This is a genomic window from Acinetobacter sp. TTH0-4, from assembly GCF_015602665.1.
GTDB lineage: Bacteria > Pseudomonadota > Gammaproteobacteria > Pseudomonadales > Moraxellaceae > Acinetobacter > Acinetobacter albensis.
The window spans coordinates 1-57,671 of the sequence record NZ_CP059079.1; the positions used below are offsets into that span (position 1 = coordinate 1).

50 protein-coding genes, 2 tRNA genes and 3 rRNA genes (1 of these 55 running past the window's edge) are annotated in these 57,671 nt (G+C 39.8%); 28 read left to right on the plus strand and 27 right to left on the minus strand.

What is annotated here, in order from left to right; translation table 11 throughout:
• The 5 genes from dnaA to H0S58_RS00025 all read left to right on the plus strand — a co-directional run bounded on the left by dnaA (position 1) and on the right by H0S58_RS00025 (position 6,780).
• Positions 1-1,380 carry a chromosomal replication initiator protein DnaA gene (gene dnaA / locus H0S58_RS00005; RefSeq protein WP_195726803.1) on the plus strand — a complete coding sequence of 460 codons (1,380 nt, stop codon included), beginning with the start codon at positions 1-3 and terminating at the stop codon, positions 1,378-1,380.
• A gap of 100 nt (positions 1,381-1,480) precedes the next feature.
• Positions 1,481-2,626: a DNA polymerase III subunit beta gene (gene dnaN / locus H0S58_RS00010; RefSeq protein ID WP_053579163.1), complete on the plus strand. Its 1,146-nt coding sequence runs from the start codon at positions 1,481-1,483 to the stop codon at positions 2,624-2,626.
• A 27-nt stretch (positions 2,627-2,653) separates the two neighbouring features.
• The gene (gene recF, locus H0S58_RS00015; RefSeq protein ID WP_195726804.1) at positions 2,654-3,736 is read left to right on the plus strand and encodes a DNA replication/repair protein RecF; all 1,083 of its coding nucleotides are present in this window, start codon (positions 2,654-2,656) and stop codon (positions 3,734-3,736) included.
• 55 nt (positions 3,737-3,791) lie between these two features.
• Entirely contained in the window at positions 3,792-6,263 is a 2,472-nt protein-coding gene (gene gyrB, locus H0S58_RS00020; protein WP_092721135.1) for a DNA topoisomerase (ATP-hydrolyzing) subunit B, read from the plus strand.
• A gap of 172 nt (positions 6,264-6,435) precedes the next feature.
• Positions 6,436-6,780 (plus strand): hypothetical protein, encoded by a 345-nt coding sequence (locus H0S58_RS00025; protein WP_092721149.1) that lies wholly within the window; start codon positions 6,436-6,438, stop codon positions 6,778-6,780.
• A gap of 349 nt (positions 6,781-7,129) precedes the next feature.
• On the opposite strand, the gene H0S58_RS00030 is transcribed toward H0S58_RS00025, so the two are convergent.
• Positions 7,130-9,064, minus strand: coding sequence for an ATP-binding cassette domain-containing protein (locus H0S58_RS00030; protein WP_195726805.1), 1,935 nt, complete (start codon positions 9,062-9,064; stop codon positions 7,130-7,132).
• 236 nt (positions 9,065-9,300) lie between these two features.
• Between H0S58_RS00030 and H0S58_RS00035 the strand changes: the two genes are divergently transcribed.
• The 4 genes from H0S58_RS00035 to erpA all read left to right on the plus strand — a co-directional run bounded on the left by H0S58_RS00035 (position 9,301) and on the right by erpA (position 13,244).
• Positions 9,301-10,314: a putative solute-binding protein gene (locus H0S58_RS00035; RefSeq protein ID WP_053579158.1), complete on the plus strand. Its 1,014-nt coding sequence runs from the start codon at positions 9,301-9,303 to the stop codon at positions 10,312-10,314.
• 233 nt (positions 10,315-10,547) lie between these two features.
• Positions 10,548-11,558 carry a putative solute-binding protein gene (locus H0S58_RS00040; protein WP_053579157.1) on the plus strand — a complete coding sequence of 337 codons (1,011 nt, stop codon included), beginning with the start codon at positions 10,548-10,550 and terminating at the stop codon, positions 11,556-11,558.
• 225 nt (positions 11,559-11,783) lie between these two features.
• Positions 11,784-12,788, plus strand: a complete 1,005-nt coding sequence (locus H0S58_RS00045; protein ID WP_171250365.1) for a putative solute-binding protein — start codon at positions 11,784-11,786, stop codon at positions 12,786-12,788.
• Positions 12,789-12,908: 120 nt separating this feature from the next.
• Positions 12,909-13,244: an iron-sulfur cluster insertion protein ErpA gene (gene erpA / locus H0S58_RS00050; RefSeq protein WP_195726806.1), complete on the plus strand. Its 336-nt coding sequence runs from the start codon at positions 12,909-12,911 to the stop codon at positions 13,242-13,244.
• 57 nt (positions 13,245-13,301) lie between these two features.
• Here the strand turns inward: erpA and H0S58_RS00055 are convergent, their stop codons facing one another.
• Together H0S58_RS00055 and H0S58_RS00060 are read right to left on the minus strand one after the other, a co-directional pair.
• The gene (locus H0S58_RS00055) at positions 13,302-13,679 is read right to left on the minus strand and encodes a hypothetical protein (RefSeq protein ID WP_092721133.1); all 378 of its coding nucleotides are present in this window, start codon (positions 13,677-13,679) and stop codon (positions 13,302-13,304) included.
• A 118-nt stretch (positions 13,680-13,797) separates the two neighbouring features.
• Positions 13,798-14,712 carry a matrixin family metalloprotease gene (locus H0S58_RS00060; protein WP_195726807.1) on the minus strand — a complete coding sequence of 305 codons (915 nt, stop codon included), beginning with the start codon at positions 14,710-14,712 and terminating at the stop codon, positions 13,798-13,800.
• A 174-nt stretch (positions 14,713-14,886) separates the two neighbouring features.
• Between H0S58_RS00060 and H0S58_RS00065 the strand changes: the two genes are divergently transcribed.
• Positions 14,887-15,771 carry an MBL fold metallo-hydrolase gene (locus H0S58_RS00065; RefSeq protein WP_195726808.1) on the plus strand — a complete coding sequence of 295 codons (885 nt, stop codon included), beginning with the start codon at positions 14,887-14,889 and terminating at the stop codon, positions 15,769-15,771.
• A 103-nt stretch (positions 15,772-15,874) separates the two neighbouring features.
• Here H0S58_RS00065 and dnaK read toward each other — a convergent pair whose 3' ends face one another.
• On the minus strand, positions 15,875-17,815 hold the full coding sequence (gene dnaK, locus H0S58_RS00070; protein ID WP_195726809.1) for a molecular chaperone DnaK: 1,941 nt from the start codon (positions 17,813-17,815) through the stop codon (positions 15,875-15,877).
• Positions 17,816-17,937: 122 nt separating this feature from the next.
• Complete coding sequence (gene grpE / locus H0S58_RS00075) at positions 17,938-18,486, minus strand: nucleotide exchange factor GrpE (RefSeq protein ID WP_195727528.1); 549 nt, start codon at positions 18,484-18,486, stop codon at positions 17,938-17,940.
• A gap of 890 nt (positions 18,487-19,376) precedes the next feature.
• Between grpE and H0S58_RS00080 the strand changes: the two genes are divergently transcribed.
• Positions 19,377-19,613 carry a hypothetical protein gene (locus H0S58_RS00080; RefSeq protein ID WP_193892124.1) on the plus strand — a complete coding sequence of 79 codons (237 nt, stop codon included), beginning with the start codon at positions 19,377-19,379 and terminating at the stop codon, positions 19,611-19,613.
• Positions 19,614-19,807: 194 nt separating this feature from the next.
• Here the strand turns inward: H0S58_RS00080 and H0S58_RS00085 are convergent, their stop codons facing one another.
• The gene (locus tag H0S58_RS00085) at positions 19,808-20,269 is read right to left on the minus strand and encodes a hypothetical protein (protein WP_195726810.1); all 462 of its coding nucleotides are present in this window, start codon (positions 20,267-20,269) and stop codon (positions 19,808-19,810) included.
• A gap of 199 nt (positions 20,270-20,468) precedes the next feature.
• Between H0S58_RS00085 and H0S58_RS00090 the strand changes: the two genes are divergently transcribed.
• Positions 20,469-21,539, plus strand: a complete 1,071-nt coding sequence (locus tag H0S58_RS00090) for an alpha/beta hydrolase (RefSeq protein WP_195727529.1) — start codon at positions 20,469-20,471, stop codon at positions 21,537-21,539.
• Positions 21,540-21,585: 46 nt separating this feature from the next.
• Here the strand turns inward: H0S58_RS00090 and H0S58_RS00095 are convergent, their stop codons facing one another.
• Entirely contained in the window at positions 21,586-22,254 is a 669-nt protein-coding gene (locus H0S58_RS00095) for an acetoacetate decarboxylase family protein (RefSeq protein ID WP_195726811.1), read from the minus strand.
• Positions 22,255-22,359: 105 nt separating this feature from the next.
• Here H0S58_RS00095 and H0S58_RS00100 point away from each other — a divergent pair, with 105 nt between their 5' ends.
• The 7 genes from H0S58_RS00100 to H0S58_RS00130 all read left to right on the plus strand — a co-directional run bounded on the left by H0S58_RS00100 (position 22,360) and on the right by H0S58_RS00130 (position 30,180).
• A complete protein-coding gene (locus H0S58_RS00100; RefSeq protein ID WP_195726812.1) occupies positions 22,360-22,929 on the plus strand; it encodes a peptidylprolyl isomerase in 570 nt (189 codons plus the stop codon).
• Between the two features lie 428 nt (positions 22,930-23,357).
• Positions 23,358-24,897: ribosomal RNA gene (locus H0S58_RS00105) — 16S ribosomal RNA — on the plus strand.
• 58 nt (positions 24,898-24,955) lie between these two features.
• A tRNA-Ile gene (locus H0S58_RS00110) sits at positions 24,956-25,032 on the plus strand.
• An 86-nt stretch (positions 25,033-25,118) separates the two neighbouring features.
• Positions 25,119-25,194: transfer RNA gene (locus H0S58_RS00115), tRNA-Ala, on the plus strand.
• A gap of 405 nt (positions 25,195-25,599) precedes the next feature.
• Positions 25,600-28,493: ribosomal RNA gene (locus H0S58_RS00120) — 23S ribosomal RNA — on the plus strand.
• Positions 28,494-28,683: 190 nt separating this feature from the next.
• Positions 28,684-28,798, plus strand: a 5S ribosomal RNA gene (gene rrf / locus H0S58_RS00125).
• Together the 16S, 23S and 5S rRNA genes with 2 tRNA genes alongside form the textbook arrangement of a ribosomal RNA operon.
• 191 nt (positions 28,799-28,989) lie before the next feature.
• Positions 28,990-30,180: a PQQ-dependent sugar dehydrogenase gene (locus tag H0S58_RS00130; RefSeq protein WP_193891803.1), complete on the plus strand. Its 1,191-nt coding sequence runs from the start codon at positions 28,990-28,992 to the stop codon at positions 30,178-30,180.
• A 293-nt stretch (positions 30,181-30,473) separates the two neighbouring features.
• Here H0S58_RS00130 and H0S58_RS00135 read toward each other — a convergent pair whose 3' ends face one another.
• The 5 genes from H0S58_RS00135 to ribF form a co-directional block, all read right to left on the minus strand.
• Positions 30,474-31,016: an NADPH-dependent FMN reductase gene (locus H0S58_RS00135; RefSeq protein WP_195726813.1), complete on the minus strand. Its 543-nt coding sequence runs from the start codon at positions 31,014-31,016 to the stop codon at positions 30,474-30,476.
• Positions 31,017-31,158: 142 nt separating this feature from the next.
• Entirely contained in the window at positions 31,159-31,641 is a 483-nt protein-coding gene (locus H0S58_RS00140) for an FKBP-type peptidyl-prolyl cis-trans isomerase (protein ID WP_193891809.1), read from the minus strand.
• Positions 31,634-32,176 carry a signal peptidase II gene (gene lspA, locus H0S58_RS00145; protein ID WP_053579187.1) on the minus strand — a complete coding sequence of 181 codons (543 nt, stop codon included), beginning with the start codon at positions 32,174-32,176 and terminating at the stop codon, positions 31,634-31,636. The genes H0S58_RS00140 and lspA overlap by 8 nt, the downstream gene beginning before the upstream one ends.
• A complete protein-coding gene (gene ileS, locus H0S58_RS00150) occupies positions 32,169-35,015 on the minus strand; it encodes an isoleucine--tRNA ligase (protein ID WP_195726814.1) in 2,847 nt (948 codons plus the stop codon). The genes lspA and ileS overlap by 8 nt, the downstream gene beginning before the upstream one ends.
• A gap of 63 nt (positions 35,016-35,078) precedes the next feature.
• The gene (ribF, locus tag H0S58_RS00155) at positions 35,079-36,080 is read right to left on the minus strand and encodes a riboflavin biosynthesis protein RibF (RefSeq protein WP_195726815.1); all 1,002 of its coding nucleotides are present in this window, start codon (positions 36,078-36,080) and stop codon (positions 35,079-35,081) included.
• 208 nt (positions 36,081-36,288) lie between these two features.
• Here ribF and H0S58_RS00160 point away from each other — a divergent pair, with 208 nt between their 5' ends.
• Together H0S58_RS00160 and H0S58_RS00165 are read left to right on the plus strand one after the other, a co-directional pair.
• Positions 36,289-37,419 (plus strand): TDT family transporter, encoded by a 1,131-nt coding sequence (locus H0S58_RS00160; RefSeq protein WP_195726816.1) that lies wholly within the window; start codon positions 36,289-36,291, stop codon positions 37,417-37,419.
• Positions 37,420-37,562: 143 nt separating this feature from the next.
• The gene (locus H0S58_RS00165; RefSeq protein ID WP_092719977.1) at positions 37,563-38,129 is read left to right on the plus strand and encodes a 5'-nucleosidase; all 567 of its coding nucleotides are present in this window, start codon (positions 37,563-37,565) and stop codon (positions 38,127-38,129) included.
• Positions 38,130-38,250: 121 nt separating this feature from the next.
• On the opposite strand, the gene H0S58_RS00170 is transcribed toward H0S58_RS00165, so the two are convergent.
• From H0S58_RS00170 to ubiG, 13 genes are all read right to left on the minus strand, one after another.
• Positions 38,251-38,865 (minus strand): TetR/AcrR family transcriptional regulator, encoded by a 615-nt coding sequence (locus tag H0S58_RS00170; RefSeq protein WP_053579192.1) that lies wholly within the window; start codon positions 38,863-38,865, stop codon positions 38,251-38,253.
• A gap of 354 nt (positions 38,866-39,219) precedes the next feature.
• Positions 39,220-40,029, minus strand: a complete 810-nt coding sequence (locus H0S58_RS00175; protein ID WP_195726817.1) for an ABC transporter ATP-binding protein — start codon at positions 40,027-40,029, stop codon at positions 39,220-39,222.
• 10 nt (positions 40,030-40,039) lie between these two features.
• Positions 40,040-40,855, minus strand: a complete 816-nt coding sequence (gene ssuC / locus H0S58_RS00180) for an aliphatic sulfonate ABC transporter permease SsuC (protein WP_092719980.1) — start codon at positions 40,853-40,855, stop codon at positions 40,040-40,042.
• Positions 40,855-42,030 (minus strand): FMNH2-dependent alkanesulfonate monooxygenase, encoded by a 1,176-nt coding sequence (gene ssuD, locus H0S58_RS00185; RefSeq protein WP_195726818.1) that lies wholly within the window; start codon positions 42,028-42,030, stop codon positions 40,855-40,857. Before ssuD ends, ssuC begins: the two co-directional genes overlap by 1 nt.
• 39 nt (positions 42,031-42,069) lie before the next feature.
• Entirely contained in the window at positions 42,070-43,002 is a 933-nt protein-coding gene (locus tag H0S58_RS00190) for a sulfonate ABC transporter substrate-binding protein (protein WP_195727530.1), read from the minus strand.
• A 144-nt stretch (positions 43,003-43,146) separates the two neighbouring features.
• A complete protein-coding gene (locus H0S58_RS00195; protein ID WP_195726819.1) occupies positions 43,147-44,109 on the minus strand; it encodes a sulfonate ABC transporter substrate-binding protein in 963 nt (320 codons plus the stop codon).
• 324 nt (positions 44,110-44,433) lie between these two features.
• Complete coding sequence (gene argA / locus H0S58_RS00200; protein ID WP_193891836.1) at positions 44,434-45,786, minus strand: amino-acid N-acetyltransferase; 1,353 nt, start codon at positions 45,784-45,786, stop codon at positions 44,434-44,436.
• Between the two features lie 149 nt (positions 45,787-45,935).
• A complete protein-coding gene (locus tag H0S58_RS00205) occupies positions 45,936-46,307 on the minus strand; it encodes an RcnB family protein (RefSeq protein WP_195726820.1) in 372 nt (123 codons plus the stop codon).
• Positions 46,308-46,540: 233 nt separating this feature from the next.
• Positions 46,541-46,945, minus strand: coding sequence for an RcnB family protein (locus tag H0S58_RS00210; RefSeq protein WP_053579200.1), 405 nt, complete (start codon positions 46,943-46,945; stop codon positions 46,541-46,543).
• 318 nt (positions 46,946-47,263) lie between these two features.
• Positions 47,264-47,419, minus strand: coding sequence for a hypothetical protein (locus H0S58_RS00215; protein WP_171250317.1), 156 nt, complete (start codon positions 47,417-47,419; stop codon positions 47,264-47,266).
• Positions 47,420-47,593: 174 nt separating this feature from the next.
• Entirely contained in the window at positions 47,594-48,340 is a 747-nt protein-coding gene (locus H0S58_RS00220) for a YciK family oxidoreductase (protein WP_195726821.1), read from the minus strand.
• A gap of 34 nt (positions 48,341-48,374) precedes the next feature.
• Positions 48,375-49,073 (minus strand): HAD family hydrolase, encoded by a 699-nt coding sequence (locus H0S58_RS00225; protein WP_195726822.1) that lies wholly within the window; start codon positions 49,071-49,073, stop codon positions 48,375-48,377.
• Entirely contained in the window at positions 49,070-49,786 is a 717-nt protein-coding gene (gene ubiG, locus H0S58_RS00230) for a bifunctional 2-polyprenyl-6-hydroxyphenol methylase/3-demethylubiquinol 3-O-methyltransferase UbiG (protein ID WP_193891845.1), read from the minus strand. Before ubiG ends, H0S58_RS00225 begins: the two co-directional genes overlap by 4 nt.
• A gap of 181 nt (positions 49,787-49,967) precedes the next feature.
• On the opposite strand from ubiG, the gene H0S58_RS00235 reads away from it, so the two are divergent.
• Positions 49,968-50,585 carry a thiol:disulfide interchange protein DsbA/DsbL gene (locus H0S58_RS00235; protein ID WP_053579204.1) on the plus strand — a complete coding sequence of 206 codons (618 nt, stop codon included), beginning with the start codon at positions 49,968-49,970 and terminating at the stop codon, positions 50,583-50,585.
• Positions 50,586-50,672: 87 nt separating this feature from the next.
• Here H0S58_RS00235 and H0S58_RS00240 read toward each other — a convergent pair whose 3' ends face one another.
• Positions 50,673-51,332: a TetR family transcriptional regulator gene (locus H0S58_RS00240; RefSeq protein WP_053579205.1), complete on the minus strand. Its 660-nt coding sequence runs from the start codon at positions 51,330-51,332 to the stop codon at positions 50,673-50,675.
• A gap of 173 nt (positions 51,333-51,505) precedes the next feature.
• On the opposite strand from H0S58_RS00240, the gene H0S58_RS00245 reads away from it, so the two are divergent.
• The 4 genes from H0S58_RS00245 (at position 51,506) to H0S58_RS00260 (ending at position 54,952) form a co-directional block, all read left to right on the plus strand.
• Positions 51,506-52,528, plus strand: coding sequence for a ferredoxin reductase (locus tag H0S58_RS00245; RefSeq protein ID WP_195726823.1), 1,023 nt, complete (start codon positions 51,506-51,508; stop codon positions 52,526-52,528).
• Between the two features lie 34 nt (positions 52,529-52,562).
• Positions 52,563-53,708 carry a fatty acid desaturase family protein gene (locus tag H0S58_RS00250; RefSeq protein ID WP_411164933.1) on the plus strand — a complete coding sequence of 382 codons (1,146 nt, stop codon included), beginning with the start codon at positions 52,563-52,565 and terminating at the stop codon, positions 53,706-53,708.
• Positions 53,709-53,883: 175 nt separating this feature from the next.
• Complete coding sequence (gene rph, locus H0S58_RS00255) at positions 53,884-54,600, plus strand: ribonuclease PH (RefSeq protein ID WP_195726824.1); 717 nt, start codon at positions 53,884-53,886, stop codon at positions 54,598-54,600.
• A gap of 181 nt (positions 54,601-54,781) precedes the next feature.
• The gene (locus tag H0S58_RS00260) at positions 54,782-54,952 is read left to right on the plus strand and encodes a hypothetical protein (RefSeq protein ID WP_195727630.1); all 171 of its coding nucleotides are present in this window, start codon (positions 54,782-54,784) and stop codon (positions 54,950-54,952) included.
• Here H0S58_RS00260 and nadC read toward each other — a convergent pair.
• Positions 54,949-55,794: a carboxylating nicotinate-nucleotide diphosphorylase gene (nadC, locus tag H0S58_RS00265; protein ID WP_053579209.1), complete on the minus strand. Its 846-nt coding sequence runs from the start codon at positions 55,792-55,794 to the stop codon at positions 54,949-54,951. The genes H0S58_RS00260 and nadC overlap by 4 nt on opposite strands.
• Before the next feature lie 174 nt (positions 55,795-55,968).
• On the opposite strand from nadC, the gene ampD reads away from it, so the two are divergent.
• Positions 55,969-56,544 (plus strand): 1,6-anhydro-N-acetylmuramyl-L-alanine amidase AmpD, encoded by a 576-nt coding sequence (ampD, locus tag H0S58_RS00270; protein ID WP_195726825.1) that lies wholly within the window; start codon positions 55,969-55,971, stop codon positions 56,542-56,544.
• A gap of 74 nt (positions 56,545-56,618) precedes the next feature.
• Positions 56,619-57,671: the 5' portion of a murein biosynthesis integral membrane protein MurJ gene (gene murJ, locus H0S58_RS00275; RefSeq protein ID WP_171256888.1), read on the plus strand. The gene runs 498 nt beyond the window's last position; the window shows 1,053 of its 1,551 coding nt (coding positions 1-1,053); the start codon lies at positions 56,619-56,621; its stop codon lies off the right edge, out of view.

Genomic DNA, 57,671 nt, shown 5'->3' on the forward strand with positions numbered 1-57,671 from the left:
ATGCTTTGGACAGACTGTTTAACTCGTTTGCGACAAGAGCTTTCGGGGAATGTCTTTACCATGTGGATTCGTCCGTTGGTGGCTGAAGAATTAAATGACACCTTACGCTTGTATGCTCCAAATCCGTATTGGACACGCTATATTCAAGAGCATCATCTGGAATTAATTACTATTTTAGCTGAACAAATGTCTGAAGGGCGGGTACGTAAAGTTGAAATTTTGGTGGATTCTCGACCAGGTGCAATTTTATCTGCCCATGAACAACCTGCAACGACCACTGCTGCGTTGCAATCTAATCCTGCCCCAGTCATCAAACCAAAAAAAGAAAAAGATGAAACTTCATCGAAAAATACACGCAAGCGTTTATTAAACCCATTATTTACTTTTTCATTGTTTGTTGAAGGTCGCTCTAATCAAATGGCGGCTGAAACTTGTCGTAAAGTTTTAACCCAGTTGGGTGCATCTCAACACAACCCATTGTTTTTATATGGGCCAACTGGTCTAGGTAAAACCCATTTAATGCAGGCAGTGGGGAATGCATTATTACAAGCGAAACCAAATGCACGCGTGATGTACATGACCGCTGAAAGTTTTGTACAAGATTTTGTCAGCTCATTGCAACAAGGCAAAGTGGAAGAATTTAAGAAAAACTGTCGTTCACTTGATCTATTATTGGTCGATGATATTCATTTATTGGCGGGAAAAGAAGCCAGTTTGGTGGAGTTTTTCTATACATTTAATGCATTATTAGATGAATCAAAACAAATTATTTTGACTTCGGATCGTTATCCGAAGGAATTGACAGAATTAGATGCACGTTTGGTTTCACGTTTTTCTTGGGGCTTATCGGTGGGCGTTGAGCCACCTGATATCGAGACACGTATTGAAATTTTATTAAAAAAAGCTGAGAACAGTGGTGTTGATTTACCGCGTAATTGTGCTTTATTTGTGGCGCAACAGGTGGTCGCAAATGTGCGTGAACTAGAAGGAGCACTGAATAAAGTCGTTGCGATTTCTCGTTTTAAAGGCACTCCGATCGATCTGGACGTGGTTCGTGAATCATTGAAAGATGTTTTGGCCATTCGTGCCCGAACCATCAGTACTGAAAATATCCAACGCGTAGTCAGTGAATATTTCCGTATTCCACTCAAAGAAATTGTAGGGCCGAAGCGTACTCGTATTTATGCACGACCACGTCAACTTGCTATGGGGCTTGCGCGTGAACTGACAGGCGATAGTTTTCCCGAAATTGGGATGGCATTTGGTGGTCGTGACCACAGTACCGTCATGCATGCCTGTGAGAAAGTTTTAAGCCTGCGTGAGCAAGATCCAATCTTCAACGAAGATTATAAAAACTTGCAACGTTTGCTGCAAAGTTGATCAAATTCTCGTCTTGCAATGCGGCATATTCTGCCGCATAGTACACTGCTAAAAAACATATTTATTGATTATTTATCTTCAGTTGTTAGAGGAATGTACCGTGCGTTTAAAGATCGCGAAAGAAAACTTACTGAATGTTCTATCACATGTTGTAGGAGCGGTTGAACGTCGCCATACTTTAAACATTTTGTCCAATGTCAAAGTTCAAGTCAGCAATGAGTTATTAACCATCACAGGTTCTGATTTGGAAGTAGAATTGGTGGCCAGTACTACGCTTGCTGAAGGTGCATGTATACAAGTGGGTGAAAGTACGGTTCCTGCACGTAAGCTGATGGATATTTGTAAGTCTTTGCCTACCGCTGCTTTGATTGACTTACAAATTACTGAAGATCGTTGTATTTTAAAATCAGGCAATAGCCGCTTTGTGTTGGGTACGCTCCCAGCAGAAGATTACCCATTATTAAACACGGAAAATACTCAAGGTACACAAGTTACTGTGACCCAACGCGAATTAAAACGTTTGTTTGAGAAAACAGCTTTCGCGATGGCTGTGCAAGATGTCCGTTTTTATTTGACAGGTACATTATTAGAAATTGACCAAAATCAGCTTCGTGCAGTGACTACAGATGGTCATCGTTTAGCACTTTGTGAAACCACTGCAACTTCAACTGCAACAAGTCCAATTCAGGCCATTATTCCACGTAAAGCCGTAGCAGAATTACAGCGTTTGTTGAGTATTGAAGATGAACAATTATCTTTATTAATTGGTCGTGAATTATTAAATGTGACGATTAGTGCTCCAAGTCGTGATAAGGAACAAGCCAATATTACTGTACGTTTTACCACCAAACTGATTGATGGTAAATTCCCTGATTATCGCCGTGTTATTCCGCGCGGTGGCAATAAAAATGTATTGATTGCCCATGATGTATTCAAACAGTCGCTTCAGCGTGTCGCTATTTTAAGTAATGAAAAATTACGCGGTGTATTTTTAAATTTCGGTGCAGATTGTCTACAACTACGTGCCAATAATCCAGAACAAGATGAAGCGATTGAAGATTTAGTGATTCAATACGCAGATGAAGCAATGGAAATGTCATTTAATGCCCAGTATTTGTTAGATGTATTGGGTGCACTGGATGGTGATGATGTGACCATGACCATGACGGAAGCCAATCAATCTGTGCTGGTTCATGATCCATCACAGCAAGATCAAACTTATGTTGTCATGCCGATGCGTGTTTAATTTTTCTATTTTATACAACATTTCATTATGCATATTACGCGTCTACATATAGAGCGTGTTCGAAATTTAAAAGCGGTTGCACTCCAAGAGTTGCAGCCGTTTAATGTTTTTTATGGACACAATGGCTCTGGAAAAACCTCTATTTTGGAGGCGATTCATTTGTTGGCAACGGGACGTTCTTTTCGGACTCATTTGCCGAAAAATTATATTCAAAATGAAATGGGAGATGCGATTGTATTTGCGCAATCTGCTACTGAAAAAATTGGTATGCAGAAAATGCTTTCGGGCGAGCAGCTGATTAAAGTCAATGGTGATTTAATTGCCACTCAAGGTCAGTTGGCTAAAATTCTTCCTTTACAACATATCGATCCACAAAGTACCGACATTATTGATCATGGCGCCAAACCAAGACGTCAGCTGATTGACTGGTTAATGTTCCACGTGGAACCTGATTTTTATCATGCTTGGCAATATTATTCCCGTGCATTAAAACAAAGAAATAGCCTGCTCAAATCTAGACGAAATATTGCGCTCAATGAATTAGAGCCGTGGAATAAAATGCTATCTGAATACGGTGAAATCCTTCATTCCCAACGCAGTGGTATTGTTGAACAATGGAAGGTTTATTTTGAGCAAGATTTGCACTATTTATTGCCAGATTTAGAGATTAAATTGGAATATAGTCCAGGTTTTCACACAGAGCTTGGTTTATTGAATGACTTAACTGTCCACCATCAAAAAGACGTAGATAGGCGTTATACCGAATATGGTCCACATCGTGCAGATTTACGTTTAAAAACAAAGCTAGGTGAGGCAGATGCCGTGTTGTCACGGGGGCAAAAAAAGCTACTGCTGATGGCTTTGAAGCTCTCACAGATTGCAATGCTGCATGCCTGTAATAGGGAAACTGTGGTATTATTAGATGATCTAACGGCAGAATTAGATTTTATAGCCCAACGCCGTTTAATTGAGCGATTGAGCCAATTGGGCAGCCAAGTTTTTATGACTACTTTAGAGTATGAATTGGTAAAAAAACATTTACATGATTTGTCTATTTGTTATCAATTATTCAATGTTGAAGATGGTCAAGTTCGCGTTGTTGTGCAATAGTTTTTTAGATTTTACCCATCTTCGGATAGACCTATATTTTCACTAGGGAGACACCATGAGTTCAGAAGATCAAGCTGCTTCTCAAACAGAACAAACCCAAGAAAAAGCTTATGATTCCTCTAGTATCAAGGTATTACGTGGTTTAGACGCTGTACGTAAGCGTCCTGGTATGTATATTGGTGATACGGACGATGGTTCGGGCTTACATCACATGGTGTTTGAAGTCGTTGATAATGCGATTGATGAAGCCTTGGCCGGTCACTGTGATGAGATTTTGGTGGTCATTCATGAAGATGAGTCCGTCAGTGTTTCAGATAATGGCCGTGGGATTCCAACGGATATTCACCCAGAAGAAGGTGTGTCTGCAGCCGAAGTGATTTTAACCATTCTGCATGCAGGTGGTAAGTTTGATGACAATAGTTATAAAGTTTCAGGTGGTTTACATGGCGTGGGCGTTTCAGTTGTAAATGCTTTATCAAGTAAATTATTACTGAATATTCACCGTGCTGGGAAAGTTTTCGAGCAGGAATATCATCACGGCGATCCTGTTTATAAATTGCGTGAAATTGGTGAGACGGAAAAATCAGGAACTACTGTTCGTTTCTATCCAAGTGAGCTTACGTTCACTCAAACCATTTTCAATGTTGATATTTTAGCGCGTCGTTTGCGTGAATTATCATTCTTGAATGCTGGCGTGCGCATTGTATTGCGTGATGATCGGATCGCTGCAGAGTATATTTTTGATTATGAAGGTGGCTTGTCTGAGTTTGTGAAATATATCAATCAAGGTAAAACACACCTGAATGAAATTTTTCACTTCACGACTGAGTCAGCTGAAACAGGTATTACTGTTGAAGTGGCTTTGCAGTGGAATGACACTTACCAAGAAAATGTACGTTGTTTTACCAATAATATTCCACAGAAAGATGGTGGTTCGCATTTAGCCGGTTTCCGCGCAGCTTTAACCCGTGGTTTAAATCAGTATTTAGACAGTGAAAACATTCTGAAAAAAGAAAAAGTAGCTGTTACAGGTGATGATGCACGTGAAGGTTTGACTGCAATTGTTTCAGTCAAAGTGCCAGATCCAAAATTTTCTTCACAAACCAAAGAAAAACTGGTATCCAGTGAAGTTAAACCTGCTGTAGAGCAGGCGATGAATAAATCATTCTCTGAATATTTATTGGAAAATCCAGGTGCTGCCAAAGCGATTGCAGGCAAAATTATTGATGCAGCACGAGCGCGTGATGCAGCACGTAAGGCACGTGAAATGACGCGTCGTAAAAGTGCTTTGGATATTGCAGGCTTACCAGGTAAATTAGCAGATTGCCAAGAAAAAGATCCAGCATTATCTGAATTATACTTGGTCGAGGGTGACTCTGCGGGCGGTTCTGCAAAACAGGGTCGTAACCGTAAGATGCAAGCAATTTTACCGTTGAAGGGTAAAATTCTGAACGTGGAACGTGCACGTTTTGATAAAATGATTTCTTCGCAAGAAGTTGGTACCTTAATTACTGCGCTTGGTTGTGGAATTGGGCGTGAAGAATATAATCCAGATAAATTGCGTTATCACAAAATAATCATCATGACCGATGCCGACGTCGATGGTTCGCACATTCGTACACTACTATTGACTTTCTTCTTCCGTCAAATGCCTGAACTGGTAGAGCGTGGTTATATTTATATTGCTCAACCACCGCTGTATAAGTTGAAAAAAGGCAAGCAAGAACAGTATTTGAAAGATAATGATGCTTTAGAAAGTTATTTAATTTCAAATGCAATTGATGAGCTTTCACTGCATATTAGTGCTGATTCACCTGCAATTCGTGGTGAATCATTAGCCAGTGTCATTGGTGATTATCAAGTTTCACAAAAAAGTTTAAATCGTTTGACTGTACGTTATCCTGCAAGTTTGTTAGATGGTCTATTGGGTTTAGATGCTTTTAAACTTGATCAGAATTACGATGAAAATTATGTGGCGCAATGGGCAGAGCAACTGCGTCTAGCAATTGTGAAATATCAACCAAGTTTACGTCCAGAAATTACTTTGGAAGGTTTTGATAAAGAACATGCCGACGGTACCACTGTGAAGCATTTCTGGCCACGTGTAACGGTGTATGTGCATAATTTGCCACATCACTATTTACTGGATCAAGGTTTATTGGCGTCGGGTGAGTATAAGCGTCTATTGCAAAACTCCAAGAGCTGGTTCACTTTGCTTGAAGAAGGCGCTTATTTGCAGAAAGGCGATAAACGCATTAATGTTGCGACGTTCCATGATGCTTGGCAACATATTTTGTCTGACTCACGCCGTGGGATGATGATTCAGCGCTATAAAGGTTTGGGTGAGATGAATGCGGATCAACTTTGGGACACGACTATGGATCCTGAAAACCGCAATATGTTACAAGTCACTATTGATGATGCGATCGAAGCAGACCGAATGTTCTCTTGTTTAATGGGAGATGATGTTGAGCCGCGTCGTGCCTTTATTGAAGCGAATGCTTTAAATGCAGATATTGATGCTTAGCCTATAAAGTATATTCAATCATCAGAAAGCATCCTTCGGGATGCTTTTTTTGTGCTATTTTTATATATATTTGATTTAATGTTGATCTATTTTTTTATTAAATTGACTTATTTCTCGGTCATGATGATATCTATAACGGGAGATCATGATGCAATATTACGAGATCAACACCATGGATAATCAATTAGAGCAAGCGCGAGATATTTGGGTTAATGCATTTTTTACAGGGCAATATGAGGTACTGGCACAGTATGAGCATGAACAATTTAAAGTCATGGATGAACGACAGAATCGAGTGGAAAGCAACCATACTCGGTATGAACGTATTGCGCATGCAGTAAAAAATGGCGTATGGAAACCACAAAAACCTGAAGTTGAATTTGAAGAATTCGAGTTTGATTATGATCAGACTCGTTGTCAAATCACGATTGGTTTGGAAAAAAATCAGCAACAGATTCAAGAGTTATGGGTTTATCAGAATGGCTGGAAAATTGTAGAATTACGATTTTTAAAGTAAAGAAATAGCGTTAAAACTCAGATTTTTACCATTGGTAAAATGGTAATTGTGGATAAGTTTTATTGATTATTTGATAAAATGAAAAAATAAATTTATCCACAGATCGTTCTGTATTTTTTTTAAATTTAAATCTTTTTGATTTAATCTTTTGAATTTAAAGTGGTGATTTGAATTTAAAAAATATAATTTCTTATCTTTGAATTTAAAGCATGAAAATAGCTTAAGGCTTAAAAACGATTGTGTAGAAAAAATAAAAAATCGCAGTGCAATTTTAGGATCACACTGCGATTAAAAAATCACCGATGGTTTAGCTAAGCTTTATAATGTTAAAGAAAGCTTCTGAAAGCTATTATTCGAAGGAACTTTCTAACTCCTCCAACTCCATCATCAGCTCTAACATTTTTTCTTCAGCATCAGCCAAATGAGTTTTAAGTTCTGTTTGTTCATTCATTAATTTGATTAAGTCATCTTTACGATTTGCATCATACAAAGCAGTGTCTGCTAGTAATGCTTCGATTTGAATCAAACGTGGCTGTACTTTCGCAATCTGTAATTCATTTTTTTCGATATTTTTACGAATTGGTCGTCCCAATTCACGGCGGCGTGCTGCTTCTTTACGTTGGCCTTCTTTATCTAGTTTTGAAATACTGGATTTAACTTCTACTTGGGATTGCACAGGTGCTGAAGGCTTTTGACCATTTTTGATCATTTCGATACGCGCTTGACGTAACCAATCTGCATATGCAGTCAAATCACCGTCAAACTCACGACTTTGCCCACCATGAACCAAAATAAGCTCGTCACAAACACTGGCCACCAATTGGCGTTCATGTGAAACCAGAACGACTGCACCTTCAAAATCAGTCAATGCCATCGTTAGGGCATGACGCATATCGAGATCTAAATGGTTGGTCGGTTCATCTAAAATCAGGACATTTGGACGTTGCCAAACAATCAATGCAAGCGCTAAACGGGCACGTTCTCCACCAGAAAAACTTTCACTTGGCGTATCCATGCGCTCGCCACTAAAACCAAAACTACCTAAGAAAGAACGAAGGCTTGCTTCACTGATTTTTTTATCGGCTATACGTGCTAATTGTAACATTGGGCTGGCATTACCATCCAAAGCATCCATTTGATGCTGAGCAAAATAGCCAATATTTAATAATTCAGAATCTTTACGAAATCCCTGCATCAATTGTAAATCACCGACCAATGATTTAATGAGGGTCGATTTACCTGCACCATTCATTCCAAGTAAACCAATACGACTGGTCGGGGTAATTTGTAAATTGACATTGGTGACAATCAATTTATCACCATAACCAATATCTGCTTGTTCAAGTTCAAGCAGAGGGGAACTCATTTTGCTCGGTTCACGGAATGAAAAGGTAAAAGGTGTATCGACATGCGCGGCTGACAATTCTTGCATGCGCTCTAATTGTTTAATACGACTCTGTGCTTGTTTGGCTTTGGTGGCTTGTGCTTTAAAACGATCAATATATTTTTGCAAATGGGCACGTGTTTCTAATTGCTTTTCATAAGCCTGTTGTTGTTGGGCCAATCGTTCACTTCGAGTACGTTCAAAAGTCGAGTAATTCCCTGTGTAAAGAATCAGTTCTTGATTTTCAATATGTAAAATATGATCGGTAATGGCATCTAAGAAATCACGGTCATGTGAAATGAGAACCAAAGTGCCTTCATAGGCTTTTAACCAATCTTCTAACCAAAGAATTGCATCTAAGTCCAAATGGTTAGTCGGTTCATCAAGTAGCAGTAAATCTGAACGACTCATTAGGGTACGTGCCAGATTTAAACGCATACGCCAGCCGCCTGAAAAACTGGAGACGTCAAGTTGTGACTGATGTTCAAAAAAGCCTAACCCTGCCATCAGTTGTGAAGCTTTAGACGGTGCAGAATAGCCATTGATCTCATCAAAACGACCATATAAATGGGCTAATTCTTCATCATTTAGCAGATCAGGTTGGTCAAGTTTGTTTTGGATTTCCCAATACTCTTCATCACCTGAAAGCACAAAATCAATGGCTTTCATGTCTAAAGCTTTAATTTCCTGTGCCATGTGTGCAACCGTCCACACCGCAGGACGAGTTAATGAACCACCATCAGACTCCATACCCCCTAAAAGGGCTGAAAATAAAGTTGATTTACCTGCTCCATTGACACCGGTTAGGCCAATTTTCCATCCTGGATGTAACTGCATAGACGCTTTTTGAAATAAAACACGTCCACCGCGACGTATAGAAAGTTGATCTAACTGAATCATTGAAATATCTAAATCTGAAGAAGAATAGCGCCTATTCTAAAGGAAGCGACTCAGAAAAGAAAAAATACCGTAACGATTATTCAAATAAAGCAGGATTTAATCCAAATAAAAATTTTAAAAGCTTGAACAAAAAATAGCCTTTCGTCAGAAATAGAATAAATACTCTATTTTTAATCAAGGAACAACATTATATTTATTTAAGAACAACATAAGTGCAAAAAGAATCAGGGGACAATATGCAAAAAGGGATATTAAGTTTATCTGTAGGGATACTTTTAAGTTTTTCGAGTATGGTTCAAGCGCAAGACAAACAAAAAATATGTGTATTTGATTTATTGGGAAAAGCAGGTGAATCTTATAAATTTATGGAAGAGTGGGCATTAAGTAGCAAAACATGGGGGGCAAATGTCAGCTTACTTTCTTATCAAGATGAAGCAAAAGTAGAAAAAGATTTTAATGCAGGCGTATGTGACGCTTTTTATATGACCTCCATGCGTGCACGATCATATAATAAATTCGCAGGTTCTATTGATGCATTGGGTGGAGTGACCAGTAATGATATTGCACGTAAAGCGATTGCTTACGTTTTAGATAAACGTAATAACCGACGTTTAATCACAACAATGAATAATGAAAAATATGAAGTTGCTGGAATTGGTCAAATTGGTTTGGCCTATATTTTTGTCCGTGATAAGTCTATAAATTCAATAGAAAAAGCCAAAGGTAAAAAAATTGCAGTTTTAGAATATGATGATGCGCAAAAAATTATGGCTCAGCGCATAGGTGCAATTCCAGTCATGTCGGATATTTCTAACTTTGTGAAAAAATTTAACAGTGGTGAAGTCGATGTGGTCGCGGCGCCTGCTTATGCGTTTAAACCTTTAGAAATTTATAAAGGATTGGGTTCAAAAGGCGGAATGATTAATTTTCCTATCGTAAATGTAACTGCAGATTTAATTATTCGATCCGATGAATTTCCGCAAGGTTTTGCCGTACAATCTCGTCGTTGGTTTGTAGAAAAAATCCCAAAAAGTTTTAATATGGTACAGCGTTTAGAAGCCGATATTCCCAATAAATATAAAATCAATTTGAGTAAAAAAGACGAAGAACAATATCAAAAATTACTACGAGATGGACGCATAGATTTAACGAAGCAAGGAATTTATGATTCATCGATGATGACGGTACTCAAAAAAGCACGTTGTACAATGCAGCGGACCAATTTTGAGTGTTCTTTAGGTGGCGAATAGAGTATATTTTATGTATAAATATGTAAAAGTACTAAAATTCTATCAAAATATGAAAAAATACACAAAATCTAAATATATGATTTTATTAATAACTTATTAATTTTATAAAAAAGTGACAAATTGATCATAAAAAATGGAGCAAATGCTCTATTTTTTTATATTGAACTTGCTTAATATCCATTACGTAAAATGGACTCTCGTTAAACAAAAAGATTCTGAAAAGGACTGCAACAATGAAAAAAATGATTTTCGCATTAACCGCACTCTCTGTTATGGGTTTGGCAACGACTACACAAGCGGCCAAAGTAGATGTCTGTGTATTCGATTTACTGGGTAAATCGGGTGAATCTTATCAAATGGCACAAGAATGGGCGCTTGCTGCAAAAGGTTGGGGAGCAGACATTAATCTTGTTCCTCGCCAAGATGAGGCGGTTGCCGATAATGATTTTAAAGCAGGCAAGTGTGATGCTGTTTTTATGACGGCAATGCGTGCACGTCAGTACAATAAATTTGTTGGTTCTATTGATGCACTTGGTGGTGCACCAAGCAACGCTATTGCGCAACGTGCCATTACCTTTGCTTTAGATAAACGTAATGCACCAAAAATGATGAGTAATTTAAGTGGTAAAAAATATGAAGTCGCAGGGATTGCACCTTTAGGCTCAGCTTTCATTTTTGTACGTGATAAAAAAATTGATTCGATTGAAAAAGCAGCAGGTAAAAAGTTTGCGGTATTGGGTTATGACGACGCGCAAAAAATTATGGTGCAACGTGTAGGTGCACAAGCTGTTATTTCTGATATTTCTAACTTTGTCGCAAAATTTAACAACGGGCAAGTAGATATGGTAGGTGCACCAGCATATGCCTACAAACCTTTAGAGATTTATAAGGGTATTAGCCCAAATGGCGGTATGTTTAATTTTCCTGTCCTACAAGTCACAGCCGATTTTATTATTCGTCCTGATCAATTCCCTGCTGGATTCGGTCAAAAATCGCGTGATTGGTTTGTGAAAAACTTACCAAAAAGTTTCAACATGATTAACCGTCTAGAATCGAGCATTCCAGCAAAATTTAAAATGAATTTAACTGCAGAAGATAAAACCAAGTATCAAAAAATGTTACGTGAAGGTCGTATGGATATGACCAAGCGTGGAATTTATGATCCAGCGATGATGAGTGTATTGAAAAAAGCACGTTGTTCTGTCGATAAAGCGAATTTTGAGTGTTCACTTGGTGGTGAATAGTTTTGATTTTTAAAGAAAAAACCTAGATTAAATCTGGGTTTTTTTTTGAGTTGAATTCGTCATTTCTGCCATTGTAGGTGACTTAAAAAAACGTAATCATTGAAAAATAACAGCAGGCTTTATCATGTCGATAAAATAAAGATTTAATACTGTCATTGATGATAAATAGAAACTCATTTTAAAAATGAGAAAAAACGAAGCGAAGTAACAAGGAAGAAAAATATGATGCAATGGTCTAAAGCACTTTTACTGGGTGTGAGTTTGTCTGCAATCACTGGATTAGCTCAAGCCAAACAAGTGATCTGTGTATTTGATTTGGTCGGTAAAAACGGTGATGTTTTTGCACTCATGAAAGATTATCAGCTTGCTGCCAAAAATTGGGGCGCAGATATTGAACTTCGCGTTGGTCAAAATGAAGCTGTTATTGCTGAAGATTTTAAAGCAGGTAAATGTGATGGGATTAGTGTCACAGGAATGCGTGGTCGTCAGTTTAATAGCTTTACCGGTTCTTTAGATGCAATTGGCGCAATTCCAGATATAAAACTTGCAGTTAAAGTTATGCAAGGCTTAGCGAGTCCTACTTTTGCCAAACATATGGTACGTGGTAAATATGAAGTGGTTGGTGTTATTCCTGTAGGTGATGCCTTTTTAATGGTCAATGACCGAAGTATCAATACAGTTGCGAAAGCTGCGGGCAAAAAAATTGCGGTGTTAGATTATGATGAAGCTCAAAAAATCATGGTTCAACAAATAGGGGCACAAGCCGTCACAGCGGATGTAACTAATTTTGGTGCTAAATTTAACAATGGTCAGGTCGATATTATTGGTGCACCTGCTGCTGTATTTAAACCCTTAGAATTGCACAAAGGTTTAGGCAGTAAAGGCGCTATTGTGAATTATCCTATCTTGCAAGTGACAGGTAACCTGATTATACATCCTGATAAATTCCCTGCGGGTTATGGACAAAAATCACGTGAATGGGTAAAAAGCCAATTACCACGTGCATTTGGTATATTAGGCAAGATCAAAACAGATATTCCAGCCAAATACTGGATGCAAGTGCCTGCTGCAGATAAACCAGGTTATCAAAAATTAATGCGTGAGGCTCGTGTTGATTTAACGAAACGTGGTGTTTATGACAAACGCATGATGAAACTTTTATGGCAATTCCGCTGTAAAGAAGATCCAAAGAATTTTGAATGCAGCCTGCAAGATGAGAACTACAAATAATATAGAGTTGAATACTTCTATTTGACTTTAAATTTTCAAATACTGACCATATATTGGGTATGCTATACTTGAAATATGGTCTTTATTTTTAAAGCTATCTGAATTGAAGAGGAATCTAACATGAATGCTCAGGCTCTGCTACTGACTGACAGTGCTGCGAATAAAGTACGTCAATTGCGTGATAGCGAAGGCAATCAAGAATTAATGTTGCGCGTTTATGTTACTGGTGGTGGTTGTTCAGGTTTTTCTTATGGCTTTAATTTTGCTGAAAACATGAATGAAGATGATGCTGAATTTATTAATGGTGATGTGAAAATGTTGGTAGATTCTCTAAGCTATCAATATCTTATTGGTTCAGCCGTTGATTATATAGAAGGTTTAGAAGGTTCACGTTTTATTGTACAAAACCCGAACGCGACAACCACTTGCGGTTGTGGTTCATCTTTTTCTATTTAATATAAGTGTGTTTAAAAAGCCCTTAATAAAGGGCTTTTTTCATATTAAATTTTACGATTAAGGTTCTAATTTTGCTGCTTCTAAAATATCAAAAATAACAGTCGTCACATCCTGACTTAAATCACGATTATTAAAAATTTCATGTGCAGTGATCGTGATATCTGTATCACTTGGAAGTAAACGTTGTTCTTCTTCAATTAATTGTTGAATTGGCAGTAAAGTCTGCTTAATTTCTAAATGTAAAATATCTTTAAACTCAATATTGTCATCTTCAAGCTCAATAATCTGTTCATTTAAAAATGGCAATAGAATGGAGTGGAGATAGGGTTTAATCTCAACAATATCAAATATTTCGATTTCGCGTGTTTGCTCAATCGTACTAATGTGATCATTCATTTCAATCAGAACATGGTAGTAACTCACGCGCGTCTCCATAAATTTTCTGCTGTCATTTCATCTTTCACCATAACATGAAATTATCTGAATTGCCGCTCTATTGCCAGACATCTACGGATAAAAAGTAAGGGGGTTTTTCATGATATTTTATAGCGTTTTAACGTGCGTTCAATAAGGCCAGATCAGCTGATGTTAATTTGAAATTTTGTAAATCCTGTTTTTGCATCATTGGAAACATCAATGCCTGTGGATCGTGATTATGTTGGAGTCCCAAGGCATGCCCGAATTCATGCGCAAGGGTTAAGCGTAAATCTGCCGTCGATGAAAACTCATAAATCATGATTTTGCTACCATCAAAAGCGCCTTTATCAAACAAACGTGGCTGAAAACGCTGGTTAAATTGATCGACTGCATGATTTAACTGATCATTCATTTGATTCAACTCGTTTACTTGCTGATTCAGCTGTTGGATTTTTTGGTTATAGCGATTAATGTTTTGTTCGAGTGAAAATATGTCTTGTTGTAATTGATGGCGCTGTTGTATCAATAAACCCTGCTGTGAAGGTGGAATTCCACCATTTTTATTGATTTCGGTAATATGCTGATTATATTGTTGTAATTGTGCTGCCAATTGATTTTTGTTGTTGTCTAATTCAATATTTGCCCAATCCATCTCTTGCTTAAATTGCTGAAGGTTTTGATTCTTATCTGCCCAAACTTTTTGATTATTTTCGATATGACCTAACTGTTGACGGCGTTGATTGGAATTATCTTGGCGCTCATCATAGATTAAATGAATCGTGAGTTTGGCTTTTGGATCGTATACAAAAGCCTCTTTTGCAGTACCTTGTGTCCAAATATCCGTAGCTTGCTGAGTGATTAATTTAAGTTCCGTTATCGTTAATCCAAAACGAGGATCAACTTCTGCAATGCGGTAACGTAAGCGGGTATCTAATGGATGCAGAATGCGATCACTCAGCGCGTTAAATTTGAGTTGTGGATGTTGAGAGCTTTGATAATTTGACCATAACAGAAACATGATCAATCCTAACAGAACCAAAAGACGTGTCATTTTATCCTCTTCTATTCATCGATATGAGCATGTTCGAAATGATAAAACTCTCTAATAACTGAATACATCCAAATATAACAAAAATAGAGCTGGCGAAAAAATATGCACTCATACTTTTAGCATTCTGTTCTAATAGATGGATAAAAATAGATCAATAAAAATGAAAGAAAAAGAATGCTGAAATATTTTCTCAAAAAGCCTGATTTAGCATGGGTAGCAACATCTCCAGCTGAAGCAAATCATCAAAATTTAAAAATTAAATATTTGGGTACAGCAGGCTTTATTTTATCTGAACACCACAGGACTTTGGTTTTAGATCCCTTTATTAGCCGTCCAAATATGTGGCGCACTTTTACTCAGTCACTCTTAAGTGATCCTGAATTAGTGAGAGAATATATTCCAAAGGCCGATGAAGTATTGATTGGACATGCACATTATGATCATATTTTAGATGCACCTGAGGTATGTAAGCAAACAGGTGCACGATTAATTGGTTCCAAAGCAACGCTGATGTATGGCCGTTCTGTAGGGCTGTCTGAGTTACAAATGCTAGAAATTCAAGGGCGTGAAACTATAGATTGTGGCACATGGAAAGTTATCGGTTTACCATCTATACACGGAAAAGCACTTTTTGGTCGTGTTCCTTTACCTGGAGATATGACGACACCACCACCATACCCACCGAAATTTCATCATTTACGACATGGGCAAGTGTTTAACTGGTGGATTGATACAGGTAAACTCACTGTGGTTCATATCGATTCAGCTGATTTTATTGAGCAGGAATTACACGGTAGACAAGCTGATATTGTCTGTTTGTGCGCGATTGGACGTAAATACCGCCCCAACTATGTGAAAGATGTCGTGCGCTTACTGAAACCCAAATACATTATTCCTTGCCATTGGGATACGATGGTGACGCCGATTAGTGAGACACCTCAATTACTTCCCGATGCAAAAATTCCTGAGTTTTTAGAGGAAATTAAAGCATGTGGGGTAATTCCTTTATTTATGCCAATTTTAGGTGAGTTGTATTTTGATCAAAAAGTGGAAAAATAAGATCGAAAAATAAATAAGTCAAATTAATTAAAAAAATTACCAAGCATAAAAAACCGCGCTTTCGCGCGGTTTTTAACTCTTTCGAGTTTGTTAAAATGACAAATTATTTCTTGTCATCTTTCACTTCAGTGAACTCAGCATCTACAACGCCATCGTCCGCTTTTTGTTGTTGACCTTCGCCGCCTTGGAAAACGTTCGGATCAAAACCTTCAGCACCGCCTTGACCTTGTGCCGCTTCATAGGCACGTTGGCTGATTGGCATGATGATGTTTTGAAGCGCTTCAGTTTTTGCTTTAATCTCTTCAACGTCATTTTCTTTCGTAGATGCTTCAAGCTCAGAAACGGCAGTTTCGATTGCAGTTTTTTCGTCTGCAGTCACTTGTTCGCCAAGATCTTTAATCGCTTTTTGTGAAGATGAAACTAAAGCATCTGCTTCGTTACGCGCTTTTGCAAGCTCTTCAAATTTACGATCTTCTTCAGCATTCGCTTCAGCATCTTTAATCATCGCTTCAATTTCAGCATCGCTCAAACCAGAGTTTGCTTTAATTTGAATTGATTGTTCTTTACCAGTGCTCTTGTCTTTCGCAGACACTTTCAAGATACCATCAGCGTTGATATCGAACGATACTTCAATTTGTGGCACACCACGTGGCGCAGGTGGGATATCGCCCAATTGGAAGTTACCTAACAATTTGTTTTGCTGCGCCATTTTACGTTCACCTTGGAACACAGAAATGTCTACAGCAGGTTGGTTGTCAGCAGCAGTTGAGAACACTTGAGATTTCTTCGCAGGAATCGTGGTATTTTTCTCAATGATTGCAGTTAACACACCGCCCATTGTTTCGATACCAAGTGTAAGTGGTGTTACGTCAAGAAGAAGTACGTCAGTTTTGTCGCCAGACAATACCGCACCTTGAATCGCAGCACCCATTGCAACTGCTTCGTCAGGATTCACGTCTTTACGTGGCTCTTTACCGAAAAATTCTTGTACTTTTTGTTGAACCATTGGCATACGTGATTGACCACCCACCAAGATTACGTCAGAGATGTCTGAAGTCGAAAGACCAGCATCTTTAAGCGCAATACGGCAAGGTTCAATGGTACGTGCAACCAAGTCAGCAACCAAACCTTCAAGTTTAGAACGAGTCACATTGATCACTAAATGTTTAGGACCAGTCGCATCAGCCGTGATGTATGGAAGGTTGATTTCAGTTGCATTCGAAGAAGAAAGCTCGATCTTCGCTTTTTCAGCCGCTTCTTTTAAGCGTTGAAGTGCAAGTGGATCTTGTTTCAAGTTAAAGCCTTGCTCTTTCTTGAACTCTTCAACCAAGTATTCGATTAATGCGTTATCGAAATCTTCACCACCTAGGAATGTATCCCCGTTAGTCGACAATACTTCGATTTGTTGGTCGCCATCAAGGTCAGCAATTTCAATGATTGATACGTCAAAAGTACCACCACCCAAGTCGTAAACCGCGATTTTACGATCGCCTTCTTTTTTGTCCATACCGAACGCTAAAGCTGCAGCAGTAGGTTCGTTAATGATACGTTTAACTTCTAAGCCTGCAATTTTACCTGCATCCTTGGTTGCTTGACGCTGTGCATCGTTAAAGTAAGCAGGAACAGTAATGACCGCTTCAGTAACAGTTTCGCCTAAGTAATCTTCAGCTGTTTTTTTCATCTTTTTCAAGATTTCAGCAGAGATTTGTTGTGGTGCCAATTTTTTATCGTTGACATCTACCCAAGCATCACCGTTGTCTGCTTGAATGATTTTGTAAGGTACCAAACCAATATCTTTTTGTACTGCTTGGTCTTGGTATTTACGACCAATCAAACGTTTGATGGCGAATAATGTATTTTTTGGATTGGTGACTGCTTGACGTTTTGCAGATTGACCAATCAGAATTTCACCATCTTTGTATGCAACAATAGAAGGCGTTGTACGTGTACCTTCTGCATTTTCGATGACTTTAACTTTGTCACCTTCAAGTACTGCAACACATGAGTTTGTTGTACCTAAATCAATACCAATGATTTTAGCCATTTGGGTGCTTCCTCTTAAATTCTTTTTACGATATTTTCGCTTGTTATCCGATATGAGAGCCATTCAAAATTTTTCAAGTTCATTTGATTAAAAAAGTGAAAAAACTCTCGAATTTCTTTGCCTTATTGACCGACTAAAACCATCGCTGGGCGAAGTAAACGGTTCGACAAGGTATAACCTTTCTGTAATACAGTACCAATTTCACCTGCTTTGGCATCTGGCGCGATCCCCACGGCTTGATGTAAATCTGCATTAAACCCATTGTTCATATCTACTTCGACCACACCAAATTTTTCTAAGGTGGTGAGAAGAGATTTCAGGGTAAGTTTTACACCTTCAAGTAAAGGAGATTCCACATCACCAGCGGCCTGAATAGCACGTTCTAAATTATCGACAGAGTCGAGTAACTCTTTGGCAAACTTTTCAAGCGCCGTCTCTTTATGTTTTTCAGCATCACGTTGAATACGTTCTACACTTTTTTGTGCTTCGTATACTGCATTGGCAGTACGCGCCTTTTCAAGTTTTAAACTGTCTTGCAAATGGGTGATTTGAGCTTGTAAATCTTCAACTGAAAGGTCTGTTTGCTCTGCTTCAGTTTGAGCATTTACAGCCTGTTCGTCCGCTTGCTCTAGTCCTAAATCTTGAGCCTTTTGGTTTTGCTCAGTTGCCATAGATTTACTCCGTTTAAATAGATTCTTAAACATGTACAGTCCTTTTGGCTTCAGTATGAACTGGGTTAAGTTTGAACTGCCATGAGTGATAAAATTCATGAATACTACAATGGTCGGGGCGAGCGCTAAAAATTCAAGCTAAACCTTTTATTAAAACTGTTTAATTTGATTCAAATCATTAAAAAATAGTGATTTTCACAGCAAATGGTTCAATATTTATTACATTTTTTACAATAATGGTGGACTGCTCTAAAGTGTAGGCATATTTGAAGGAAGATTATTTTCAAAAATATCAATTTGATTTTCATCATAAAATTTTAAAAAAACAATAAAGACCATTATAAAAACATGAAATAAAACATCTGAAATTTTTCATACAGTTTTCTAGATTCAGCAAAATTTTAAGATTGAATTGATAAACATGATTAATATTAAAGGAATTATCTATTTTACAAATTCTCTAAAAAAATAAATAATGATCAACAGATTCTATCGCTGTAGTTTCTTTTGGTATTTTTAAAATGTGTTTTCTAAGCTTACTCGCTCTGAGTAAGCTTTTTTTTTGTCTGCTTGTTTTGAACTTTATAACATGTATCTGTTTCACGAGTATTTATAGCACTTATCGTCAAGCAAAAAAGAAATGAGATCGTGAATTATTGTTTTTTTCTTCATTTAAAAAAAGATTAAAGCAATAAACACAATTGTTTAGATTTTAGTGAGTGGTTTTAAAGAACTTAATTCACTTAAAATCAAAATTAATAAAAAGCCTATTAATGATTACGTATTTTCGCAAAACTACAACCGAAGAGGTGCGCAGCGTCAAAAGATTTTTTTAATCATAGGCAGCGCAAAGTTGAGCTTTGTATTTTTATTTGAAAAAGGAAATATTAATGAAAAAAGCAGGTTTATTATCTTTGGTTATGGTTGCGACATCGTGGGTTGCTGTCGGTTGTACCTCAACAGAATCAACTCAAGCACCTGAAACTGCACAAGTCACCACAGGTGCTGAAATTGCAGCGCAAGATCAACAAGGCAGTGTCGCAGTTCAAGCAGATACGTCAGTACAAGCTGATCCTATTCAGTCTGCGCCTAGTGAAGCTCCAGAAGCAGCTCAGCCTGTTCAATAATGAAGACCGTTTAAATTAGAAGATCAGCTTTTAGTTTGAACGAATACTGGATGTTAAATCAGTGAGAATAGATGGTAGGTCGGATGCCTCTACCATCTATTTTTTATTGTTTAATTTACAGTAACGAAGACAGTTAAACTGTTTGATCAAAAATGCCCAAATAAATAGGGCATGGTGAGGAATGGGGTGTTGATTTAATCGCGACGATTGTGTCCTCTTGGATCATTATGATCACGACGATTATCTGAACGTTTTTCGCGGGATTTGCGTTGCTGCTCAAGGTCACGTTTTTTGCGTTCCCAGTCAGATGATTTTTTACGATTTTGTTGTGCTGCTTTTTTGCGTTGTTCTAATTGATGTTGCTGTTCATGTTTTCTACGTTCCCAATCAGACTGCTTGTGGCGGTTTTGTTCCCATTGTCGACGCTCAAGATCGCGTTTTTTACGGTCTAGTTCTAAACGTTTTTGTCTTTGTTGATATTCCCAGCGTTGTTGATTTCGTTCACGTTCATATCGATCATCATCACGGTCATAACGACGATCATTACGTTGGTCATAACGTCCATCATAATAACCGCCACCATCTTCTGGAAAAGCAACACAACCTACTGCTAAAAAGCTGGTGACCAATGAAAGGAGGAGAAGTTTTTTAACCATTTGGAATGTCCTTCTGCTTAAGGAGTAGCAAAACACTCCTAAATATCTATAGAAACTGTCAATGACAAGTAATTAAAAGAAGATTAGCGTATAGAAGCTTTTACTGTGTATGCAGATGATTAGATTTATATAACAATATGGTCACTTAAGTGTTGATCATGTAGAAAATATGAAGAACATAAAAAAGGAAAATGCAGGTATGGTGGCTTTTAATCAAACTTTACAGAATATAATAGAAAAGAGTCAGGGCACAGCAGCACGCACCTTAGATCGATTGCCGCGCTTTACACAAGCATCTTTGGCAAAAATTTTAGGATATCCCTATGAGTATCCAGATCTTGATCCTTTAATCAAATGCATGATGGCAGTTCAGTTAAAGCAAGGAAAGAGCGGTTTAATCGGTTCTGATATTACCGAATCTCGGAAAAGCTTTGATTTACAAATGCAGTCCATTCGAAATAAGCCAACGCTTGTGAAGCGCGTAGAAGATTTACGTCTACCGTTACATAGTGGAACTATTTTTGCACGCCATTATCATCCTGCACCCAATAAAAAACTTCCCATGGTGGTGTTTTATCATGGTGGTGGTTTTGTGGTAGGAGGCTTAGACTCTCATGACGAAGCCTGTCGCTTACTCGCTATTCATGCCAGAGTTCAGGTCTTAAGTATCGATTACCCTTTAGCACCTGAAACCAGTCCTGCTAAATTAATTCAAACCTGTGAAGACGCACTTGCGTGGGTATATCAAAACAGAAAACAACTAAAAATATTAAAGAATAGAATTTCAGTTGCGGGTGACAGTGCAGGCGGTAATATTAGTACAGTCGTTTCACAACGTAGTGCGCACAAGATTTATGCGCCACAAGCACAGTTACTTTTTTATCCTGCAGTAGATTTTAAAAGTCGTCATCCTTCCTTCTTTGCGAATAAAGATGGATTGGTGTTGACGGGACAAGATATTGATCACGTTACGACATTTTATGCAGAACAGCATCAGATTGAATTGGATGATCCATTGATCTCTCCAGTGTATGGTAAACATGACAAAGTACCACCTGCGTTCATTATTACTGCAGGGCACGATATATTGCATGATGAAGGGGAAATTTATGCCAATAAATTGCGTCATCGTGGAGTGAAAGTGCATTATCAGGATTATCCAGACCAAACACACGGTTTTTTAAACATCACCCCTATTTCTTATCGCGCTAAAAAATACGTGATTGAAATTAGCAAAAACTACAGAAAGTTTTGGGATAAAAATAGCTAAATTTTGTCATGATTTTAGATTAGGTGTTTCACGTGAAACACCTTTTTTATTTTTTCAAAATTCTAGCTTCAGGTAGGGTGAGCTTAAATTCAGGAACATAAAAGCTATGTAAATATTTAGCTTGAGAAAAATCTGGAAAAATTGCTTGAGTATTTTCCCAAGTTACCTGTTTGAGTTTACACAGTTTGCCACGGAATTGAGGGCTGAATTGATAACGTAAACCTTCTAATGCTTGTTGGATAATGAGTAAAGAGGCAGGTACGTGATGACTATTAATATAAAAAGATCGACGGTGCTTATAGTGATGCAAAGATAAATGCATCTGCTGTTGTTCGAAGGACACCGTGCAATGAACAACATTTTCTTCTTGAATCCACTCAAATTGAGCTACTTGTTTAGGAATACCCCAAAAATGTCGGCCCTGATCAACAGAAATTTGAGTGGACACATAAATTTTAGGAATTGAAGATAAGCGTTTCTTACTTATTAATGGATGATCCAAAATCAATAATTCATCATATGGACCTACTGGTGAATCCAGATACCGAACCAGCATAATCTGAACCATTCGTCCAATTGGAGAAGGTGCAATACGAAAATTTTGATTTTGCTGAATAAATTTAGGGGTTAGCCAATAATTCAAAATAAAGGCTTCACCGTCTAAATGCCAAGGGGGATCGTGATAAATATTGACTGAATATAATTCTGATTTCATTTTAATTCTCGTTGTAAGAATCATAAGAAAAAAACTGTTTTATTTATATTGAATGCTTAATATATCGACATTCACTATGCCCCTTTCAAATAGAAGAGTAAAGAAATGTTGAAACAAGCCTTTATAGCAATCGCTACCACCTTCATCAGCTTTCAAATTATGGCTGCAAATACTGTAGTAGAAATGAAAACTTCGATGGGCAATATCGAAATAGAACTCTTTAATGATAAAGCACCTATTTCTGCGAAAAATTTTGAAAGCTATGTTAAAGATAATTTTTATAATGGTACTGTTTTTCACCGCGTGATTCCTGATTTTATGATTCAGGGCGGAGGAATGGATGTCAAAATGATTGAAAAGCAAACCAGAGCGCCGATTCAAAATGAATCTTATAATGGTTTAAAGAATACACGTGGCACGTTAGCCATGGCACGAACTAATCATCCGAACTCTGCGACTAGCCAATTCTTTATTAATACAGTAGACAATGACTTCCTTAATAAAAGTCAGATGAATGCGGGGTATGCAGTTTTCGGTAAAGTGACAAAAGGTATGAATATTGTCGATCAAATCACAAAAGTTCCTACCGCAAATATGGGAATGCATCAAAACGTACCGAAACAAGCCATTAAAATTATTAGTATGACGATTAAATCAACAGCTAATAAAAATTAAGAAAAATTTAAAACAGAAATATTTTGTTCATATTTCTGTTTTAAAATTATAGGTTTATGTTTAGGTTTGAGTAAAAAACGAACCAAAACAGTGCATAAAAATACAACACTTGATAAAACAATCAGTTAAAAGCACTTGCGTGTGTAAGAAATTGCCCTATACTGTGCTCATCCCGACGAGATAGACGGAAAGTACGAAGCGCTAGATGCTGAGTTTTTAGGTTTATGTTGTTGAGCGACTTATTCTGACGAGGAATAAGAGAGATCATTAAGAGCTTATGAAGAACAACTTGTGTGGATTTTTACTGATTGATTGATCGAAATTATTTTCATTGATTAATGGTAGAAATTACTCGAAGTTTATTTGAGAAATATTTGTCAGAAAATTGATGAGCCAAGATTGGTGCCCTATAGGTACTAAGCAATATTAAACTGAAGAGTTTGATCATGGCTCAGATTGAACGCTGGCGGCAGGCTTAACACATGCAAGTCGAGCGGGGAAAAGTAGCTTGCTACTTAACTTAGCGGCGGACGGGTGAGTAATACTTAGGAATCTGCCTATTAGTGGGGGACAACATTTCGAAAGGAATGCTAATACCGCATACGTCCTACGGGAGAAAGCAGGGGATCACTTGTGACCTTGCGCTAATAGATGAGCCTAAGTCGGATTAGCTAGTTGGTGGGGTAAAGGCCTACCAAGGCGACGATCTGTAGCGGGTCTGAGAGGATGATCCGCCACACTGGGACTGAGACACGGCCCAGACTCCTACGGGAGGCAGCAGTGGGGAATATTGGACAATGGGGGGAACCCTGATCCAGCCATGCCGCGTGTGTGAAGAAGGCCTTTTGGTTGTAAAGCACTTTAAGCGAGGAGGAGGCTACTCTAGTTAATACCTAGGGATAGTGGACGTTACTCGCAGAATAAGCACCGGCTAACTCTGTGCCAGCAGCCGCGGTAATACAGAGGGTGCGAGCGTTAATCGGATTTACTGGGCGTAAAGCGTGCGTAGGTGGCCAATTAAGTCAAATGTGAAATCCCCGAGCTTAACTTGGGAATTGCATTCGATACTGGTTGGCTAGAGTATGGGAGAGGATGGTAGAATTCCAGGTGTAGCGGTGAAATGCGTAGAGATCTGGAGGAATACCGATGGCGAAGGCAGCCATCTGGCCTAATACTGACACTGAGGTACGAAAGCATGGGGAGCAAACAGGATTAGATACCCTGGTAGTCCATGCCGTAAACGATGTCTACTAGCCGTTGGGGTCTTTGAGACTTTAGTGGCGCAGCTAACGCGATAAGTAGACCGCCTGGGGAGTACGGTCGCAAGACTAAAACTCAAATGAATTGACGGGGGCCCGCACAAGCGGTGGAGCATGTGGTTTAATTCGATGCAACGCGAAGAACCTTACCTGGTCTTGACATAGTAAGAACTTTCCAGAGATGGATTGGTGCCTTCGGGAGCTTACATACAGGTGCTGCATGGCTGTCGTCAGCTCGTGTCGTGAGATGTTGGGTTAAGTCCCGCAACGAGCGCAACCCTTTTCCTTATTTGCCAGCGGGTTAAGCCGGGAACTTTAAGGATACTGCCAGTGACAAACTGGAGGAAGGCGGGGACGACGTCAAGTCATCATGGCCCTTACGACCAGGGCTACACACGTGCTACAATGGTCGGTACAAAGGGTTGCTACCTAGCGATAGGATGCTAATCTCAAAAAGCCGATCGTAGTCCGGATTGGAGTCTGCAACTCGACTCCATGAAGTCGGAATCGCTAGTAATCGCGGATCAGAATGCCGCGGTGAATACGTTCCCGGGCCTTGTACACACCGCCCGTCACACCATGGGAGTTTGTTGCACCAGAAGTAGGTAGTCTAACCGCAAGGAGGACGCTTACCACGGTGTGGCCGATGACTGGGGTGAAGTCGTAACAAGGTAGCCGTAGGGGAACCTGCGGCTGGATCACCTCCTTAACGAAAGATTGACGATTGGTAAGAATCCACAACAAGTTGTTCTTCATGATGTATCGATGGGTCTGTAGCTCAGTTGGTTAGAGCACACGCTTGATAAGCGTGGGGTCACAAGTTCAAGTCTTGTCAGACCCACCAAGTCTACTAACTGAAATAATGAAGAGATGAGAGTCTTGGAGTTGAGTTACAAACGAGAGATACATAAAGCTAATAAGTGATAAGCTGGGGACTTAGCTTAGTTGGTAGAGCGCCTGCTTTGCACGCAGGAGGTCAACGGTTCGACTCCGTTAGTCTCCACCATATATTGTTCTTCAATATATAAGCTAAGAAGTTAGATTATAGAATTTAATAAATAAGATCATGATTAAATGATTTTTTAATTTATTAAGTTCTGTGATTTATCACAGTTACCTACGGTCTGACGAAGACGTAGTTAATCATTAACAGATTGAGAATTTGAGTTGAAATAATTGTTTGAACTCAGAACTAATTCAGCATTGACTGTAATACGCAAGTATTTCATTTCAATGACGAAGAAGAACTGAGAACTAGCGAAATTAACTGAATCAAGCGTTTTGGTAGATGAATTTAGATTGAAGCTGTACTGTAGTTAAATCTACAGACCACAAACTGTATGAGAAGGTCGTAAGGCTGACTCTGTTGTTACATCACTTGTAGGGTGTTAACGACTGTTTGGGGTTGTATAGTCAAGTAATTAAGTGCATGTGGTGGATGCCTTGGCAGTCAGAGGCGATGAAAGACGTAATAGCCTGCGATAAGCTCCGGGGAGGCGGCAAATATCCTGTGATCCGGAGATTTCTGAATGGGGAAACCCACTTACCATAAGGTAGGTATTGCATGATGAATACATAGTCATGCAAGGCGAACGAGGGGAAGTGAAACATCTCAGTACCCTTAGGAAAAGAAATCAATTGAGATTCCCTTAGTAGCGGCGAGCGAACGGGGATCAGCCCATTAAGTTATCTAAGTTTTAGTGGAATGCTCTGGGAAGTGCAACCGTAGTGGGTGATAGTCCTGTACACGAAAGGGCTTAGATAATGATGACGAGTAGGGCGGGGCACGTGAAACCTTGTCTGAATATGGGGGGACCATCCTCCAAGGCTAAATACTCCTGACTGACCGATAGTGAACCAGTACCGTGAGGGAAAGGCGAAAAGAACCCCTGTGAGGGGAGTGAAATAGATCCTGAAACCGCATGCATACAAGCAGTGGGAGCCGACTTGTTCGGTGACTGCGTACCTTTTGTATAATGGGTCAGCGACTTACATTCAGTAGCAAGGTTAACCGCATAGGGGAGCCGTAGAGAAATCGAGTCTTAATAGGGCGTTTAGTTGCTGGGTGTAGACCCGAAACCGGGTGATCTATCCATGAGCAGGTTGAAGGTTGGGTAACACTAACTGGAGGACCGAACCCACCGTCGTTGAAAAGCCGGGGGATGACTTGTGGATAGGGGTGAAAGGCTAATCAAACTCGGTGATAGCTGGTTCTCCCCGAAAGCTATTTAGGTAGCGCCTCGGACGAATACCATTGGGGGTAGAGCACTGTTTCGGCTAGGGGGTCATCCCGACTTACCAAACCGATGCAAACTCCGAATACCAATGAGTACTATCCGGGAGACAGACTGCGGGTGCTAACGTCCGTAGTCAAGAGGAAAACAATCCAGACCGCCAGCTAAGGCCCCAAAATTATAGTTAAGTGGGAAACGATGTGGGAAGGCATAGACAGCTAGGAGGTTGGCTTAGAAGCAGCCACCCTTTAAAGAAAGCGTAATAGCTCACTAGTCGAGTCGGCCTGCGCGGAAGATGTAACGGGGCTAAAACTATATGCCGAAGCTGCGGATTTGCAATTTATTGCAAGTGGTAGGGGAGCGTTCTGTAAGCCGATGAAGGTGGATTGAGAAGTCTGCTGGAGGTATCAGAAGTGCGAATGCTGACGTGAGTAACGACAATGCGAGTGAAAAACTCGCACGCTGAAAGACCAAGGGTTCCAGTCCAACGTTAATCGGGGCTGGGTGAGTCGACCCCTAAGGCGAGGCCGAGAGGCGTAGTCGATGGGAAATTGGTTAATATTCCAATACTTCTGTGTAATGCGATGAGAGGACGGAGAAGGTTAAGTCAGCCTGGCGTTGGTTGTCCAGGTGAAAGGTTGTAGGCATGCATCTTAGGCAAATCCGGGGTGCTCTATGCTGAGAACTGATAGCAAGCTGTACTTGTACAGTGAAGTGGCTGATACCATGCTTCCAGGAAAAGTCTCTAAGCTTCAGTTACACAGGAATCGTACCCGAAACCGACACAGGTGGTCAGGTCGAGTAGACCAAAGCGCTTGAGAGAACTCTGCTGAAGGAACTAGGCAAAATGGTACCGTAACTTCGGGAGAAGGTACGCTGTCGACGGTGATGGGATTTACTCCCTGAGCGGTTGACAGCCACAGAAACCAGGCCCCTGCAACTGTTTATTAAAAACATAGCACTCTGCAAACACGAAAGTGGACGTATAGGGTGTGATGCCTGCCCGGTGCTGGAAGGTTAATTGATGGGGTTAGCGTAAGCGAAGCTCTTGATCGAAGCCCCAGTAAACGGCGGCCGTAACTATAACGGTCCTAAGGTAGCGAAATTCCTTGTCGGGTAAGTTCCGACCTGCACGAATGGCATAATGATGGGGGCGCTGTCTCCAGCAGAGACTCAGTGAAATCGAATTCGCCGTGAAGATGCGGTGTACCCGCGGCTAGACGGAAAGACCCCGTGAACCTTTACTGCAGCTTGACATTGAACTTTGATCTTACTTGTGTAGGATAGGTGGGAGGCTTTGAAACCGAGACGCTAGTTTCGGTGGAGCCAATCTTGAAATACCACCCTGGTAATATTGAGGTTCTAACTCTGCTCCATAATCTGGAGCGAGGACCATGTCTGGTGGGTAGTTTGACTGGGGCGGTCTCCTCCTAAAGAGTAACGGAGGAGTACGAAGGTGCGCTCAGCGTGGTCGGAAATCACGCGTAGAGTATAAAGGCAAAAGCGCGCTTAACTGCGAGACCCACAAGTCGAGCAGGTACGAAAGTAGGTCTTAGTGATCCGGTGGTTCTGTATGGAAGGGCCATCGCTCAACGGATAAAAGGTACTCTGGGGATAACAGGCTGATACCGCCCAAGAGTTCATATCGACGGCGGTGTTTGGCACCTCGATGTCGGCTCATCTCATCCTGGGGCTGAAGCAGGTCCCAAGGGTATGGCTGTTCGCCATTTAAAGAGGTACGCGAGCTGGGTTTAGAACGTCGTGAGACAGTTCGGTCCCTATCTACCGTGGGCGTTGGAAATTTGAGAGGATCTGCTCCTAGTACGAGAGGACCAGAGTGGACGAACCTCTGGTGTACCGGTTGTAACGCCAGTTGCATCGCCGGGTAGCTATGTTCGGAAGGGATAACCGCTGAAAGCATCTAAGCGGGAAGCCTACCTCAAGATTAGATTTCCCTGTGACTTTATGTCACCTAAAGAGCCGTTGAAGACTACGACGTTGATAGGTTGGATGTGGAAGCATAGTGATATGTGAAGCTGACCAATACTAATTGCTCGTGAGGCTTGACTATACAACACCCAAACAGTTGTATTGCATCATCTAAGTGATTCAAAACCAAGCAATATACCCTTGATTTAGTTAACGCTACAAACTAAAATCTCAACTCAAATTTAATGTCTGTTAATAACTCTTTTGGTACAAAGTAAGGCTTACGAAATAAATCCCGTAAATAAGACCCGAACAAGTCCATAAACAGTTGTGCTGGCGACAATAGCAAGAGTGAACCACCTGATCCCTTCCCGAACTCAGAAGTGAAACCTCTTCGCGCTGATGGTAGTGTGGGGTTACCCATGTGAGAGTAAGTCATCGCCAGCTCATTATTCTAAACCCCCCTCAGTCTTAAGACTGAGGGGGGTTTTTCTATACATAATTTAAAAAGTAAAAAGTGAAATAAATAAATTTAAAAAATACCCGCATTCAATTTGGTTACCAATAAAAACAGCCAGTCCTTATTTTTAATTTAGGATGAAGGAAGTGATAAATTTTGATCATAGGGACGAATTTGAATGAAAATATTTCAACAGCAGATATTAAATACGATTATATTAACGGGCACATTTTTTTTAAGTGCATGTAGCACACAAGTCAGCTCATCCTCCGAATCTGAACAAGAAAAAAAGAGCAATCACGCCTCTGCAATGCAGAAATCTAAGCAGTTAAATCAAACGTATCAAGTTAAAATTATCGAAAAATTTAATGAGCCTTGGGCTATGACGGCTTTGCCAAGTGGGCAACTTCTAGTTACTGAGCGTAAAGGAAAATTAAAACTATTTAATCCAAGTACTCAGCAACAGGTTGAGGTTCAAGGTTTACCAAAAGTGGCTTATGGTGGACAAGGTGGTTTAGGAGATCTTGCTGTACATCCTCAATTTGAGCAAAACCAGTATATCTATCTTAGTTATGTCGAGGCTGGGCAAGATGGTTATGGTGCAGTAGTGGCTCGGGGAGAATTGGATTTAACAGATGCAAAAAAACCGCAAATTAAAAATTTAAAGACGATTTGGCAACAAATTCCTAAAGTGTCTGGTCAAGGTCACTATAGCCATCGAATTTTGTTTGGAACGGATGGCAAACTTTGGTTGAGTTCGGGTGATCGTCAAAAGTTTGAACCTGCACAAGATATGAAGTCCAATTTAGGTAAAATATTGCGCTTAAATGATGATGGAACACCTGTTACTGATAATCCCTTTTTTAGTCAAGGAGCGATCGAAAAGCAAATCTGGTCTTTAGGGCATCGTAATCCATTGGGTCTCGCATTTGACCTCAAAAATCAGCTTTGGACTGTAGAAATGGGACCAAAAGGCGGAGATGAACTCAATCGAGTGATTAAAGGTCAAAATTATGGTTATCCTTTGGTGTCAAACGGGGATCACTATGATGGAACCGATATTCCAGATCATTCTACTCGACCTGAATTTCAAGCGCCTGAAATCAGTTGGACTCCAGTAATATCGCCATCAAGTTTGATTTTTTATAAAGGTAATCAATTTCCTGCGTGGAAAAATAAGGCATTAATTGGTGGATTATCTTCTGAAGCCATTGTTGTGGTCGATACCGAAGTCAGACCTGTCCAAGAAGTGCAACGCTTAAAGATGAAGCAACGAATTCGGGCTTTACTTGAAAATCAAGATGGTTCAATTTGGGTACTTGAAGATGGCAAAAATGCCAAATTACTGAAATTGGTTGCAAAAGAGTAAGTTATTACAATGTGACGGACGATACTCTTATTGTAGAAGTAGCGTCCGTATCCCAAAAAGAGATAGAAAAAAAATCCCAACGTCCTGTTGAGTCTTTTGCTGTATTCATTACAATGTATAACTCCTGTTGTACCGATCAGCTTTCTGTTGTTTTGTGCGCTTATCATTGTTGTTTTTCGCTTTAGAAAAATATTGTTTCTTTATAAACTCAGTCTAGGATTAAAAAATCTGACGAATAGCAGCAAAATTCTGCAAATACTCTAAGCTAAAAACCATTAACGATGCTTCAAAAATTAAGCACTCACATATTGAATTAATTTATTTAAAATAGACTTGAGTGTTTTAGTATCAAATTCATTTGGCTCAAATTCTTCAGTTTTATTCCTTAAGAAGATGTCACGAATTTCAATCACTGCATTGCTATCAATCAAACCCAATTGCGTTCCCACTTGACGAATTTGGTCAATTGAACGTGAACCATTGGTGCTACCATAACCTATATAAGCCGTAGGTTTACCTTGCCATTCTTTGCCCAAATAGTCGAGTGCATTTTTTAAAGCAGGACTGTAGCCATGATTATATTCAGGGCTAATCAAAATAAAGGCATCTGCTGACGCAATTTTATCGGCCCACTGCTGTTGTTTGGGTTGATCGTAAATCCCTGTGAGCGGTGGATGGCTGCCTGCAAATATAGGTAAATCCCATTCTTTTAAATCGACCAATTCAACTTGAATAGTATTGAAATTTTCCTTCTCAATGCTCTGTTGTACCCATCGTGCGACTTTAATCGCGGTACGTCCTTCACGAACACTGCCTACAATAATTTGTATTCTCATAGTGAACTCATTTTATCAAGTAGGCTTTAAATTAATATGAATAGCTTTGACTGGGTATGAGGAATTTGTATCTTTAAACATTAAAAAAGCTCCCTAAGGAGCTTTTTTAATACAATTTTCTTTGGCGCAGAATTATTGATTTTTAAACTAACTTAATCCCTTGTTGACCAGCAGGGGTCACTTTAAAAATTTCTACCTCAAAGGTAATATCTTTGCCTGCTAGAGGATGGTTGAAGTCAATCTCGGTAATGTGTTCACCGACTGATCTCACTACACCAAAGAGACTCTGCTTGGCTTTGTCTTCAAACTCGATCATGTGACCCACCACAGGCGTTTGTTCGAATTTAATGGTATCAAAAGTCTGTATGTTTTCAGGGTTCCAAGGGCCAAATGCATCTTCCGGAGGAAGACTGACTGTGCGACGATCGCCGGCACGTAAACCAAAAAGTGATTTTTCAAAACCCGGTAATAAACTACCGTCGCCCATGACCAAGCTTACAGGTTCTTCACGGCTACGTGTGTTATCAATTTCTACCCCATTTTCAATGGCAACTGAAAAGTGTAATTCTACTTTTGAGCCATCTGCAATACGGGTTTCTTCATTAGGATAAATAATTTCAGTCATGACGTTGTATCTCTGCCTGTTGAATACGTTTTTTTTCAAGAAAGAACGTATCAATCAACAGTAAAATAGTGCCCAAGGTGATTGCACTGTCTGCAATATTAAAAGCGGGGAAATGGCTGTTATTGTAATAAACATGAACAAAATCTACCACATAACCTAAAGATACACGGTCAATTAAATTGCCAATCGCACCCCCTAAAATGAGAGCAATCGCGATAGGCAAAATTTTCACAGTTTTTGGCATACGCATCAGCCAAAATACAAAAATGACCGACACCAATGCTGCCAGCGAAGTAAAGAAATAACGCTGCCAACCACCCGCATCGGACAAGAAACTAAAAGCTGCGCCATAGTTATGTAGTAATGTCCAATTTAAAAAGGGCAGTACAGGCACTGGATCTGCATAATTCAGATGCGTTGTTGCAATCCATTTGGTCCATTGATCGAGAATAATCGCGACAATAGATAAGCCTAACCACATTAAATTATGTGGGTAGAATTGGAATAAGCCCTTTTTCGTTTGTGGATTAGGCATATTTTCTCTCTTCGCCTTGACCTGTAGGAAGGTTGATAATACAACGTGAACAAAGACCTGGATGTTCAAGATGTGTATTTACATCTGGCAAGACATGCCAGCAACGCGCGCATTTTTCACCTTCCGCAGCTGAAACTTTTACACGCAAGCCTTCAAGGTCAGTGAATTCACCTTGGGTTTCATCTAGTGCATTCACATATACAGTTGATGTGATAAGCACAAAACGCAATTCATCGCTTAGTTGATCAAGCACGTTTTTAAGTTCAGCACTTGCCCACAGTTCAACTTTGGCAGATAAATTTGAACCGATCAATTTTGCATTACGGGCTGCTTCAATTTGCTTATTGACCGCAGATTTAACCGCAATCATGGTTTGCCAATCTGCTTCCGAAATTAAGTTAGCCGTTGAAGCAACAGGAATGTCATACCATTCAGTGGTAAACACATATTTTTCAGTTTGACCCGGAATTAAAGGCCAAGCTTCTTGTGCGGTAAAGCTTAAAATTGGTGACATCCAACGCACGAATGCCTGTACCAGGTGATACAACGCAGTTTGTGCAGAATGACGTGCTTGCGAATCCGCTTTCGTGGTGTATTGACGATCTTTGATAATGTCTAAGTAGAAACCACCCAAGTCATTGATACAGAAATTAGTCAGAGCAGTCGTTACGATATGGAAGTTCATATCTTCGTATGCTTTCTTAATGGTTTCTTGCACTTCAGATGCACGTTGCAGAATGTATTGATCCAGCGCGATCAATTGATCTACAGGAAGCGCATCTGTTGATGGTTTGAAGCCATTCAGGTTAGCAAGCAAGAAACGAAGCGTGTTACGGATACGACGATAACCGTCAGAGGCACGGCTAAAGATTTCTTTACCAGCGGTCATTTCATAACGGTAATCCGCAGAGGCGATCCAGAAACGTAAACCATCCGCACCCATATCTTTAATGATGTCTTGCGGCGTGATCACGTTACCGATCGACTTGGACATCTTGCGGCCTTTTTCATCGACCACGAAACCGTGGGTCAATAGACCTTTATATGGCGCACGTTCGTTAATCGCAATCGAGGTCAATAACGACGACTGGAACCAGCCACGGTGTTGGTCTGAACCTTCCAGATATAAATCAGCAGGATCAGTCAGTTCTTCACGTTCACGCAGTACTGCATAGTGCGTTGTACCTGAGTCGAACCAAACGTCTAGCGTGTCACGAACAGCGTTGTATTGTTCAGCATCCGCACCGATAAACTCAGATGCATCACGGTTGTACCAGCCATCAATGCCTTCCTGCTCGATCAGTTTCGCGACTTCTTCGATCAGTTCAGGTGTACGTGGGTGCAATTCATTGGTGTCTTTATGTACGAAGAATGGAATTGGCACGCCCCAAGTACGTTGACGTGAGATACACCAGTCCGGACGACCTTCGATCATCGATTGAATTCGATTTTTACCCCAATCTGGTACAAAGCTGATGTCATTTTCGATGGCATTTAATGCATTCTGACGTAAACCTTTGGCATCCATGCTGATGAACCATTGTGGGGTTGCACGGAAAATGATCGGTGTTTTATGACGCCAGCAATGCGGATAGCTATGTTTGATTGGAATATGTGCCCAAAGCTTATTGTTTTCAGCCAGCGCTGCAATAATTTTTGGATTGGCTTTATAAATGTGCTCGCCTGCAAATAGGGGAGAGGTTGGTAAATACACCCCATTACCACCAACAGGATTGTCCACTTTTAAGTTGTACAACAAGCCGACTTTATAATCGTCCACACCATGGCCTGGTGCAGTATGTACTGCACCCGTACCACTGGTTGCAATCACGTGCTCACCCAAAATCACAGGCACTTGGCGCTCAGTAATTAAAGGATGCTGTAATTGTAAATTTTCAAGCTTAGCACCTGTAAAATCTGCTAAGACTTCAAACGTTATGTAACCGTAGCGTTCAATTGCCGATTCAACCAAATCTTTTGCAAGAATAAAGTTTTGATCAGCTTTTTCTTCACCACGTGCTTTTACTAACTGGTATTCGATATCGGTATGTACTGCAACGGCTTGGTTGGCTGGAATGGTCCAAGGCGTCGTGGTCCAAATCACCATATCGGTTGAATCAGTCACGCTCACGCCTAGACGTGCAGATAAATCCGCAAGATCAATAACGTTGAAACCGACATCAATCGCATCCGATTTTTTATCTTCATATTCAACTTCAGCTTCAGCAAGTGCTGAACCACAGTCTAAACACCAGTTGACGGGTTTAAGACCCGGCTCAATATGACCTGCTTTGGCAATTTCACCGAGTGAACGAACGATGTCTGCTTCTTGTTTGAAGTTCATCGTCAGATAAGGATTGTCCCAATCCCCAAAAACACCCATGCGTACGAAGTCTTTCTTTTGTAATTCGACTTGTGTGTAAGCATATTCACGGCAATGTTTACGGAATGTTGCGGCATCGACTTTAACGCCAACCTTACCGACTTTTTCTTCGACTTTAAGCTCAATAGGCAGACCGTGACAATCCCAACCTGGAACATACGGTGCATCGAAACCATCCATCACACGGCTTTTGATGATGATATCTTTGAGGACTTTATTGACTGCATGACCGAGGTGAATTTGACCATTGGCATAAGGAGGGCCGTCATGAAGCACATATTTTTTCTTGCCAATACGCGATGCACGAATCTGCTGATAAATGTTGTCGGCGTACCACTCTTCTAACCATTTTGCCTCTCGTACTGCAAGATTTGCTTTCATCGCAAATTCAGTACCTGGCAGGTTTAACGTGGCTTTATAATCCACAGCATTTTCAGTAGTTTGCTTATCGCTCATGCAAGTTGTCTTCCAATTAAATCAGTCTTAAGCTGACGCATTTTTCAATAAAATTTGGGGGATTTAAAAGGGGAAGTTGGGAGTATTGAGTCGAAAATCAAGCAATTTTTCAACATCATCATCAATTCCCGCTTTTAATGCTTCAAGAGAAGGGTAGTCCTTTTCACCATGTAAATAGTTCAAAAACGTCACCCGCATTAATAGGCCATACAGATTAGCAGAAACATCAGGAAAATGTACTTCTAATCGCCATTCTGGACGTTCTTGTTGGATGGCTGGACGCGTTCCAACATGACCTGCGCCAAACAAACTTGTCGACATATAGCCTGCGATGCCCAATTGGTCTGGATGATCCTTTTTAACTTTCTGTTTTAACGATTCAGTTTCACACAATACATCTACGCCATAAATTCCATTCAAACAGGGTTTGTGACGATTTAAACGAACATTAATTGTTGGAAAGTCGATGGTACGTCCAATTTGGTCACCATATTGTACACGACCAATAATACTATAAGGACGACCCAGTAACTTTGCAGCTAAGGCTAAATCACCTGCCTGCAATGTTTGACGAATTCGAGTAGAGCTGACTCGCTCATTGCCCAATTCTATGGTGTGCAAATTCGTGACCTGAAAACCGTAAGTATTTAAAAACTCACTGTTACCTTGACGGTTTTTTCCAAAATGAAAGTCGTCGCCTAAAACCAAATGTTCAGCATTGAGTTTATTCTTCAAAATTTCTGCAAATTGCTCTGCACTTAAGCTACGGAAATGATTATCAAATTTAGCAATCGCGATATAATCAACGCCTAATTCTGTTAAATATTCAACTTTTTCACGCAATGAACTAATACGTGGAGGTGCCTCATAGCCTTTAAAAAACTCTAAAGGTTGTGGTTCAAAAATCATCACCAACGTTTTTAAATTTTGTTTTTCTGCCAGTTGTTTTAATTGTGCAATCATGGCTTGATGACCCAAATGTACACCGTCAAAATTACCAATCGTCACGGCAGTCTTTGGCAATTCAAAATTGGGTGTTAAAGCATTCAAGCGGAGCAGCTTCATGGGCGAATCAATAAACAAGAAATGATTAGGACTATATATTGCCATAATCTTTGGCTTTCGTCTTGTCGTTGTGTTTTTAGGCCAGTTTTTTTCACAAACAATAAAATTTATATCAATATAAATGATATTAAAAATAAATATTAATCAGTTTTTCTTATTTATAAGAGGTTTTATACTGTCTATATCGCCACTTTATAGGTTTCCAGTGATGAATAGACCTTTTCAACAACTACCGCAGATGCAGGATCTTATTCGACATTTTACCCCGAATTGGTTTGCTGTGACGATGGGAACAGGAGTTTTGGCTCTGATTGTCGCTGAATTACCGTTTGATTCGTTTTTAATGGGGCAAATGGGGACTATTTTATGGCAAATGAATATGCTGATATTCATCTTGTTTTCAATATTGTATGGCTTGCGTTGGTTGATTTTTCCACACGAAGCGAAACAAATTTTTAAACATGCCAGTATGAGTTTGTTTTTAGGTGCCATTCCGATGGGACTGGCCACTATTTTGAATGGATTCTTGAAATTCGGCGTACCCTTGTACGGGGATACTGCTGTTCAGATTGCACAAATGTTGTGGTATATCGATGTTGTGATGGCACTTGCGATTGCTTGGATTATTCCATTTTGTATGTATAGCATACAACAGCATGACTTAAAAACGATGTCTGCCGTGTGGTTATTACCGATTGTCGCCTGTGAAGTTGCTGCCAGTTCAGGTGGGTTATTGCTCGCACATCTGCCGATGGGACAACAGGCGGTTGCAATATTATTGGGCAGCTATGTGCTTTGGGGTATTTCAGTTTTACCTGCATGCGCAATTTTAAGTATTTTAATGCTGCGTTTGGCACTTCATCAATTACCAGCGAAAGAACTCGCAATCAGCAGTTGGTTGGCTTTAGGCCCTATTGCAACGGGTGCATTGGCCTTATTGTTATTAGGTGCTCAAGCTCCGCAAGTATTGGCAGTGATTGGAATGCAAAGTTTAGGAGATATCTTTCAGCAGGTGGGTATTTTCGCCAGTTTGATTTTATTGGGCTTTGCGACGTGGTGGTTTGGAATCGCTGTTTTGACGACTTTGAAGTATGTTCAAGATTTGCCTTTTAATTTAGGTTGGTGGGGGCTTACTTTTCCATTGGGGGTATTCAGTTTAGCTGTGCTGAACTTGGGCCATCAGATGAATTTATTGTTTATTTCTCAGCTCGGATATGGCTTTGCCACGATTTTAATCCTGCTCTGGATTATGGTCGCTTATAAAACCATACAGGGCTTTTATCAGGGGCATTTATTTTTCTCTCCCTGTTTGAAAGCATATTTGGACGAACAACGTTAAAACATCTTTTCTTTAAGCGTATTTATATCTATAAATACGCTTCATTTTAAAATGACAGTTTAGACAAGTGGCATCTATGATTTGCAGAGCTTTGGTTTTTCATTTTTAATGTATGCAGTTTTTGGTGGGGTATAGGTAAAGTAATGTCCGATTTGGCTTTAATCATGGCGCTTCCAAATGAATCAAAAGATTTGTTTGAACAGGCAGGCATTCAAGTGCATTACAGCGGTATAGGAAAAGTGAATGCAGCATTCAAAGCCTTTGAAGTCATTCAGAAAACGGGTTGTAAAACCTTGTTAAACTTGGGGAGTGCTGGAAGTTCACATTTCGATGCACATGCATTGGTTGAAGTCATGACGTTTGTACAACGTGATATGGATGTTTCACCTTTGGGTTTTGCAGTTGGGGTCACTCCGATGGATCATGATCATCCTGCGGATATTCATTTAGAGACTTATTTTCAGCATTTGCCGAATGGCATTTGTGGAACAGGGGATAGCTTTGAAATAGGATTACCCAAAGTTCCTTGTCACTTGGTTGATATGGAAGGTTATGCCTTAGCCAAAGTGTGTAAAAAATTGGATGTACGCTTAATTTCTGTCAAATATATTACAGATGGTGCAAATGACAGCGCACATTTAGATTGGGAAGAAAATTTATTATTGGGGGCACAAAAAATGTTAGCTCTTTATCAGCATCATTTTGTTTAAAGGCCAAAGCCGTTATTTTTATTATAAGAATTATTTATTATTAAGTCATTTATAAAAAATTTGGCGACCATAGAACGCTATGGTCGTATGCCAAAATGATCCATCTTGATCATTCAACATTTTAAGCGCGAGGAATAACGCCGTACAACATCATATGCACACTATGTTGAATAATCCGCTGTTGCATACTCCGATTGCGTAAGGTTTTACCTGTAACCATTTCCATTTGGGTTGCAAAATCTGCATAGTTTTGAGTAATGGCCCAAATATTTAAAATTAAGAGTTCAGGATCAATTTGGGCTGAAATTTTTCCTTGCTCTTGCCAAGTACTAATGACTTTGGCTTTACGTTTAAATAATTTCTTTAATGGACCCTTCAAGATTGGCAAAATATGCGGTGCCCCTTGAATGACCTCTAAAGCAAACAAGCGAGATGCTTTGGGTTGGGTACGAGAAACTTCAATTTTTTGCAATAAATAATTGGTGATGGCTTCTTCAGGTTCAAGCTCAGCTTCTAACATTTGTAAAGGGGCCAGCCATTTTTGTAATACGGTGGTCAGTACCTCGACATATAGGGCTTCTTTATTTTCATAATAATAGAAAATATTGGATTTATGCATTTCAGCAATTTGAGCAATCTCATCTAAGCTTGCCCCACTAAAACCATATAGGGAAAAGACATCTAGCGCTGCATTAAGCAGTTGGTGTCGTTTTTGAATACTCTTTTTTTGTTCCATCGGCCATTTAAAGACAATTAAAAGTGGAACCGTAAATTGTACGACAAATCGGCAGACTTGTGCATAGACAAAGGATTTTAATTTTAGATAACTTTAATATTCTTTTTTTAGATCAATGATTAAAGAACAACATTTTGAAGTTGTGTAAAAATAGAGACATCACAGTAAAATTGACTTTTAAATAAAATTAAATGATTCAATTAAAATAATTTTCTGAATTTTGAAATTGATTGGTAGCGATAAAATTAACTGTATATTTAGCTTAAGAATAAAATTAAAAATTAGATTTACTTTAAGATGGGGGAAATGAGCAAATACCATTCATCGGGATGTGCCCATTTCAATGATCCAACTTCAAGTGGCCAATACCGCATTTAGAATTTGTTGTTCTAATTCGCTAAAGGCATAGTTCTTTTGCCTTGGTCGTGGTAATTCCACTTTAAATTGTTTTGCGATCTGCCCTTGGTCAAGCAAAATAATCCGATCTGCCAATTGAACAGCTTCACTGACATCATGGGTCACCAAAATGGCGGTAAAACCCTGTTCAAGCCATAATTTTTCAATCAAGTTTTGCATTTCTAGTCGAGTCAGCGCATCTAAAGCACCTAAAGGTTCATCCAGTAATAAAATTCTTGGTTTGTGTGATAGGGCACGTGCAAGAGCAGTTCGTTGTCTTTGCCCGCCTGAAAGTTGTGATGGCCAAAAGCCCGCTTTTTCTTTAAGACCAACTTTTTCCAATAAAGTAGAGGCATTCGCTTGGTCTTGCTTAGCCAAACCTAACTGTACATTTTGTTCAATACTTCGCCATGGCAATAGTCTAGGATCTTGAAACATCACCCGGATATCATCACTATTAATCCCTTCACGAATATGACGTGCCGATTTAAATTTAATTTCGCCATAACTTGGCTGTTCTAAATCAGCAATTAAACGCAATAACGTACTTTTACCGCACCCACTTCGACCGACAATCGCTAAAAATTCGCCTGGTTGAATATGTAAATCTAAATCTTCTAAAACTTTTACTTCAGCATAAAATTTATACAATTGCTCAATCAGAATTTCTGCACCTGTTACAGCATGTGGATTGATGTCAGGTGAAGCCGAATGATCAGCAATGTTCTTATTCTTCGCGACATGTCGTCCTAAACTTAAATCAGTCATCATGTACTCCTTATTCTTGGTATCCCGCATGCCAGCGCAGCAAGTATTTTTCCAAACCAACAGCCAATACATCTGCCAGTTTACCTAGTAATGCGTAAAGTAATATTCCAACTAAAACGATATCTGTTTGTAAAAACTCACGAGCATTCATGGTCATATAACCAATACCAGACTGTGCAGAAATTGTTTCAGCCACAATCAATAGTACCCAAACTAGACCCAGTGCAAAGCGCAGACCGACTAAAATAGAGGGCATCGCACCCGGTAAAATGATCTCTTTATACAATTGCCAACGCGTTAAGCCGTAGCTTTTTCCCATTTCAATCAGTTGAGGGTCGACTGAGCGAATGCCATGGTAGGTGTTAATGTAAATAGGAAAAAATACCCCAATCGCGACTAAAAATAGTTTTGCCGACTCATCTATGCCGAACCATAAAATCACTAAAGGAATAAGAGCCAAAGCAGGAATATTTCGGATCATCTGCAAAGTGGTATCCAATAAGTTGGATGCGATTTTAGATGAACCATTCAGTAAGCCTAAAAATAAACCCAAGCCACCACCTACGAGCAAGCCAAGCAAGGCGCGTCCAGCACTGACTTTAACGTGTTGCCACAGTTCGCCATTCATGAGCAAATGCCAAAAAGCGCTAATAACAGCAGTGGGTGCAGGCAAAATTCTGCTTTCTAACCAACCGACACTGGAGGCAGCTTGCCAGATAACAATTAAAATGAATGGAACCAACCAAGGCAATAAAGGTCGTCCAATTCGTGTTCCACGTGAAACCTTTTTTTTAGTTAAAGTTTCTGCAGAAATAATATGCGTCATTAAGCCAACTCCTGAGACTGCTTATGCTGTTTAGCAGCATCGGGCACGTAATTATTCGCCACAACTTCTCCAAATGGTCCTGTCAAATTCGGTTGAACTAATTTTTGTTGTGTTTCTAGTTGCAGTAAAGGGAAGACCAATTCGGCAAAACGAATCGATTCTTCAAGATGAGGATAGCCTGAAAAAATGAAGGTACTGATCCCTAAGTCTGCATATTCCTGAATGCGATCGGCAACAGTTTGCGGATCACCGACCAATGCTGTACCCGCACCGCCACGAACCAAACCGACACCTGCCCATAGATTGGGTGATACTTCTAATTTACTGCGATCACCATTGTGTAATTCCGCCATACGACGCTGCCCAACAGAATCCATAGTTTTGAATTTGGCTTGTGCAGCAGCAATGGTTGCATCATCTACATATTGAATCAGTTCATCTGCTGCTTGCCATGCCTGTTCAGTGGTTTCACGTACAATGACATGTAAGCGGATACCATAGTTAAGTTCACGACCTTTGGCCTGGGCTTTGGCTTTAACCACAGCAATTTTATCTTTAACTGCTTCAGGCGGTTCACCCCAAGTTAAATAAGTGTCAACTTGTGAGGTTGCCAATTCAATCGCATCTTCAGATGAACCACCGAACCAAAGTGGTGGATAAGGTTGTTGAATGGGTGGATAAAGTAATTTCGCATCATCCACACTCAGGCGTTCACCGTGAAAGCTAAAACTTTCGCCTGTGTGTGAGCGAGTCAGAATTTCGCGCCAGATTTTGACATATTCATTGGCTGTTTTATAACGGGTAGAATGATCTTCATAAACACCATCACCTTGAAGTTCCTTTTCATCTCCGCCTGTCACCAAGTTTAGTAAAACGCGACCATTTGATAATCGGTCAAACGTAGCTGCCATTCGTGCTGCTAAGGCAGGCGTAGTGACACCTGGGCGTAAGGCAACCAAAAATTTTAAATTCTGGGTTGCATCAATCAGGCTGGCTGCAGTCAGCCATGGATCTTCACAAGAACGTCCAGTGGGAATCAGCACACCTTCATAACCCAAATGATCTACTGCGACTGCAATCTGTTTCATGTAGCTATGATCCACTTGACGTGCACCTTTGCTCGTACCTAAATAACGACTGTCACCATGAGTGGGAATGAACCAGAAAATTTTCATATTGTTATCCTAATAAATGAATTTTTAAATAGATGATGATTATTTGCCTGTCCAAACGGCTTGCTTCACCTGAATTGAATGAGGAATAAGCTTGAGTTCACTAAAACGGTTGGCGAGTTGTTGTTGATCGGCAATGACTTTGCTATTTAAGGGAGCAGCAGCAGAAGGCCTCGGGCGTCGGTCAATAAACACTTGGCTGACTTGTGTTTTTAAGCCTGTATTCTGTCCAATGGTTTGCGCTGTTTCAGCCCGATGGCTTTGTACCCATTGATCTGCGACATTGATTTGCTGAATAATGCTTTTGATCGCACGTGGATGCTGTTTGACAAAATTGGGTGCAGCCAAATAAAAAGTGTAGTTTGGGCTAAGGCCTTGGCCTGATGCCAAAACTTTGGCTTGATCTTCAAGTTGCGCAGAAGCGTAGTAAGGATCCCAAATAGCCCATGCATCGACAGCACCTTTTTGGAAAGCTGCACGGGCATCAGCAGGGCTGAGCCAAATCGGCTGAATATCTGACCATTGCAGTCCTGCTTTACGAACTGCTTGTAGCAACAAATAATGTGCACTTGAGCCTTTTTGCAAGGCAATTCGTTTACCTTTTAATTGTGCTAACTGGGTTAGATCCGAATGTTTCGGCACTAAAATAGCCGACGTTAACGGTTTGGCTGCTTCATAGGCAATGTAGTACAACGGCTTATTCGCTGCTTGTGCATACACAGGCGGTGTATCGCCTGTAACTCCTATATCCAGAGAACCGACTGCCAGTGCTTCTAAAATTTGTGGGCCAGCAGGAAATTCATTCCAAGTGATTTTTGCATTTGGAAATTCTTTCTCATACAGTTTTTGTTGTTTTGCAATCGCAAAATTAATTGAGCTTTTTTGAAAACCAATCCGCAATTTTTTGACAGTTGGATCAACCGCCCAACTTGCAGTTGAACTCAACATTGCACACGCCAACAATAAAGTTATCATGCCACGATTACGGGGATTAAACCTGATAGACGTTTTATGTTGTACAAGATGTTGAGTCATTTATTCATCCTCTAAAGTTGAGTTGACTGGTCTGGTCTATGCTTAATCCAAACTTTGGATTTACATGGTTTTAAATGAGTAGGCTTAATGCGCCAAAATGGCGGCTTGAATATTAATTTTATTTGGAATGAGTTTTTGCTGATAAAAAGCATCCGCTACAAACTGCTGCTCTTTTGCAACTTGCGCTGTAATAGGTTTTATCCCAAAGCCCATCCGTGAAATTGAAGTCTTTAAAATTGCACTGTCTAGGCCAGTGGCTTTTTCTAATAGCTGAGCTGCTTCATTTTGATGTTGAGCCACCCAAGTAGTGGTTGTATTCAACTCATTCACCACAGTTTTTAAAAGCTCAGGATGTTGTTGGGCAAATTCACGATCTGCTAAATAAAACTGATGATTGCTGACCAGATTCTGACCGGTTGCCAGCACTTTTGCCCCCAGTTGTTTTTCTGCTGCAGCATAGAACGGATCCCAAATGACCCAAGCATCTACGGCACCTTTTTCAAAGGCAGCACGGGCATCAGCAGGGGGTAAATACACCACGTCAATATCATCAAGTTTGAGCTGGTTTGCTTCGAGAACTTTGAGTAATAAATAATGTACATTTGAGCCTTTATTAAGGACAACACGTTTGCCTTTTAAGTCTTTTATGGACTGAATAGGAGAGTTCTTAGGAATAATCAAGGCTTCAGCTAAAGGTGCGGAAGGTTGGTTGGCAATGTAAACCAAATTTGAATTTGCAGCCTGTGCAAAGATTGGTGGCGCTTCACCTGCTTCACCAAATGACACGCTACCGACATTTAAACCTTCCAGTAACTGTGGGCCAGCAGGGAATTCAATCCATTTGACTTTTATATTTTGGTCTTTCAATACTTTTTCTAAAGTACCGCGCTCTTTCAAAATGGGTAAAACACCATATTTTTGATAGCCCACATTTAAGGTCAGCGTTTCTGCCTCTTTTTGAGCACAGCCAGACAACAGGATTGCACTTGCAACTAAAGTGGATAAAACGTGTGATTTGTTCCAAAAACTGGTCTTAAAGGTACTCACAAAAGACTGCTCCGAAATAGAAAGATTCAATATTGAATACAGGCTAAAGCCTTTTCTATTTCGAAAATAATAAAAAAATCGCAATTGTTCATGAATAAAAAAGATAAACTAAAAAACGTAAAGCTTAGCTAAAAATATGCTAGAGAAGAGTCTGACAAAAATGAGCCTGAAAATTTTAAGTTTTTGATATTATTATTAATTTAAATTTGATTGATTCCCTCTCAGTAAATGGGTGAAAAAATAAAATAGCTTATATGCGTATGTTTTGATGCAAAATAAATAACGATATCAACATTACAGATATCAACATATAAAAAAAGCCACTTAAAGTGACTTTTTAAAAACCAATGAATTTCTTTGATAGTTATACATTGCCTGACGCGCGTTCGGCAGTTCATCCACATTGGCAGGTTCAAAACCATGTTCAACAAACCAATGTGCAGTACGTGTAGTCAAGACAAAAAGTTGCTGAATCCCCATACTTTTTGCTTTGTCTTGTAAATAATTCAGAATTTGACTGCCACGATTAGACTGGCGATAAGTCGGATCGACGGCCACACAAGCAATTTCAGCAGATTTCAACGTATTTTCTGCATGAGGAATCGGATACAGCGCGGCACAGGCTAAAATCATGCCGTCACGTTCAATCACAGAAAATTGTTCAATTTCACTTTCTAAACGTTCCCGTGAGCGATAAACCAAAATGCCTTCTGCCTCAAGTGGACGAAGTAAATTCATTAATCCTCCGACATCCTGAATAGTGGCGGTACGGACTTCTTCATAATGTGCATCGGTCATCATGGTGCCAGAACCATCACGGGTAAATAGTTCTTCAAGAAGTGCACCATCAGAGGTATAGGAAATCAGATGGACACGATTGACGCCTTTAAGGCAGGCATTTTTGGCACCGCGTAACTGTAAAGCAATATTGGGATTGGAATCTTGGTATTGCAAAATATACTGATCCAGTTGATGGGGAGCAATTTCACGTTGTAATTGTCCCATTGCATTAAATAAACCCGATTGTTTACCCAAAAAAATCAATTTATCCGCTTTTAATAAAATTGCAGTATTGGTAGCGACTTCTTCTGCAACCAAATTAAAGACTTCACCCGTATTGGAATATCCCGTTGGACCAAGCAAAACAATATTATGATTTTCCAGATGGCGTTGAATGGCATCTGTATCGACCGTGCGTACTTCGCCCGTCAGCTGAAAGTCAATACCATCTCGAATGCCATAGGGTTTTGCTGTCACAAAATTACCTGAAACCACATCAATACGTGCACCATACATCGGAGAGTTGGCAAGTCCCATCGACAGTAAGGCTTCAATTTGCAGGCGAATCGAGCCTACTGCATTCATTACACAACTTAATGATTCACGGGTAGTAATACGACGGTGCTGATGAAATGGTGTTTGAATAGCACTGGTTTTTAAATTCTGATTAATTTGCGCACGTGCGCCGTGTACCAAAATGAGATGAATCCCTAAAGAATGCAGTAGGGCAATGTCATGCACAATATGTTGGAAATTCTCATGTTGTACCGCTTCGCCATCAAACATAATGACAAACGTTTTATTCCGATGAGCATTGATATAAGGCGCAGAATGTCGAAACCAATGCACATATTGCAAAGTTGTGCTTTGTGACGTTTCCGATGAATTCGTATGCATACCTATCTCAAATCAAGAATAAAACCTTAGCTATGATTCTAATCAAAAAAAAGCCCAGAGGAAGGATAAAATAAAAAAAACACCTTAAGCGCAGTTAAGGTGTTTTAAAAAGAAGAAAAGACTTAAGCCAAATGGCTAGATTTTAGTGCTTAGCCTTGAATACGGATAATACGGTTGTTACGCTCATTGACCAGCACATAATCGCCATTCACCTTGTACCATTGCTGGTTACGACTCACTTTAGGTAAACGACGCGCTTCACGGTCACTGACTTCAAAGCGAGAGTTGCTGTATTGACGCGGTAAAGTTTGACCCGTACGCCAATCACGGCTTGGATTTACACGTTTGTTATCATAACGATTTTGTTCATAACGGTTGTTATTGTCCCAGCGCTTGTCTTGATGCGACTGTGCATGATTATAACCTTGACGATCATCATAACGATGATCTGGTGCTGCCATCGCAGAAGTGGCAATTAGTGCGGATAATGAAAATGCAAGAGTCGTTAAAAGTTTTTTCATGATGTTCACCTTAGATGATTTTTTAGAGATCTTTTCGATAGATCAAAATTAACCAAAAAGTAGAGATAAAAAATGAGAGCTGTATAGGTGAATTGTGAAATTGATGGAGAAATAAAGAAGAGTTAGCGTTTGTCAAACATACTGAATATAAAAGCCTGCGCCTAAAAGCGGCAGAGAGAAAACAAAAAAAGCTCAAACCAAAGTTTGAGCTTAAATTTTATCGCCTTAAGTTTTTAAAAGCCTTTAATTTGTACAATATTATGACTGTCTGAATCGACTAAAATGTAGTCATTGTTGATTTTGTACCATTGCTGGTTGCGCGAAGGCTTAGGTAAATCGAGATTTTTATAATCGACCTTATAACCATTGCCGCGATAATGCTGTGGCATGACATAACCCGTTTGCCATTTATGCTGTTGCAAACGTTTTACGCCACGTTCTTCACGACCACGGCGTTTATCTTGCATACGCTCATCGTCATCATCCTCACGGAAATCTCGATTTTTATTCGATTCTTGATGACGCGGATGATCCCAACCACGACTTCTATCCTGTTTATCGTGAGGTGCAGCAGTACTGACACTGCTTGCCATCAATGCACTGAAAGAAATTGCCAAAATTGTCAAAATCTTTTTCATGTTGAACCCTCATAAAAAAAGTATTAATTTCATTGGACTTAATGTACAAAAAAATTGCAGAGAAACTGTGAAGATACGGCACTCATTTATTAAAAAATACAGAGACATTCAGGAGATGCTGAAAAATAAGTGCTAAAGCTGCCCAAATTTAAAACTGCTTGATTGAGTTTTCAACATGATAAAACAGCTGTATAGAGAAGTAAAAATGAATAAATAAATTGTAGCAAAATTTCAGTCTGGATTTTATTTCAGTCAGATAGACTGGCCTGTCAAAAGGTCGCCATATTGAGGCTAAAGCTTGAGCTGGAATAAAATGACCTAATTCCACTGCTCTGCCAAATTTTGTAGAGAATAGACCGCTTTAGCAATATCTTCAGCCCGCTGAACATCATCTAGTCCTTGAATGAGCAGATGAGGAAGTTGTAATTGTTCAATAAAACCAATCATTTCAATTTTACGTTTTAAATCAATCATGTCACTTTCCTGAATATATTTTAAATTACAGATCAGCTTAGATTAATTTTTTAATTTGTAAAACCGAATATTATTGTAAAATTCATCTAAAAATGCGATTTAGATTGAGTTCGATTTTGCCTAATAAAAAGGGAGTTCTTAAAACTCCCTTTTATACGCTTTTTTATTTAAACCCTAGTCTTGGGCATCAATACTTTCACCATTCATATGCAAACTATCATCACCCATGAGGTATAAATAGCCAGGCATAATCATTTCAGGTGTTGCTAACGTTTTAGGATCTTCATCAGGATAGGCTTTAGCCCGCATTGCAGTACGGGTTGCACCTGGATTAATGCAGTTAAAACGTACATTCGGATGAACATTTTCTTTTGCAAACAGTTGACTGACCGCTTCAATGGCAATTTTTGACACTGAATATGCACCCCAACATGCCCGTGCTTCTCGACCGACACCGGAACTTGCAAAAACCACCGAAGCATGTTCAGATTTTTCGAGTAATGGCAAAAGCTCTTGAGTCATGATAAAGGGTGCACGTAAATTTACAGCCATGACATCATCCCAGACATCCGCAGGATAATTCACCAATTCGGTCCGTTCACCCAAAATACCCGCATTATGTAAAATGCCATCTAAGCGACCAAATTGCTTTTCTAAGGTATCGACCAGAAGCTCATAATCTCGAGACGAGGCACTCGACAGTTGTAAAGGCAAAATAGCAGGTTGTGGTGCACCTAAACTTTCAATCTCATCATAAATGACTTCAAGCTTATTGAGCGTACGGCCATGCAAAACAACGGTTGCACCATGTAGTGCATAACTGAGCGCTGCTGCACGACCAATACCATCGCCCGCACCCGTAATCAGGATAATGCGATCTTTTAATAGATCTGGGCGAGGCTGATATTCTGAATATTTCATGTTATACCTCCTCGTTTATCGTGTTGTTATATCTTTATGAAATGCGTGGATCAATATTTTGTTTTGGAGTTACACGTTGTTGGATCACTTGATGTAATTCTTCAACTGTATTGACTATACAATCCGCTTGCCAAGCTGTTAAGTCATCTTTGTGTTGCAATGGTAAATAACCATAAGCAGCCAATATAGTATACATCTGGGCATTGCGTCCCGCGTCTATATCACGTGGATGATCCCCGATATAAATACAGTCCTGAGGGTTGAGTTTAAGCTGTTGTGCAGCCAGATACATCGGCTCTGGATCGGGTTTGGTATGGGTGACATCTTCTGGGCAAACCAATACAGCACAGCGCTGATCTAAATGGAGTGCTTTAAGTAAAGCTTCACTGAGCCAACGTGGTTTATTGGTCACAATACCCCACGGAATATCTTGGCTTTCCAGTTGTTCAAGTAAAGCATACATGCCTTCAAATAGATCCGTTTCTACCGCGATATCTTCACCGTAAGTATCTAAAAAGCGCTGTCGATGGGCGAGAAATACGGGGTCTTCGATCTCCAATTCTGGATAGACCAATTTCACCATGGCACGTGCACCTTCAGACACTTGAGTACGAATTAAATCCGCTGTCACAAGGTCGCAGGGTTTATTGCGACACATCTCCTGAATAATGCGAATAAAATCAGCTGCTGTATCAATTAAAGTTCCATCAAGATCAAAGAGAACGGCTTTCATGGGTTCTCTTCTTTAATGGTATAGACCATATAATTGACATCGACATTGGGTGCCAGCCAATAGCGTTTGGTGATTGGGTTAAAATGTAAACCAATCATGTCTTTTAGCTGTAACCCTGCTTCACGAATATCGTGCGCCAGTTCTGATGGTTTAATAAATTTACGATAATCATGTGTGCCTTTAGCCAACATGCGTAATATATATTCTGCACCAATAATGGCAAACAAATATGATTTTGGATTGCGGTTAATGGTCGAAAAAAACACATGCCCCCCTGGTTTGACCAAGGCATAACAGGCCTGAATAATCGATGCTGGATTAGGCACATGCTCAAGCATTTCCATACAGGTCACGACATCATATTGTCCTGCTTGCTCTAGAGCGAGTTGCTCAACTGGAACTTGACGATATTCAATATTGTTAACACCTTCTTGTTCAGCATGAATACGCGCCACATTTAGAGGCGCCAACCCCATATCGATGCCCAATACATCAGCCCCGCGTCGTGCCATGCTTTCCGATAAAATACCGCCTCCACAGCCAACGTCTAATACTTTTTTACCGGCGATACCACCCGAATGTTCATCAATCCAGTTTAAGCGTAATGGATTAATTTGGTGTAGTGGACGGAACTCAGAATGCTGATCCCACCATATGGCTGCGAATGCTTCAAATTTGGCAATTTCTTGTGGATCAACATTCAATTGCGACATCGGGGTCACCTCAATCAAGTCGTTATAATTTAAAAAAAGTTATACGGGCTTAGTGTAGCGTTTATTCAAAAAAAAGCGATAAAAGCGATAAAAAAGTTCACAGAATGAAAACGAATTCAGCATAATTGATTTATAGTGATCGCATAAACTTATGATAATGATTTAGAGGACAATAAGGTCAATGAAAAAATTCCTTTTAGGTGGTCTGACAACTGCTATTTTTGCTTTTTCTGGCACAGTAATGGCCGCCGATTTTGTGGCAGGCAAAGATTACACCGTCATTGCCAACCCAGGTAAAGTTCAAGTTCCTGGCAAAATTGAAGTACGTGAGTTCTTTTGGTACGGTTGTCCGCATTGTTTTAAACTTGAGCCACATATGCAGGCTTGGTTAAGAAAAATTCCGAAAGATGTCAACTTTATCCGTACTCCTGCTGCAATGAACCCTGTGTGGGAGCAAGGTGCGCGTGGTTATTATGTATCTGAAGCATTAGGGGTTCGCAAGAAAACCCATTTACCTTTATTCCATGCGATTCATGAAGGTGGTCAACAAATTTTTGATCAAAAATCACAAGCAAAATTCTTTGTGAAATATGGTATCCCAGAAGCTAAATTTAACAGTATGTTCAATTCATTTGCGATCACCTCAAAAGTTGCTCAAGCCAATAAATTGGCTCAACAATACCAGCTTACGGGTGTTCCTGCAGTCGTGGTGAATGGTAAATATGTGGTGCAAGGTGAAGATGGTAAAGTCACTCAAGTGGTCAGCTACTTGGTGGAAAAAGAGCGTAAAGCAAAATAAGTACGTGTAGAATAAAAAACCCGCAATCTCTGCGGGTTTTTTTGTGATCAATTTTTATCATTATTTTATACCAAAATTTATACCCAATTATTCAGGTAGAGTGGAAGGGACAGTTTCCCAATTAGAAATACCACGAAAAATTAATTGTACTTGGGTAATGGTTTGTATTTTAAATTGTTTCTGTTGTTCATTTTTTTCTGGGCTAGGTGCTTGACGATTAATATTGATCCATGTCATGGCCCAAGTAAAAGATAAATTAATGAGAATATTCGCCAAGACTTGTAAGGCTTGGGCATGACCCAAACGTTTTACAAGTTCAATTTGCGTCAGATCATTGGCTAAGTCTTCAATTAAAAAATGAATTTCTCTAGCAATCGCATGACGAATGACTTCAGAGCCGCCCCAACGTTCTGCAATCATAAATACCCAAGGTTCAGGATGCTGTTCTACTGCCTCAAAAAACAGATCTAAACTCATTTGGGTCTTGGTATTGGGTTGATAAATATAAGTCTGTCCGAGTTGATGCAAAATACCTTTCAAGTGCAAAGCGACCTGATCGACCAGTTCCAGCCCCAATTCATTCATATCTTGAAAATGTCGATAAAATGCAGTCGGAACCAATCCAACGTCTCGTGCGATTTCACGTAAGCTGATGCTACTAAAAGAGCGTCCAGAAGTGGTTAGAGCAACTGCTGCATCCAGAAGTGCTTGACGGCTCTGTTGTTTACGCTCATCCCGAATCGACATTCGACTACCCTAAAAAAATTCTGCATGAAGTCTACCAAAAAAAAACAAATTAAACGACGAATGTCAGTGTACACCTGTTGACTGAAGTGAAAAATAAATATAGTGTACAACTGTTCACTATAAGAACATGTGTTCACTCAAATAAATAGCCAGCAATAAAAGAGGAACGTCATATGAGTCATGTGATGCAGTATCAACCGCAATGGGTTCGCGAAGATTTTGTCGACTTTATTGCTGAAAAAATAAACCCAGTATGGGCGTGGAAAAAAGTGAAAGCCACGCTAGTCAGCATTCAAATGATTGGTGATGACTTCTATCAAATTCAGCTTCAACCTAATCGGAACTTTGAGACAACAGCCTTTCGTGCTGGACAAAGTATTTTAGTGACTGTGGTGATTGCAGGTGTACGTCAGCAGCGTAGTTATTCAATCGTCAAAATGACTGATACGGGCAACATGCTGATTGCGGTAAAACGTCAAGGAAAAGTATCCAACGTTCTAACGAACTTAGCGGTAGGTACTGTGATTGAAATCTCTCAAGTTCAAGGCGATTTCACATTAAGTTCATCTCAACAGCCTATTCTGTTATTGGCTTCTGGCAGCGGCATCACTGCTATTTATTCAATTTTGCAACAGGCATTACGCCAAAATGTAAGTCAAATTGATCTAATTTATTTTAGTCGTGATCAGGCATTTCATGATGAATTACAAAATTTGGCAAATCAACATACACAATTGAACTTTCACAGGTTCAATACGCTGCAACAGAAGCAGCATTTAAGTTTAGAGCTATTACAAGATTTAGTTCCTGACTTTCAGCAGCGTCAAAGTTATGCCTGCGGTGCGCAAGGGATGATGCAAAGTATCAATCAAATTTATCAAGACTTGGGTCTTATCGAACACCTGAAACAAGAATATTTTCAGGTGATGGTCGATGAAAATGCATCCGTACAGCCAGTGGTATTTTTACGAGCACAGCAACAGTTTGAAGCAAGTACTAATTTGTTAGAAAGTGCAGAACGTGTAGGTTTAAGACCAACCCATGGCTGCCGTATGGGGATTTGTAATACCTGTACGTGTACCAAGGTCAGTGGTTCCACCAAGAACTTAATCACGGGTGAAATTGATCATGCCAGCAATACCCAAATTAAATTGTGTATTAGCCAAGCCGTCAGCCCAGTCGTCATTAACCTTTAAAAATAAAACAATATTCTCGCTGAGGAGAAGAACAATGAATATGTCAGTTAAGTTTTCAGAAGCCAGTAAATCGAAACATTTAAATTCAGCACAAATTGAACAATTTGGTCAACAAGTCGATGCGATTCGTCGTGAAATCATGGAGAGTATTGGCGAACAAGATGCGCAATATATTTATAAAATACGCAATTTTGTGCGTTATAGCGAAATCGCATCTCGTGGTATGTTGATGTTCGGCGGTTGGATTCCACCAGTGTGGTTATTCGGTACAGGTTTATTGGGACTATCCAAAATTGTTGAAAATATGGAGTTGGGTCATAACGTCATGCATGGTCAGTTTGATTGGCTCAATGACCCAAGCTTAAATGGTGCCAATTATGATTGGGACACGATTTCTACTGGGGATGACTGGAAACATACGCATAACTATATTCATCATACTTATACCAATATTGTGGGTAAAGATCATGATGTTGGTTATGGCTTATTGCGGGTCAGTGAAGCACAAAAATGGGAACCCCGTTTTCTGTTGAATATTCCCTTGGCTATTCAATTGATGGTGTTTTTTGAATGGTATGTTGGCTTACAAAATCTACATCTGGAAGATGCGCTGATTTACAAGACCAGAACATGGAAACAGCTCTGGGAAGATTCAGCAAAATTTCGTCAGAAAGCCACACGTCAAGTAGCGAAAGATTATGTATTTTTTCCTGTGATTGCAGGACCAAATGCTTTGCCCGTTTTGACAGGCAATGCGGTGGCCAATGTTATTCGTAATCTATGGTCATCAGCAGTTATTTTTAATGGTCATTTTACCGAAGATGCAGAAACCTTCGAAATAGATAATACTGAAAATGAAACACGTGCAGAATGGTATTTACGTCAAATTCGCGGTTCAAGTAATTTTACAGGCACAGAGTGGCTGCATATTTTAAGTGGCAATTTAAGCCATCAGGTTGAGCATCATTTATTTCCAGATATGCCCGCCAATCGTTATGCAGAAGCAGCACCTAAAATTCGCGCTTTGTGCGCCGAATATGGCATTCATTATAATGAAGCCAGTTTTATGCAGCAATTTGGAAGTGTTTGGGTACGTTTGGCAAAGCATTCTGTACCGAACTCGTGGACATCAACACTGCAACAGTCTAAGCAAAAATTGAAATCAATCTTGCGCTTCTAAGATGTCATTTCAGCACGATGAATAGATTGAAAATGGGAATTAATTTTTGGTCACGCTAAACAGCTAAGCAATCGGCTTGATGGTTTTTCTTCAATCGGTAAACATCCAATCAAACCTTCAGGCCTGCTTCTGTTATACTAGACCGCAATTAATTTTAGCCTTTATAGGATCCCTTATGCGTATCGACCAGCGTACCTTAGATCAATTACGTGATGTAAAAATTACCCGTAACTATACGCGTTATGCGGAAGGTTCAGTATTGGTTGAGTTTGGTCATACGAAGGTTTTGTGTACTGCAAGTATTGATAATTCAGTGCCGCGTTTCTTGAAAGGAAAGGGGCAAGGCTGGGTTACTGCTGAATATGGCATGTTGCCACGTTCAACCCATACTCGTAGTGACCGTGAAGCGGCACGGGGTAAACAAAGTGGTCGTACACAAGAAATTCAACGTTTGATTGGTCGCAGTTTACGTGCCATGGTGGATTTGAAAAAACTGGGTGAAAATACCATTACTATTGACTGTGATGTGATTCAAGCTGATGGCGGTACACGTACTGCTGCGATTACTGGTGCAGCTGTGGCCCTCATTGATGCCATGAATGTCTTGCTTGAGAAGAAAAAAATTAAACAAGATCCGTTAAAAGGTTTAGTTGCTGCAGTTTCTGTGGGAATTTATCAAGACGAAGCTTTACTTGATCTGTGTTATGAAGAAGATTCTAGCTGTCAAACTGACTTAAATGTAGTAATGACACAAGCGGGTGAATTTATTGAAGTACAAGGCACTGCGGAAGAAAAACCGTTTACTCGTACACAGTGTAATGAAATGCTTGAATTGGCCGAACAAGGGATTCAAACGTTAATTAAAAAACAACAGGACGCTTTAGGTTGGTAAGTTGTCTTAAATATAATAAACGCACTTTCGGGTGCGTTTTTTTATTGCTGGTTTATGTGAAATTAAGATAAATCCAACTGGATACAAAAAGGAGGACATTACTGCACCGTTTTAAACATTGGCTTAATATCGACTTCATATTGACAGACTAGACTCCTGTTTTCTTGTTGAGGAGTTGCCGATGTTAAATATCTTTATCTTACTCATTTCTGTGGTCACTTTTGCTCTAATGACCAGTGATCCTAGAGCTTCGCAAAAATCAAACCAACAGTCTGTTTGGCAAAAACAAAAACCATCGGTTGAAATTCACGATTTAGCCGTTAAACCACACAAGCAGAGCGATGACGTTTAAGCATTGAAACGCATGGACAGGTCAATGGCTTTCACATCTTTGGTTAATACCCCCATAGAAATATAATCAACTCCAGAGCTTGCAATCTCACGCAAATTTTCAATGGTAATGTTGCCAGAAGCTTCTAATTTACAACGACCCGCAACATATTGCACTGCATCTATTCGTTGTTGTTGACTAAAATTATCGAGCATCACGATATCTGCATGGGCTTCTAAGGCTTGTTCAAGTTCATCCCAGTTTTCAACTTCAACTTCAACGGGTTTATTGGGCGCAATCAGACGTGCTTTGGCAATTGCTTGTTGAATACCCCCTGCTGCCATAATGTGATTTTCTTTGATTAAAAAAGCATCAAATAAACCTAAGCGATGGTTTTTTCCACCGCCAACGCTTACTGCATATTTTTGTGCAATTCGTAAACCAGGCAGTGTTTTGCGCGTATCTAATAATTTTGTTTTTAAACCATCTAACTGTTTGACATAGTCAGCAGTCTTAGTCGCAACCGCGGAAAGGGTTTGTATAAAATTGAGGGCAGGGCGTTCAATCGTTAGTAGACTGCGTGCTGAACCAGCCAAGGTTAAAAAAGCTTGATTGGCTTCTACATGATCACCATCATTTTTAAGCCAAGTTACTTGTACATTGGCATCATAGGCTTGAATTAAGGCATTGACCCAAGGCTGACCTGCAAGCACCATATCTTCACGACTGATGATGGTTGCTGTGGCTTGTTCATCTTCAGGAGTTAATAAAGCCGTGATATCACCCTCACCAACATCTTCTTGTAAGGCCTGTTGAATATTGATCTGGATTGATTGTTCAAGCAAAGACTGAGATATGCTCATAAGTATTTCCGTATCTTTTTTAACCCATGAAAATTGCGCGTTATATTAGCATTGTTCATTTAAAAGAAATGTTTTTTCCCGAGATTTTATCTGTGCAATTTGAGATTTTAAGCTTAAAGTTTTAGGATTGCGTTAAAATGATCTGTTTATGCGAATTTAAGTTAGGATCACACTATGCAACCAGCACCATCTTTTCAGGTCATCGATGGTCAGTTCATCGGTGCGAGGCAAGTGCCTTCTGCAAATTATAATCAGCGTCCTGAACATACTGAAATCCAATTGCTGGTGGTGCATAACATTAGCTTGCCACCTTCGCAGTTTGGGGGCGGATATATTGAACAATTTTTTCAAAATCAATTGGATTGGTCATTACATCCTTATTTTCAAAGCATTGAAGGTATGCAGGTTTCAACCCACTTGTTGATTTTGCGTACTGGTGAGGTTCTACAATTTGTCAATTTCAATGATCGTGCTTGGCATGCAGGACGTTCAAGTTATTTGGCTAAAAAAGAATGTAATGATTATTCTATTGGAGTAGAGCTAGAAGGGAGTGATGACCTGCCTTTTGAAGAGATTCAGTACACTGTTTTAGCTCAGGTCACGGCTGTATTGCAGACACATTATCCTAAAATATTGCAACATTTGGCGGGACATTCAGATATTGCACCTAATCGTAAAACAGATCCTGGACCATTTTTTAATTGGGTCAAATTCAGAACTTTATTGCAACAATTGAAGGCCAATAAATAATAGATCGACTTAATGATTTAACAACGAAATTCTAGATCGAGTTTCATTACAATAACGACTTATTTTAATACTAGGTGGAAACGATGGCGCTTTGGCGATCGACCTTTATTGTCAGTGCAATGACGATGTTGTCTCGGGTATTGGGTTTGGTTCGAGATATCGTTTTGCTTAATGTATTTGGCGCAGGCAAAGATTTCGATACCTTCGTGGTGGCATTTCGTATTCCGAATTTTTTTCGGCGGCTCTTTGCCGAGGGCGCATTTTCGCAGGCTTTTATTCCGGTCTTAACCGAATATAAAACGACTAAAACCCATGCTGAAGTTCAAATTCTGATTAGTCGGGTGTTTGGTTGTTTAATGACCGTAATGTCGTTGCTGACTTTTGTGGCCATGGTGGCTGCACCCGCGGTACTCTATATTTATGCGCCAGGTTTCCACAACGATCCTGAAAAGTTTGATTTGGCAGTCGATATGTTTCGTCTCACGATTCCCTATTTACTGTTTATGTCACTCACTGCTTTTGCCAGTAGTATTTTAAACAGTTACGGTTCGTTCTCGACACCTGCTTTTGCGCCTGTATTACTTAATATCACGATGATTGCAGGCGCGTGGTGGCTAACACCCTATATGGCTGAACCCATTATGGCTTTGGGTTGGGCCGTCGTGGTTGCGGGTATTTTACAACTGGTGATTCAGATTCCTGAGTTATGGCGTAAAAATTTGCTGATTCCACCAAAAATTGATTTTAAACATGAAGGCGTAGATCGCATCATGAAGTTGATGCTACCGGCCTTATTTGGTGTCTCAGTCACGCAAATCAATTTGTTGCTCAACACCATTTGGGCATCATTTATGCAAGATGGTTCAGTCTCTTGGTTATATAGTGCTGAGCGGATGACAGAGTTGCCACTGGGCTTGATTGGGGTGGCTATTGGTACGGTCATTTTACCTTCATTGTCTGCACGGCATGCTGAGCAAGATCAGTCTAAGTTTCGAGGCATGATTGATTGGGCAGCAAAAGTGATTATGTTGGTCGGTGTACCTGCGAGTATTGCTTTGTTTATGCTATCAACCCCTATTATTCAGGCATTGTTCCAGCGTGGTCAATTTACGGTAGAAGATACTCAA

Bases quoted from the DNA above. Each gene is read 5' to 3' on its own strand.
- ssuD (WP_195726818.1), bottom strand. From the start codon at position 42,030: ATGAAAATTTTCTGGTTCATTCCCACTCATGGTGACAGTCGTTATTTA.
- H0S58_RS00140 (WP_193891809.1), bottom strand. From the start codon at position 31,641: ATGACTGAAATTATTTATCCTAATGAAGAAACCCGTATTGCAGATGGC.
- H0S58_RS00035 (WP_053579158.1), top strand. From the start codon at position 9,301: ATGCAAAAAGGGATATTAAGTTTATCTGTAGGGATACTTTTAAGTTTT.
- rph (WP_195726824.1), top strand. From the start codon at position 53,884: ATGCGTATCGACCAGCGTACCTTAGATCAATTACGTGATGTAAAAATT.
- H0S58_RS00095 (WP_195726811.1), bottom strand. From the start codon at position 22,254: ATGAAATCAGAATTATATTCAGTCAATATTTATCACGATCCCCCTTGG.
- H0S58_RS00260 (WP_195727630.1), top strand. From the start codon at position 54,782: ATGTTAAATATCTTTATCTTACTCATTTCTGTGGTCACTTTTGCTCTA.
- H0S58_RS00130 (WP_193891803.1), top strand. From the start codon at position 28,990: ATGAAAATATTTCAACAGCAGATATTAAATACGATTATATTAACGGGC.
- grpE (WP_195727528.1), bottom strand. From the start codon at position 18,486: ATGGCAACTGAGCAAAACCAAAAGGCTCAAGATTTAGGACTAGAGCAA.
- ileS (WP_195726814.1), bottom strand. From the start codon at position 35,015: ATGAGCGATAAGCAAACTACTGAAAATGCTGTGGATTATAAAGCCACG.
- ssuC (WP_092719980.1), bottom strand. From the start codon at position 40,855: ATGACGCATATTATTTCTGCAGAAACTTTAACTAAAAAAAAGGTTTCA.
- H0S58_RS00210 (WP_053579200.1), bottom strand. From the start codon at position 46,945: ATGAAAAAGATTTTGACAATTTTGGCAATTTCTTTCAGTGCATTGATG.
- H0S58_RS00165 (WP_092719977.1), top strand. From the start codon at position 37,563: ATGTCCGATTTGGCTTTAATCATGGCGCTTCCAAATGAATCAAAAGAT.
- H0S58_RS00220 (WP_195726821.1), bottom strand. From the start codon at position 48,340: ATGAAATATTCAGAATATCAGCCTCGCCCAGATCTATTAAAAGATCGC.
- H0S58_RS00090 (WP_195727529.1), top strand. From the start codon at position 20,469: ATGGTGGCTTTTAATCAAACTTTACAGAATATAATAGAAAAGAGTCAG.
- H0S58_RS00235 (WP_053579204.1), top strand. From the start codon at position 49,968: ATGAAAAAATTCCTTTTAGGTGGTCTGACAACTGCTATTTTTGCTTTT.
- erpA (WP_195726806.1), top strand. From the start codon at position 12,909: ATGAATGCTCAGGCTCTGCTACTGACTGACAGTGCTGCGAATAAAGTA.
- H0S58_RS00030 (WP_195726805.1), bottom strand. From the start codon at position 9,064: ATGATTCAGTTAGATCAACTTTCTATACGTCGCGGTGGACGTGTTTTA.
- dnaA (WP_195726803.1), top strand. From the start codon at position 1: ATGCTTTGGACAGACTGTTTAACTCGTTTGCGACAAGAGCTTTCGGGG.
- H0S58_RS00085 (WP_195726810.1), bottom strand. From the start codon at position 20,269: ATGGTTAAAAAACTTCTCCTCCTTTCATTGGTCACCAGCTTTTTAGCA.
- dnaK (WP_195726809.1), bottom strand. From the start codon at position 17,815: ATGGCTAAAATCATTGGTATTGATTTAGGTACAACAAACTCATGTGTT.
- H0S58_RS00060 (WP_195726807.1), bottom strand. From the start codon at position 14,712: ATGACACGTCTTTTGGTTCTGTTAGGATTGATCATGTTTCTGTTATGG.
- H0S58_RS00055 (WP_092721133.1), bottom strand. From the start codon at position 13,679: ATGGAGACGCGCGTGAGTTACTACCATGTTCTGATTGAAATGAATGAT.
- recF (WP_195726804.1), top strand. From the start codon at position 2,654: ATGCATATTACGCGTCTACATATAGAGCGTGTTCGAAATTTAAAAGCG.
- gyrB (WP_092721135.1), top strand. From the start codon at position 3,792: ATGAGTTCAGAAGATCAAGCTGCTTCTCAAACAGAACAAACCCAAGAA.
- H0S58_RS00040 (WP_053579157.1), top strand. From the start codon at position 10,548: ATGAAAAAAATGATTTTCGCATTAACCGCACTCTCTGTTATGGGTTTG.
- H0S58_RS00190 (WP_195727530.1), bottom strand. From the start codon at position 43,002: ATGATAACTTTATTGTTGGCGTGTGCAATGTTGAGTTCAACTGCAAGT.
- H0S58_RS00245 (WP_195726823.1), top strand. From the start codon at position 51,506: ATGAGTCATGTGATGCAGTATCAACCGCAATGGGTTCGCGAAGATTTT.
- H0S58_RS00100 (WP_195726812.1), top strand. From the start codon at position 22,360: ATGTTGAAACAAGCCTTTATAGCAATCGCTACCACCTTCATCAGCTTT.
- H0S58_RS00065 (WP_195726808.1), top strand. From the start codon at position 14,887: ATGCTGAAATATTTTCTCAAAAAGCCTGATTTAGCATGGGTAGCAACA.
- nadC (WP_053579209.1), bottom strand. From the start codon at position 55,794: ATGAGCATATCTCAGTCTTTGCTTGAACAATCAATCCAGATCAATATT.
- H0S58_RS00045 (WP_171250365.1), top strand. From the start codon at position 11,784: ATGCAATGGTCTAAAGCACTTTTACTGGGTGTGAGTTTGTCTGCAATC.
- H0S58_RS00225 (WP_195726822.1), bottom strand. From the start codon at position 49,073: ATGAAAGCCGTTCTCTTTGATCTTGATGGAACTTTAATTGATACAGCA.
- H0S58_RS00080 (WP_193892124.1), top strand. From the start codon at position 19,377: ATGAAAAAAGCAGGTTTATTATCTTTGGTTATGGTTGCGACATCGTGG.
- argA (WP_193891836.1), bottom strand. From the start codon at position 45,786: ATGCATACGAATTCATCGGAAACGTCACAAAGCACAACTTTGCAATAT.
- lspA (WP_053579187.1), bottom strand. From the start codon at position 32,176: ATGCCTAATCCACAAACGAAAAAGGGCTTATTCCAATTCTACCCACAT.
- H0S58_RS00160 (WP_195726816.1), top strand. From the start codon at position 36,289: ATGAATAGACCTTTTCAACAACTACCGCAGATGCAGGATCTTATTCGA.
- ampD (WP_195726825.1), top strand. From the start codon at position 55,969: ATGCAACCAGCACCATCTTTTCAGGTCATCGATGGTCAGTTCATCGGT.
- H0S58_RS00215 (WP_171250317.1), bottom strand. From the start codon at position 47,419: ATGATTGATTTAAAACGTAAAATTGAAATGATTGGTTTTATTGAACAA.
- ubiG (WP_193891845.1), bottom strand. From the start codon at position 49,786: ATGTCGCAATTGAATGTTGATCCACAAGAAATTGCCAAATTTGAAGCA.
- H0S58_RS00205 (WP_195726820.1), bottom strand. From the start codon at position 46,307: ATGAAAAAACTTTTAACGACTCTTGCATTTTCATTATCCGCACTAATT.
- ribF (WP_195726815.1), bottom strand. From the start codon at position 36,080: ATGAAGCTGCTCCGCTTGAATGCTTTAACACCCAATTTTGAATTGCCA.
- H0S58_RS00250 (WP_411164933.1), top strand. From the start codon at position 52,563: ATGAATATGTCAGTTAAGTTTTCAGAAGCCAGTAAATCGAAACATTTA.
- H0S58_RS00025 (WP_092721149.1), top strand. From the start codon at position 6,436: ATGGATAATCAATTAGAGCAAGCGCGAGATATTTGGGTTAATGCATTT.
- H0S58_RS00175 (WP_195726817.1), bottom strand. From the start codon at position 40,029: ATGACTGATTTAAGTTTAGGACGACATGTCGCGAAGAATAAGAACATT.
- H0S58_RS00170 (WP_053579192.1), bottom strand. From the start codon at position 38,865: ATGGAACAAAAAAAGAGTATTCAAAAACGACACCAACTGCTTAATGCA.
- H0S58_RS00135 (WP_195726813.1), bottom strand. From the start codon at position 31,016: ATGAGAATACAAATTATTGTAGGCAGTGTTCGTGAAGGACGTACCGCG.
- H0S58_RS00240 (WP_053579205.1), bottom strand. From the start codon at position 51,332: ATGTCGATTCGGGATGAGCGTAAACAACAGAGCCGTCAAGCACTTCTG.